We start from the raw sequence: 52,595 nt of genomic DNA on the forward strand, positions 1-52,595 counted from the left end.
CGCCGGCTGCTGGGCGGGGATCCGGCCTCGCCGGCGCGGCAGGCCGCCGACACCTGATCATCACGGAACACAAAACATGGAAATCGCCACGCTTGCCGCTTCCCTGGCACCCTTGCCCGCCTTGCCGGCCGGGCCGGCCCTCGCGCCGGCCGAACCGTCGTCCCTGGCCACCGAGCGCTTTAACGCGCTGATGGCTGCGGCCGACGCCCCGGCGCCTTCGCCCGTGCACGCGGCGCTCTCGGCCGCCTTCGCCCCCGCCGCGCAGGCCGCCCCCACGCTGGGCAGCCAGATCCTGGCCGGGCTGCAGGGCACGGCCAGCGAGTTCTCGCAGCGCTGGCAGGGCATCTCCAGCACGCTCGAACGCGTGGCGGTCTCGCCCAACGTGGCCGAGATGCTGCGCGCGCAGGCCGAGATGCTGCAGGTCTCGGTGCAGTACGAATTGGTGGGCAAGGCCGTCTCGCGCACCACGCAGAACATCGACACGCTGGTGCGCATGTCATGACGATGCCCGCCTTGCACCGTGGCGCCGCCCGCCTGTGGCTGGCTTGCCGGCTGGGCGCCGCGACGCTGGCGCTGGCCCTGCTGGCGGCCTGTGGCGGCCAGGTCACGCTGATTTCGGTAGGCACCGAGGGCGAGGCCAACGAATTGCTCTCGGCCCTGCTCGATGCCGGCATCGCCGCGCGCAAGGTTCCCGCCGACGGCGGGATCGCGGTCAGCGTGGACGCCGGCCAGGTGGCCCGCTCGCTCGATATCCTGCGCGCCCAGGGGCTGCCGCGCGAGCGTTTCGACGGCATGGGCCAGATCTTTCGCAAGGAAGGCCTGGTGTCTTCGCCGCTGGAGGAGCGCGCCCGCTACGTCTACGCGCTGTCGCAGGAGCTGGCCAATACCTTGTCGCAGATGGACGGCGTGCTGGCCGCGCGCGTGCACGTGGTGCTGCCCGAGCGCGGCGGCGTGGGCGAGGCCGCCACGCCCTCGACGGCCGCCGTCTTCATCAAGCACCAGGCCGGCTACAGCCTGGATGCCTTGCAGCCGCAGATACGCAAGCTGGTCACGCATTCCATTCCCGGGCTGACCGAGGACAGGGTTTCCATCGCCCTGGTGTCGGCGCAGCCGCCCGCCGCCGCGCCGGCGTCCGCGCCCCTGCAGCGGCGCGTGCTGGGCCTGACGGTCGACAGCGGCTCGGCCGCGGCGCTGCTGGCCGGCTTTGCCGTGATGGCGCTGCTGGTGCTCGGCCTGGCCGGGGCGCTGGGCTGGGTGCTGTGGCGCCTGGGCATGCCCGGCTTGCGCCGCGTGGCCCGCGAAGGCCAGGGAGCGTCGGCGTGAGCACGGCGGCGCAGGCGGACCTTTCCTTGTTCGGCGAGCGGCTGGCGGCCTTCAACCTGCTGCCCAGCCTGACGCTGCATCCGCTGCGCGAGGCCGATTACGGCCAGGCGCCGCAGCCGGACTGGCCGGCCGCGCTGCATGCGGCCTGGCACCGCCATCGTTCGGCGCTGATCCTGAAGCGGCTGGGCCTGGCCGAGCGGCCGGCCGCCGACCCGGGCCGGCCCGAGCTGGCGCTGGCCCTGCTGCCGCCCGAGGCCTTGTGGCGGTGCCTGCGCTGCATCGGCGCGGCCCTGTGCGCGCCGCGGCTGCGCCGCGCCATCGCCGGGCCCGAGGTGCGCCAGTTCCTGCAGGCGCTAGGCCCGCAGGTGATGGCGTTCGCCCGCGGCCCTGCCGCCCAGCTGGCCGTGGCGGTGCCCGCCTGCGCCGGCTACGGGGCCGAGCAGGCCGTGGCCGCCGTGCACGAACTGGGCCGGGCGGTGCTGAACGAGGCGCTGGCTGGCGGCGGCCCCGAAATCGCCCTGCGCGCCGAACTGAAGCTGCCGCCCGGCCCGGCCGCGGCGCCTCCTTGCCGCGGCGAGGCGGCGCGCGCGCTGGCCCTGGACGTCCTCAAGCATTGCGATCCCACATGGCATTCCTCATTCCCCGCGACGCCCTGACGCCTCGCCGCCTGGCGGCCACGCTGGCGCCTGGCGCCAAGGTGCTGCGCGCGGCCGATCACGCCGTGCTGGTGCAGGCCCAGGCGCTGCTGGACGATGCGCATGCCCAGGCGCGGGCCATCGGCGAGCAGGCCCAGGCCGCCTACCAGGCCGAGCGCCAGCGCGGCTACGACGATGGCAAGGAGCAGGCCCTGTTCGACCAGGCCGACAAGATGATCGAGACCGTCGGGCGCACGGTGGAGTACTTCGCCGGCGTCGAGAACGAGATGGTCGACCTGGTGATGCAGGCCGTGCGCAAGGTGGTCGACGGCTTCGACGATCGCGAGAAGGTGGTGATCGTGGTGCGCAATGCGCTGGCGGTGGTGCGCAACCAGAAGCAGATGACGCTGCGGCTGCATCCGGACGAGGTGTCGGCCGTGCGCGAGCGCGTGAACGAACTGCTGGCCGCCTATCCGGCCGTGGGCTACCTGGACATCGTGCCCGATGCGCGGCTGGCGCGCGGGGCCTGCATCCTGGAGAGCGAGATCGGCATGGTCGAGGCCAGCCTGGAGGGGCAGATCGCGGCCCTGCGCTCGGCGTTCCAGCGCACGCTGGGCAGCCGCGTGTAGCCGGGGCCGGGAGAGCACGCCATGCGCCAGTTCGAATACATCACCGAAATGATGGAAATGGCCCTGCACGATACGCCCACGCTGCGCATCAAGGGCCGTGTCACGCAGGTGGTGGGCACCATCATCAAGGCGGTGGTGCCGGCGGTCAAGATCGGCGAGGTGTGCATCCTGCGCAATCCCGGCGAAGACCTCGAAATGAAAGGCGAGGTGGTGGGCTTCGCGCGCGATGCGGCGCTGCTCACGCCCATCGGCGACATGTACGGCATTTCCTCTGCCACCGAGGTCATCCCCACCGGGCGCGCGCACCGCGTGCCGGTCGGGCCGGGGCTGCTGGGCCGCGTGCTGGACGGGCTGGGCCGGCCGCTGGACGAGGCCGAGCTGGGCCCGCTGGAGGCCAGCAAGTTCTATCCGGTGTTCGCCGAGGCGCCCGATCCGCTGACCCGCCGCATCATCGACCGCCCCCTGGAGCTGGGCGTGCGCGCGCTGGACGGCATGCTGACCTGCGGCGAAGGCCAGCGCATGGGCATCTTCGCGGCGGCCGGCGGCGGCAAGTCCACGCTGATGGGGATGCTGGTCAAGGGCGCGGCCGCCGACGTGACGGTGGTGGCACTGATCGGCGAGCGCGGCCGCGAGGTGCGCGAGTTCCTGGAGCACGAGCTGGGGCCGCAGGGCCGGCGCAAGAGCGTCATCGTCTGCGCCACCAGCGACAAGTCCTCGATGGAGCGCACCAAGGCCGCCTACGTGGCCACCGCCATCGCCGAATATTTCCGCGACCAGGGCCAGCGGGTGCTGTTCCTGATGGATTCGGTCACGCGCTTTGCCCGCGCGCAGCGCGAGATCGGCCTGGCCGCGGGCGAGCCGCCCACGCGGCGCGGCTATCCCCCCTCGGTGTTCGCCACGCTGCCCAAGCTGATGGAGCGCGCCGGCATGAACGACAAGGGCTCGATCACCGCGCTCTATACCGTTTTGGTCGAGGGCGACGACATGACCGAGCCCATCGCCGACGAAACGCGCTCTATCCTGGACGGCCATATCGTGCTCTCGCGCAAGCTGGGCGCGGCCAACCACTACCCTGCCATCGACGTGCTGGCCTCGGCCAGCCGGGTGATGAACGCGGTGGTCTCGCCCGGGCACCGCCGCCTGGCCGGGCGCATCCGCGAACTGATGGCCAAGTACCAGGAGGTCGAGCTGCTGGTCAAGATCGGCGAGTACAAGCGCGGCGGCGATGCCCTCACCGACGAGGCCATCGACCGCATCGAGGCCATCAACGCCTTCCTGCGCCAGCGCACGGACGAGCGCATGCCCCTGGGCGAGACGCTGGCGCGCATGGCCGCGCTGGCCGGCTTGCCGCAGGAGCAGGACCTGGAGGGCGGCGCGTAGCGCCGGGCCGCGATGAGCGTGTTCGACGAACTGCTGGCGATCAAGCGTTTTCGCGAGGACCAGGCCGAACTGGCGCTGGCGCGCCAGCGCCAGGCGCATGGACAGGCCCGCGACGCCTGGACCCAGGCGCAGGCCCGGCTGCGCGACTACCGCGGCTGGGCCCGCCGGCGCGAGCGCGAGCTGTACGACGAGCTGTGCGCCCGCGTGGTGCGGGTACGCGAGATCGAAGCCGTGCTCACGGGCGTGGGCCTGCTGCGCGAGGCCGAGCGCGAGCACGAGCGCACCTGCCAGGCCGCCCAGGACGCGCTGGAGCGGGCCGCGCAGCACCTGGCCGAACGGCGCCAGGCGCATGGCGAGGCGGTGCGCAGGACCGGCAAGTTCGTCGAGCTGGCCCGCCTGCACCTGGCCGAGCACCTGGGCGCGCTCGAGCGCCAGGAAGACGCCGAGCTCGAGGAAGCGGCCAGCCTGGCGCGCGAGCGCGAGGATTGGGAACAACACGAGGAAGTGGATTTTTCATGACCATAGACCGACGCATCGGCCTGGATACCGCCTTGCCGCAAGGCATGCCCGACCTTTCCCAGTCGGGGGCCGGGGCGCAGGCGCGCCAGGCGCCTACCGATGCAGAACGCCAGGCCTTCGAGCGCGCCCTGGCCGGCGAGCCCGGGCAGCCCGGACGCCAGGCTCCCGGCGAGCAGGCCGGGGTGCAGCGGCCCGCGCCGCCTTTGGCCTTGTTCGGCGCCGCCGGGCTGGCCGGGGCGGGGCGGCCCGAACCGGCCCCGGCGCCGCAGGGCCTGGCGCAGGCCTTGGCCGAGGGGGCCGGCGCCCTGCTGGTGGGCGACGGCGGCAAGGGCCGGCCCGAGGTGCGCATCGAGCTCAAGGACGAGCTGCTGCCTGGCGTCTCGGTGGCCGTGTTCGAAGACGAGGGCCGGCTGGTCGCTGCCTTTACCTGCGCCAGCGAGGCCTCGCGCGAGCGCCTGAGCCGCGGCGTCGCGGCCCTGGCGCAGGAGCTGGCCGACGCCCTGGGCCGCCCGGCGCTGGTGCGGGTCAGCGCCGACGATCCGATGGACCCCTGCACGGTGGAGGCCGCCGCCGATGCCCTGGCCTGCTGATCCCGTCGCGACATGGACGCATTGACTTTGCCGCCGGCCCGGCCGGTTTCCCTGCCCCGGCTCAATGCCAACCAGGCGCAGGCCCTGACCCAGATCGCCCGCCACGGCGCGGCGGTCGCGCTCACCTTGCCGCCCGCGCCGCAGGCCGGCGGCCAGGCCGCGCCGGTGCGCTGGCTGCTGGCCTTTGCCAGCGGCGCGCCCGAGCCGGTGCGCGCCGCCGCCACCTGGCATGCCGACCTGGAATGGGCCGGCGCCGCGGTACGGCTGCACCTGCCTGAGGCCGCCGCGCAGGCCTGGCTGGCGGCGCGGCTGCCGGGGCTGCCGGCCCCCGTCCTGCCGCAGGCCTTGCAGGCGGCCGCCTTCGAAACCCTGCTGCAGGAAGCGCTGGCCGCCCTGGCGCAAGCCGGCGCGGGCGGGCCGGTGCGCGTGCAGGCGCTGCAGGCCGGCGCCGCGCGCGCGCTGGCCCATGCCTGGACCGTGACGCTGCATGCGCCGGACACCGGGGCCCTGTGCCATGCCGTGCTCGAAACCGACGGCCTGGGGCTGATGCTGCTGGCCGCGCTGCTGGGCAAGGCCGCGCCCGCGCGCCGCGACGCGCAGGCGCTGGCCGCCTTGCCGATACGGCTGCGCGCCGTGCTCGGCCACACGCGCCTGCCGCTGGCCGAGCTGCGTGCGCTGGGCCCCGGCGACGTGGTGCTGCTGGATCACTACCGCGTCGGCGCCGACGGCGCGCTCTGGCTGGAGGCCGGCCAGGGCCAGGCATTGCGCGTACGGGCCGAAGGCTCCCATTACATCGTGACTAAAGGCTGGACTTCGCTGATGACCCAAGAATCCACCGAGCGGCCCGAGCCCATCGCGGCCGCGCAACAGGCCGGCGCCGCGGCGCCGGACGCGCCCGCGCCGCTGGCGCTCGAAGCCATACCCGTGCAGCTGTCCTTCGACCTGGGCGAGCGCAGCATCGCGCTGGCCGAGCTGCAGCGGCTGCAGCCGGGCGAAGTGTTCGACCTACATCGCCCGCTGGCCGACGGGCCGGTGATGATCCGCGCCAACGGCGCGCTGGTCGGCACCGGCACGCTGGTCGAGGTCGATGGGCGCATCGGCGTGATGGTGCAGGCGTGGGGACCGGCCGGCGCGGCCATGCCGGCCGCGCCGGCCAGCGCCGCGGCCGATGCCGTGCGGCACGCGTCATGACCGCCTTCGAGCCGATCAGCCTGGCGGTGGTGCTGGCGCTGCTGGCGCTGGTGCCGCTGGCCGCGGTCATGACCACTTCGTTCCTGAAGATCGCCATCGTGCTCACGCTGGTGCGCAACGCCCTGGGCGTGCAGCAGGTCCCGCCCAACATGGCGCTCTATGCCCTGGCGCTGATCCTGTCGGCCTACGTGATGGGGCCGGTGGTGATGCAGGTGGGCGCCGAGCTGCGCGCGGTGCAGGCGCAAGGCGCCGCGTCCGGGCCGCCGTCCGCCGCGCCCATGCCGGGTTGGCCGGGCGCCGCGCCGCCGGGCCATGCCGGCGCGCCGCCCGGCCCCCAGGCCGCCATGCCCGACCGCACCGGCGCGCTGATCCAGGCCGTCGAGCGCGGCGTCGAGCCGCTGCGCGCCTTCATGCTGCGCAACAGCAAGCCCGAGCAGCGCGACTTCTTCGTGCGCACCGCGCGCCAGCTCTGGGGGCCGGAACAGGCCAGCGGCCTGGGCGAGGACAACCTGCTCGTGCTGATCCCGGCCTTCCTGCTGTCCGAATTGACGGTGGCTTTTCAGGTGGGCTTTCTGCTTTACCTGCCCTTTGTCATCATCGACATCATCGTCTCGAACATCCTGCTGGCCATGGGGATGATGATGGTCTCGCCGGTGACGATTTCCATGCCGCTCAAGCTCTTCCTGTTCGTGATGGTCGATGGCTGGACGCGGCTGATCCAGGGCCTGGTGCTCTCCTACGGCTAGCGCATCCCATGCAGACCGTCGATCTCGTTTCCTACATGACCCAGGCGCTGATGCTGACGCTGTGGCTGTCGCTGCCGCCCATCGCGGTGGCGGCCATCGTCGGCACGCTGTTCTCGCTGTTCCAGGCCTTGACCCAGCTGCAGGAGCAGACCCTGTCCTTCGCCGTCAAGCTGATCGCGGTGTTCGCCACCTTGCTGCTGACCGCCCGGTGGCTGGCCGGCGAGCTCTACAACTACACCGTGTCGATCTTCGACGTGCTGCACCGCATTTCCTGAGCGCGGGACAGGGAACGCAATGCTCGGGTCCGTTACCTACGCAGAGGCAAAGGTCTTCCTGGCCACCCTGGCCCTGACCCAGCCCCGCATCCTGGCCATGTGCGCCCTGCTGCCGCTGTTCGGCCGCCAGAGCATGCCGGCGCTGCTGCGCTACGGCGTGGGCGCGGCCATGGGCCTGGTGCTGGTGCCGGCGCTGGCCCCGGGCTATGCGGCGGCCGATCCGGGCTGGATCGACGTGGTGCTGCTGGTGGCCAAGGAGGTCTTCATCGGCCTGGTGATGGGTTTCCTGGTGGCCATCCCGTTCTGGATCTTCGAGGGCGTGGGCGCGGTCATCGACAACCAGCGCGGCGCCAGCCTGGGGGCGGTGATCAATCCGGGCACGGGCAGCGATTCGTCGCCGCTGGGCATCCTGTTCAACCAAGCCTTCCTGGTGTTTTTCCTGGTGGGCGGAGGCTTCACCCTGATGCTGACAATGCTGTATGACAGCTTCCGCCTGTGGGACCTGTGGCAGTGGACGCCGACGCTGCGCCGCGAAAGCGTGCCCCTGATGCTCGACCAGCTGGGCCGCTACGCCCGCCTGGTGCTGCTGCTGGCCGCGCCGGTCATGGTGGCGATGCTGCTGGCCGAGCTGGGGCTGGCGCTGGTCAGCCGCTTTGCGCCGCAACTGCAGGTGTTCTTCCTGGCCCTGCCCATCAAGAGCGGGCTGGCCCTGCTGGTGCTGGCGCTGTACATGGGCACGCTGTTCGACCATGCCGAGGAGGCCGTGCGCGCCATCGGCGCGGCGGTGCCTTTTCTTGACGAACAATGGCGATCGCCATGAGCAGCGAGAAGACCGAACAGCCCACCGCCAAGCGGCTGCGCGAATCGCGCGAGAAAGGCGAGCTTGCCTACAGCCGCGATTTCACGCAGACCCTGCTCGTGCTGGCGCTGTTCGGCTACATGCTGGCCAACGCGCAAGGCATTGCCGAGGCGCTGGGCCGCCTGGCGCTGGCGCCGGCCCAGTTCGCCGGCCAGCCCTTCGAGCAGGCGCTCGGCGCGGCGCTGCAGTTCATGCTGCGCGAGGCCGTGGCGCTGGTGCTGCCTTTCGTGCTCATCGTGCTGGCGGTGGGGCTGTTCGGCGACTTCCTGCAGGTGGGCGTGGTGCTGGCCTTTCGCAAGCTGGTGCCGTCGGGACAGAAGCTCGACGTCGCGGCCAATCTCAAGAACATCTTTTCGGCCAGGAACGGCGTCGAGTTCCTCAAGTCGTGCCTGAAGATCGTATTCCTGACGGTGCTGGTGGTGCTGGTGGTGCGCGATGCGCTGCCCCAGCTCATGCTGGTGCCCTACAGCGGCCTGGCCGGCCTGCAGTCGGCCTTGGGCGGCATGCTGCGCGTGCTGCTGGCCAACGTGGCCGTGGCCTACGTCGTCATCTCGCTGGCCGACTTCGCCTGGCAGCGCCTGCAGCACCGCAAGAGCCTGATGATGAGCAAGGAAGAGGTGCGGCGGGAATACAAGGAGATGGAGGGCGACCCCCACATCAGGCAAAAGCGCAAGCACCTGCACCAGGAAATGGCCATGCAGGGCGCGGTGCACAGCGCGCGCAAGGCCACGGTGATCATCACCAACCCCACGCACCTGGCCGTGGCGATCTTCTACGAGCCGGGCCAGACGCCGCTGCCGCGCGTGACCGCCAAGGGCGAGGGCGCCCTGGCCGAGGAAATGATGCGCGCCGCCCGCCAGGCCGGGGTGCCGGTCATGCAGAACATCCCGCTGGCCCGTTCGCTGATGAACGAGGCCCAGGTCGATCAATACATCCCCAGCGAGCTCATCGAGCCCGTCGCGCAAGTGCTGCGGCTGGTGCGCAAGTTCGCCGCCGAGGAGGGACAGCAATGAATGCCTCCTTCCGGCCACACCCTCCAGGAGCACGTCCGTTGAAGCGCATCATCTTGGCCGGCGCGCTGGCCCTGTCGCTGGCCGGGGGCGCGCAAGCGGCCCCCAATTGGCCGGCCGCCCCCTATAGCTACTATGCCGAGAACGTCGGCCTGCAGCAGGTGCTGCGCGAGTTCGCCAGCGGCTTCAGCCTGTCGCTGCAGATGGGCCCCGGGGTGGGCGGCATGGTCAACGGCCGCTTCAACGCCGCCACGCCCACCGAATTCATGGACAAGCTGGGGGGCGTGTACGGCCTGAACTGGTTCGTCTATGCCGGCACGCTGTTTGTCAGCCGCAACAGCGACATGGCCACGCGCGCGATCAGCGCCATGGGCAGCTCCATCACCGCGCTGCGCGATGCGCTGCTGCAGATGGGCGTGCTCGATCCGCGCTTTGGCTGGGGAGAGCTGCCCGACCAGGGCATCGCCCTGGTGTCGGGCCCGCCGGCCTACGTCAAGCTGGTCGAGGACACCGTGGCGGCGCTGCCGCTGGGCGCCGGCGGCCAGCAGGTGGCGGTGTTCCGGCTCAAGCATGCCTCGGTCAACGACCGCACCGTCAGCTACCGCAACGAGTCGGTGGTCACGCCCGGCCTGGCGAGCGTGCTGCGCAACCTGATCCTGGGTTCGGGCTCGGGCGCGAACAACGAGACGCTCTCGGCCATCGCCGCGCCCCTGCGCGAGAACCCGCCCGCCTTCGGACCGGCCGACGGGCTGGCCCCGGCCTCGCCGCTGGCCGGCGAGACGGCGCCGGCCAGCCAGGCGCAGGCCGGCCCCGCGCGCACCGGCAGCCGCGGCGCCGGCCTGCGCCTGCGCGAACCCACGGTGCAGGCCGATGCGCGCCTGAACGCCATCATCGTGCAGGACATTCCCGATCGCATCCCCATCTACCGCGAACTGATCGCCCAGCTGGACCAGCCCAGCACGCTGATCGAAATCGAGGCCATGATCGTGGACGTCAACTCGGACCTGGTCAACGAGCTGGGCGTGACCTGGGGCGCGCGCGCCGGCTCGGCCGCGTTCGGCTACGGCGACCTGGCCCTGCAGCCCAGCGGCGGCCTGCCCATCGAGGGCGGCGCCCTGCTGGCGCCGGGCACCGTGGGCCTGAGCGTGGGCAACGTGCTGGCCGCAAGGCTGCGCGCGCTGCAGACGCGCGGGCAGGCCAACATCCTGTCGCAGCCTTCGATCCTGACCGCCGACAACCTGGGCGCCCTGATCGACCTGTCCGATACCTTCTACGTGCAGACCACCGGCGAGCGCGTGGCCACCGTGACCCCGGTGACGGTGGGCACCTCGCTGCGGGTCACGCCGCGCTTCATCGAGGGGCGCGGCGGTTCGCGGCAGGTGGAGCTGACGGTGGACATCGAGGACGGGCGCATCCAGGACGAGCGGCGCATCGGCGACCTGCCCACCGTGCGGCGCACCAGCGTCAGCACGCTGGCGGTGGTGGGCGATGACCAGACGCTGCTGATCGGCGGCTACAACAGCAGCCAGGATTCCGAGCAGGTCGACAAGGTGCCCTTGCTGGGCGACATCCCGGGGCTGGGGCTGCTGTTCTCGAACAAGTCCACCACGGTGCAGCGGCGCGAGCGGCTGTTCCTGCTGCGCCCGCGGGTGGTTTCCATCCTGGGCGAGCCGGTCGCGCCGCCGCGCGCGCAGGGCCGCGCCGGCCAGGCGCTGAACCTGACCTGGGGCGGCCAGCCGGGCCAGCTCAGCGCCGGGCAATATCTGGACCTGATGCAGGGCCAGCAGACCCGCGTGCGCTTTGACGACGTGCAGGTGCAGGCCCCGCGTGGACCGATCCGCGTCTCCGGGCGCTACATCGATTCGGTGCCGGTCAGGGCCCAGGCGCCGCTGCAGGCCGAGCCGCTGCCGGCGCCGGCCGTCCATACGGGCCCGGTGCTGACCATCGAGACGCCGGCGGCGCCAGGCACCGGCCGGGCGCCCTGATTCAGAAATCCAGCGCCAGGCCTTTTTCCGCGAGCCGCGCGCGCAGGGCGCTGCGCGCGCGCGACAGCCGGCTGCGCACGGTGCCTACCGGCACGGTCAGCAGCGCGGCGGCCTCTTCGTAGGACAGGTTGTCCAGCCCGACCATCAGCAGGATCTCGCGCATGCTCTCGGGCAGCTCGGCCATCGTCTCCTGCAGCAGGCGCAGGGCCTGGGCCTGCTCGGCGGCCTGCTCGGGCGTGGCCTGCTCGTCGGCCAGCCCCGCCAGGCCGTCCTCGCCCACGAAGTCGTAGCGCCGCTCGGGCGCGCGCGACAGGTGGTTGCGCACCAGGTTCATCGCGATGCCGTACAGCCAGGTGGACAGTTGCGATTCGCCGCGAAAGGTCTGGTACGAGCGCGCTGCCTCGGCAAAGGCCTGCTGGGCCAGGTCCTCGGCTTCGGTGGCGTTGCCGATGTGCCGGACGATGAAGCGCTCGAGCCGGCCGCGGTGCTCGCGGATCAGGTCTCGCAGCAGCCGCTCGTCCTGGGGCGTGCGCGATCCCGGCGCGGCCTGCGGCGGGCAGGCCTGATCGGCGCGAGGGGCGTGGGACTCGATCATCGGGAGCGCAAGGACGCAGGAGGGGAGGCAACAAGCTACTACAATTCTTGTGACATTCGTAATAAGAATGCTGATTTGTTACGAAATTGCCGCAAAGTTGCCGTAAAAATCCCCGTAATCGGCAAAAAACCAGGGTTAACCCTGGTTCGAACCAGCGAGCTTGCTGGCCGTGATGTCGTTCAGCCAGGCCTGGGCGGTGGACAGCGGCACCGGGCTTTGCCCGCCGGCCGCGGCGGTCTCGAAGCGGGCCTGCATGGCCGCGTCGATCTCGCCGCGCAGCGCGGGGCCGACCGCGGCCGGGTCCTGCACCCCGGCCTGGCGGCACGCCGCGGCAAAGGCCGGCGAGCCGCCCAGCGCCGAGCAGGCCAGGCGGGTGGCGAAATCCACGCCTTCCATCGCCATGCTGGCGGTCTGGGCCATGTCCAGCGCCATCGATACGGTGCGGGCGGACAAGGGCCGGCCCGGCGAGGGATCCAGGCCTAGCTCCCTGGACACCGCGCTGGCGATGCCGTTGCCGTAGCTGTCGGCCAGCGCCCGGGCGAACATCGAAGCGGTATCGACGTCGGGCGCGACCCAGGCCACCGAGCGCCCGCCCGGCGTCTGGCCCTGCCCCAGGACCTGCCAGGCCTGGCCGTCGGCCGATACGTAGACATCCCCGCCCGAGCGCGCGGCATGGGCGAAGTCTTCCAGCCTGAGGTTGCCCGGCGAGGACGGGGAGGCGAAATCGATGCTCATGCGGCCGAAGATCCTTAGGCGGAAAGTCCGTGCCCCCCAAGGGGCTACGAGAAGTACGTAACAGTTGCGGCGCCGCGGTTCCATCCGGTGCCCCGGGGCCGTCTCGCGCCTACGCGCGCAGGGCCTGCTCGCGTATGATTTGGGCCGTCGCGCGGCGCGCACGATATTCTCGCGCATCGGCCGCTTCCCTGACTGCCCAGCACCGGAAACCGAATCCATGAGCCTTGCCACCGAAAAAAGCGCCGACGTCCTCGTCGTCATGCCCGAGGGCCAGATCCACAGCGCCAACGCCACCGGCATCGAAGCCGAACTCATGGCCCAGGTCGACAAGGGCGAGCGCAAGATGGTGATGGACCTGGCGCGGCTGGAATTCATCTCCAGCGCCGGGCTGCGCGTGCTGCTGGTGCTGGCCAAGCGGCTCAAGCAGGAAGGCGGCGCGCTGGTGCTGTGCGGGCTGAGCCCGCAGGTGCGGGAAGTGTTCGAGATCAGCGGCTTCCTGGCCATCCTGACGGCCACGGCCACGCGCGAAGAGGCGCTGGCCAAGCTGGCCTGAAGACCGCCTGGCCTTGGCGCCGGCTGGGCCGCGGTCCAGCGGCTTGATGGTCCGGTGGCTTAACGGCTTAATGGCCTAACGGCGCATCGCGCGGGCCGGCGCCCCGGATGCGGGCGGCCAGCTCCGAGGCCATCGCCGCATCGGGCATGGCCAAGGCCAGCACGCCGCGGTCCAGGGGCTCGGCGATCTCCGGAGCGGTGATCAGTTCGCGGTCGATCACCAGCGCCAGCAGGCTGCCCACGCGCGCGCGGCTGACCGCCGCCAGCCGGGCCGCGCCTTCCTCGGTAAAGCGCAGTCCCAGGTAGGCCTGGCCGTCCTCGCCCTGCAGGGCCGCAGCCTCGCTCAGATCCTCGCGGCCCAGCACCGGGCGCCGTTCGATGTAGAGCACGCCGTCGGGCACCTGCAGGACGCTGCGGCCCGGCTCGGGCTGCGTGCCGGCAACGAAGATCTCGACCAGGGCGGCGTGCGCCGCAGCGGCCTGGGCCTGCTCGCGACCGGCGCGGGAATCGGAAGGGGCCTGGCAGCCGGCCAGGGCAAGCAGCAAGGCGCCGGCCAGGGCCAGCGTCCGGCAGGAAAGCAGGGTCATCGCGCGCTCCAGAGTTTGCGCAGATTATTCCAGAGGCCGGCCCGCTGTGGCGGATCCGCCGCGCCGCGGGCTTGATGCCTTATGGATCTTGCTAGTAGCCAACCTGCATGCTATAGTGCAAAGCTTGCCATTTTTGGCAGGAGCCGTATTTTTCGGCTGGCGGGCGAGCCTGTTGGGCTTTGCGGCTTGTTTTTTGCCGCGTCTTGTATGTGGTTCATAGGTGTTGCCTGGAGCGCCCGCCCGGCCGCAAATCAGAACGCCCGGAGATATTCCGGGCCTTATTAGCCCCGACCAATCGCAGTCGGGAATGGAGAAAACGATGTCGAACACGACACCCACGCCTGCCGCATTCCGGCTCGGGCTGGTGGGCCGCAAGGTCGGCATGACCCGCGTGTTCACGGAAGATGGCGAGTCCATCCCCGTGACCGTGCTGGACGTGTCCAACAACCGCGTCGCCCAAGTCAAGTCTCTCGAGACCGACGGCTATGCCGCCGTCCAGCTGGCCTACGGCTCGCGCCGCGCCTCGCGCGTGGCCAAGCCGCAAACCGGCCACTACGCCAAGGCCGGCGTCGAAGCCGGCAGCGTCCTGAAGGAATTCCGCCTCGATCCCGCCCGCGCCGCCGAGTTCACGCCCGGCAGCGTGGTGGCCGTCGAAAGCGTGTTCGAAGCCGGCCAGCAGGTCGACGTGACGGGCACCACCATCGGCAAGGGCTTTGCCGGCACCATCAAGCGCCACCACTTCGGTTCGCAGCGCGCCTCGCACGGCAACTCGCGCTCGCACCGCGTGCCCGGCTCGATCGGCCAGGCCCAGGATCCCGGCCGCATCTTCCCCGGCAAGCGCATGTCCGGCCACCTCGGCGACGTGACCCGCACCGTCCAGAACCTGGACGTGATCCGCGTGGACGCCGAGCGCGGCCTGCTGCTGGTCAAGGGCGCCGTCCCTGGCCACGCCGGCAGCGACATCGTCGTGCGTCCCGCCATCAAGGCGCCTGCCAAGAAGGGAGCGTAAGCCATGGACATCAAGCTCCTGAACGAACAAGGCCAGTCCGACGCGACCTTCGCCGCGCCCGACACCGTCTTCGGCCGTGACTACAACGAAGCGCTGATCCACCAGATCGTGGTGGCCTACCAGGCCAACGCCCGTAGCGGCAACCGCGCCCAGAAGGACCGCTCGGAAGTCAAGCACTCCACCAAGAAGCCCTGGCGCCAGAAGGGTACCGGCCGCGCGCGCGCCGGCATGACCTCGTCGCCGCTGTGGCGTGGGGGTGGCCGCACCTTCCCGAACTCGCCCGACGAGAACTTCAGCCAGAAGGTCAACAAGAAGATGTACCGCGCAGGCATCCGCTCGATCCTGTCGCAGCTGGCCCGCGAAGGCCGCATCTCGGTGGTGGACTCCTTCTCGCTGGAATCGCCCAAGACCAAGCTCGCCGCCCAGAAGCTCAAGACGCTGGGCCTGGATTCGGTGCTCATCATCACCGACGCCGTGGACGAGAACGTCTACCTGGCCACCCGCAACCTGCCCCATGTTGCCGTGGTCGAACCGCGCTACGCCGATCCGCTGTCGCTGATCCACTACAAGAACGTGTTGATCACCAAGCCGGCTATCGCCCAATTCGAGGAGATGCTGGGATGAACGCAGATCGTCTGTTGCAAGTCATTCTGGCTCCGATCGTGACCGAAAAGGCCACGTTCGTCGCCGACAAGAACCAGCAGATCGCCTTCCGCGTCGTGGCCGATGCCACCAAGCCGGAGATCAAGGCGGCTGTCGAACTGCTCTTCAAGGTGCAAGTCGAGTCCGTGCAGGTCCTGAACCGCAAGGGCAAGGCCAAGCGTTTCGGCCGCTACACCGGCCGCCGCCGCAACGAGCGCAAGGCTTACGTCTCGCTCGTGGACGGCCAGGAAATCGACTTCGCGGAGGTGAAGTAAATGGCGCTCGTCAAAGTCAAGCCTACCTCGGCCGGCCGTCGCGGCATGGTCAAGGTCGTGTCGCCCAATCTGCACAAGGGCGCACCCTTCGCCGCGCTGGTCGAGAAAAAGACCCGCGGCTCGGGCCGTAACAACAACGGCCACATCACCGTTCGCCATCGTGGCGGCGGCCACAAGCAGCACTACCGCGTCGTCGACTTCCGTCGCGACAAGGACGGCATCCCGGCCAAGGTCGAGCGTCTCGAATACGACCCCAACCGCACCGCCCACATCGCGCTGCTGTGCTATGCCGACGGCGAGCGCCGCTACATCATCGCCCCGCGCGGCCTGGAAGTCGGCGCCACGCTGGTCTCGGGCATCGAAGCGCCGATCCGCGCCGGCAACACCCTGCCGATCCGCAACATCCCGGTCGGCAGCACGATCCACTGCATCGAGATGATCCCCGGCAAGGGCGCGCAACTGGCCCGTTCGGCCGGCGCCTCGGCGGTGCTGCTGGCGCGCGAAGGCGTCTACGCCCAGGTGCGCCTGCGCTCGGGCGAAGTGCGCCGCGTGCACATCGACTGCCGCGCCACCATCGGTGAAGTCGGCAATGAAGAACACAGCCTGCGCCAGATCGGCAAGGCCGGTGCAATGCGTTGGCGCGGCGTGCGTCCGACGGTTCGTGGCGTGGCCATGAACCCGGTGGACCACCCGCACGGTGGCGGCGAAGGCCGCACCGGCGAGGCCCGCGAGCCGGTCAGCCCGTGGGGTACTCCGACGAAGGGTTACAAGACCCGTCGCAACAAGCGGACGAACAACATGATCGTCCAACGGCGCAAGCGCAAGTAAGAGGCGAACATCATGTCACGTTCGATCAAGAAAGGACCCTTCGTCGACGCCCACCTGATCAAGAAGGTGGACAAGGCGGTCGCGGTCAAAGACAAGAAGCCGATCAAGACCTGGTCGCGCCGTTCCACGATCCTGCCCGAGTTCATCGGCCTGACGATCGCTGTGCACAACGGCCGCCAGCACGTTCCCGTCTACATCAACGAGAACATGGTCGGCCACAAGCTCGGCGAGTTCGCCCTGACCCGTACTTTCAAGGGTCACGCGGCGGACAAGAAGGCGAAGAGGTAAGCGATGGAAACCACTGCCAAGATCCGCGGAGTGAACATCTCCGCGCAGAAGACCCGGCTCGTTGCGGACCAGATCCGCGGCCTGCCGGTGGCCAAGGCGCTGAACATCCTCACGTTCTCGCCCAAGAAAGCGGCCGGCATCCTGAAGAAGGCTGTCGAGTCCGCGATCGCCAACGCAGAACACAACGACGGCGCCGATATCGACGAGCTGAAGATCACGACCATCTACGTGGACAAGGCCGAGTCGCTCAAGCGTTTTTCCGCGCGTGCCAAGGGCCGCGGCAACCGTATCGAGAAGCAGACTTGCCACATCGTGGTCAAGGTCGGCGCCTAAGGAGTCACGATGGGTCAGAAAATTCACCCGACCGGCTTCCGGCTCGCAGTCACCCGTAACTGGGGCTCGCGCTGGTACGCCGACGACAAGGCTTTCGGCGGCATGCTCGCCCAGGACATTCGCGTGCGCGAATACCTGAAGAAAAAGCTCAAGAGCGCTTCGGTGGGCCGCGTGGTCATCGAGCGCCCGGCCAAGAACGCCCGCATCACCATCTACTCGGCCCGTCCGGGCGTGGTGATCGGCAAGCGCGGCGAGGACATCGAAAGCCTGAAGGGCGACCTGCAGCGCCTGATGGGCGTGCCCGTGCACGTCAACATCGAGGAGATCCGCAAGCCCGAGACCGACGCCCAGCTGATCGCCGACTCGATCGCGCAGCAGCTCGAAAAGCGCATCATGTTCCGCCGCGCCATGAAGCGCGCCATGCAGAACGCCATGCGCCTGGGCGCCCAGGGCATCAAGATCATGAGCTCGGGCCGCCTGAACGGCATTGAAATCGCCCGTACCGAGTGGTATCGCGAAGGCCGTGTGCCGCTGCACACCCTGCGCGCCAACATCGACTACGGCACGTCCGAAGCCAACACCACCTATGGCGTGATCGGCATCAAGGTCTGGGTCTACAAGGGCGACATGCTGCCCAACGGCGAACTGCCGCCCGAGACCGCTGCCCCCCGCGAGGAAGAGCGTCGTCCGCGCCGCGCTCCCCGCGGTGACCGTCCGGATGGTGCGCGCCGCCCCGCTGGCCGTGGCCGCGGTCCGCGCAAGCCTGACGCCGCCCCGGCGCCCGAAGGAGAATAAGCATGCTGCAGCCAGCACGCAGAAAATACCGTAAAGAGCAAAAGGGCCGTAACACCGGCCTGGCTACCCGCGGCACCAACGTGTCGTTCGGCGAGTTCGGCCTGAAGGCGACCGGCCGCGGCCGCCTGACCGCTCGCCAGATCGAGTCGGCGCGTCGTGCCATCAACCGTCACATCAAGCGTGGCGGCCGTATCTGGATCCGCATCTTCCCGGACAAGCCGATTTCGCAGAAGCCTGCCGAAGTCCGCATGGGTAACGGCAAGGGCAATCCGGAATACTGGGTCGCCGAAATCCAGCCCGGCAAGGTGCTGTACGAAATGGAAGGCGTGAGTGAAGAGCTGGCGCGCGAGGCGTTCCGCCTGGCCGCGGCCAAGCTGCCGATTTCCACGACGTTCGTGTCGCGTCACATCGGTGCCTGAGGAGAATCGATATGAAAGCTAGCGAACTTCGTGCCAAGAGCACCGAAGAGCTCGGCAAAGAGCTCGAAAGCCTGTTGCGCGCCCAATTCGGCCTGCGCATGCAGAAAGCCACCCAGCAGCTGGCCAACAACAGCCAGCTCGGCAAGGTGCGCCGCGACATCGCGCGCGTGCGTACCGTGCTGACTGAAAAGGCGGGAAACTGATATGTCCGATACGCAAACCACCCAGACAGCCAAGCGCCAGCGCACGCTGGTCGGCAAGGTCGTCAGCAACAAGATGGACAAGACCGTCGTCGTTCTGGTCGAACGCCGCACCAAGCATCCCATCTACGGCAAGATCGTCATGCGCTCGAACAAGTACAAGGCGCACGACGAGGCGAACCAGTACAACGAGGGCGATACCGTCGAGATCGCCGAAGGCCGCCCCATCTCGCGTTCCAAGTCCTGGAGCGTGGTGCGCCTGGTCGAGGCCGCCCGCATCATCTGAAGCGGTCCGATTCGTTGCAGTGCCCGGAAACGGCAGGGGAAACCCTGCCGTTTTTGTTTCTCCGGCGCTTCTCCGGCGCGCGCGGGCCCGTGCCTGCCTGGTGGCCGCGCGGCCGGGCGCGCCGCCGGCATCGCCTTTGCTGGCATGCCACTGTCGTAAATCTGCAAGAATGCCTGCTCTGTACGTACAGACCTGTACGTACAGCAGTACACTAACGCCCGCAGCACTCCACGCTCGCTTCGGGCCGCCCTCCAGTTCCGCGTGCCGGCGCGCAGCCCATAAAACGACGTGACGCGCCTTGCGCACGCCAAATCAAAACCAATCGTCCTGGAGACCTACATCGTGACGACAGAAAACGCCCGTTCGCCCTTCTTTGGCACCATGCAGAAGATTCCCGGCGGCCTGATGCTGGTGCCGCTGATCCTGGGTTCGCTGGTCGGAACCTTCGCGCCCGACGCGCTGGGCATCGGCGGCTTCACCACGGCGCTGTTCAAGAACAGCGCCTTGCCGCTGATCGCGCTGCTGATCTTTGCGACGGGCACGCACGTCAATGCCCGCACCGGCGGTCCCATCCTGGCCACGGCCGGCACCATCCTGCTGATGAAGACCATCGTGCCGGCCACGCTGATCATCATCCTGGGCGCCTACGTGGGCCTGGACGGCGTGCTGGGCGTGTCCATCCTGGCGCTGCTGGCGGCTTTCGACAACAGCAACGGCGGCCTGTGGCTGGCCTATACCGGCCAGTACGGCGATGCGCGCGATCGCGGCGCCTACGTGGCCAGCGCCGTCAACGACGGCCCCTTCTTCAGCCTGCTGTTCCTGGGCGCCTCGGGCCTGGCCGACATTCCCTTCATCGCCCTGGTCGCCGCGCTGGTGCCGTTCCTGCTGGGCGTGCTGGTGGGCAACCTGGATCCGAAGTGGCGCGACGTGCTCAAGCCCGTGCCCAACATCGTGATTCCCTTCTTCGCCTTCGCGCTGGGCACGGGCATCAACCTGGCCGCGGTGGTCAACGGCGGCATCACCGGCCTGATCCTGGGCCTGATCATCAGCCCCATCACCGGCGGCCTGGTCTACCTGGGCTATCGCTACATCCTGCGCCGCGGCGGCAAAAGCGGCCTGGGCTTTGCCGCCGGCACCACGGCCGGTAACGCCATCGCCACGCCCGCCGTGGTGGCCGCCGCCGATCCCAACTTCCAGCAATACGTGGCCACGGCCACCGCGCAGGTCGCCGCCTGCGTGCTGATCAGCTCCATCCTGGCGCCCGTGCTGGCTTCCTACTTCCTGAAGCGGGCCGGCGAGCTCAAGCCCGCCGGCGACGCCCAGCCCGAGGGGGCCGTGCCGGAGCCCAAGCTTTGAAGCCGCTGATCGCCATCGTTGCCGATGACCTGACCGGCTCGGGGGACACGGCGGTGCAGTTCGTGCGCGCCGGCTGGTCCACCCGCCTGTCGGTCGAGGACGCGCGGCGGGCCTTGCAGGGCTCGGCCAGCGAAGAGGTCGAGGTGCTGGCCGTCACGACGCAAAGCCGCGCCATGCCCGCCGCCCGCGCGGCGCAGGTGGTGGCCGACAATGTGGCGCGGCTGCGCGCAGCAGGCGTGACGCGGCTGTACAAGAAGGTCGATTCGACGCTGCGCGGCGCGTTCAAGGCGGAGATCGACGCGGCGCGGCAGGCCTGGGCCGAGGACGCGATCGCGGTGATCTGCCCTGCCTTTCCCGCAACCGGGCGCACTGTCGAGGACGGCCGCCTGCTGGTGGACGGCCGGCCGGTCACCGAGACGTCCGCGGCCCGCGACCCGGTGACCCCGGTGACCGAAAGCCACATTCCCACGCTGCTGGGCTGCGGCCATGTCGGCCAGCAGGCCGGCGAGGATGCGGCGGCGCTGGCCCGCCGCATCCAGGCCGCCGGGCCGGTGGTGGTGGTCGACGCCCGCGACGAGGCCGACCTGGAGCGCCTGGCGCAAGCCGTCGCGCTGCTGGGCGAGCGCGCCGTGCCGGTGGGCGCCGGCGGCCTGGCCATGCCGCTGGCGCGGCTGTGGGCGCGGGCCGGGCAATCGGAGCCGGTGCTGGTGGTGGTGACCTCGCAGCACAGCGCCGCGCGCGCCCAGGCGCGGGCGCTGGCGGGCGCCGGCGCGGCGGCCTGGACGCCCACGCTGGCGCAGCTGGCCGACGCCGGGCAATGGCAGGCCTGGACGGCGGCGCGGCTGGCGCAGCATCGCGCCGCCGGGGCCGGCGGCCAGGACGGCCCGCGCACGCTGATGCTGCTGGCCCCCGAAGGGCGGCTGGCGGGCCTGGATTCCGAGACCGTCGCGCAACGCCTGGGCGCGCTGGCCGCCGAACTGATCGGCGCCGGCGCGGCCGGGGTCGTGGCCACCGGCGGCGATGGCGCCCGGCAGGTGCTGCTGGCCGCGCAGGCCGACGGCATCGCGCTGGTCGGTGAAGTAATGGGCGGCGTGCCCCTGGGCACGCTGACCGGCGGCCCGCACGCGGGCCTGCCCGTGGTGACCAAGGCCGGCGGCTTTGGCACCGAGGACGTATTGGTTCGCGCGGTCTGCGCGATCCGCGACAGGAGATTCAAGCGATGACGCAAGCAAACCCCGCCAAGCCGCTGCTGGCCGTTACCCTGGGCGACGTGGCCGGCATCGGGCCCGAAATCACGGCCAAGATGCTGATGAACCATCAGGCGCTGCGCGAGAAGGCCAGGCTGTTCGTGGTGGGCGATGCCGACTCGCTGGCCAATGCCGTGCGCGGCCTGGGCGGCGACCCGGCCATCGTGCGCCGTATCGACAAGCCCGAGCAGGCCGGCAATGCGCCGGGCACCATCGAGGTGCTGCAGGCCGGTCCCTCGCTGGGCGAGGTGCCGCTGGGCCGCATCAGCGCGGCTGCCGGCGACGGCTCGGTGCGCTTCGTCACCACGGCCTGCGCGCTGGCGCGCGAGGGCCGCATCGACGGCATCGTCACCGCCCCGCTGAACAAGGCGGCCATGCACGCGGCCGGCCACAAGTGGCCCGGCCATACCGAGCTGCTGGCGCACGAGTTCGGGGTCAAGACCTTCTCGCTGGTGCTCTCGGCCGGTGACCTGTACATCTTCCACGCGACCACCCACGTGTCGCTGCGCCAGGCCATCGAGGACGTGACGCCGGCGCGCATGCGCGCCGTGCTGCGCCTGGCCGGCGCCTTCGCCAAGGCGCTGGGCCGCTCGGACCAGCCGGTCGCGGTCGCGGGCCTGAATCCGCACGCGGGCGAGAACGGCATCTTCGGCCACGAGGACGCCGAGATCCTCGCGCCGGCCGTGGCCGAGGCCAACGCCGCCGGCATCCTGGCCGCCGGCCCCATCCCGGCCGATGCGCTGTTCCCGCAGGCCGTGCGCGGCAAGTGGCAGTTCGTGGTGGCCTGCTACCACGACCAGGGCCATGCGCCCTTCAAGTCGGTGTATGGCGACGACGGCGTGAACATCACCGTCGGCCTGCCGGTGGTGCGCGTCTCGGTGGACCACGGCACGGCCTTCGACATCGCCGGCAAGGGCATCGCCCGCGAGGACAGCCTGGTGCTGGCGGCCGAGCGCGCCGCGCACCTGGCCCCGGGATGGAACCACGTATGGGAAACTGCGAGGGCACAAACCGGAGGTTGATGGTTACATGGCGCTGGCCCACGACGATACGCACGCAACACTGGACCGTTCGGGCGAGCAGCCCCTGCATGCGCAGCTGGCCGAGCTGCTGCGCCGCGACCTGCGGGCCCGCCGCCTGCCCGTGGGCAGCGCCCTGCCCAGCGAGGCGGCCTTGTGCGAGCGCCACGGGGTGGCGCGCAGCGTGGTGCGCCAGGCGCTGGCGGCCCTGGCCGCCGAGGGCCTGATCCGCCGCGAGCCGGGCCGTCCGGCCACGGTCGCCCCGCCAGCCGAGCACCGCCGCCTGGTGCAGCGCTCGACCGGCCTGTACGAGCAGTTCGCCCAGACGGGCGTGACGCTGCGCACCCGCGTGCTGGCCCTGGCGCCGGACCGCGCGCCCGACCCGGTCGCGGCCTTCTTCGGCCGCCAGCCGCTGCTGCGGCTGGAGCGGCTGCGCCACCTGGACGGCGCCCCGCTGGCCTACGTGCAGACCTGGCTGCCGGCGCGGGCGGTGCCCGGCCTGGCGGCCGGCCAGCTTGAGGATGCGTCGCTGCACCGCGTGCTGGCGCAGCAGTACGGCCTGCGCCCGGGCGTGGGGCGCAACCGCATCCGCGCCGTGGCCGCCGACGCGCAGCTGGCCCGGCTGCTGGAGGTGGGCCAGGGCAGCCCCTTGCTCAAGCTGGAAGGCCAGGGCAAGGACCAGCACGGCCACCCGCTGGAATGGTTCTCGACCTGGCACCGGGCCGAGCAGCTGGTATTCGACGTGGACGTGAGCGACGGGCGCGAGAGCGTGCAGCCGCGCCTGCACGAAGGGGCGCTGCAGCCGGCCGCCTCGTCCGGCGAGCCCGCCGCCCGGCCGCAGGCAGGCGCCGCGTCCGCCGCCGCCCCGGGCGAAGGCGGCCAGCAGGGCCTGGCCCGGGCGCAGGCCCTGGTGCACGAGCTGGCGCGCACCCTGGCCAGCCTCAGGCAAGAAGGGGGCTAAGGCCGCGCCCGCCGGCCTGCTGGCGCGCCCGGCGTGGTTTTTTAGCCGCCCGCGCCAGGCAGGCCTTGCATGCAGGGCTGGATCTAGGTTAGACTTATCAACTTTCCCGCAAAGTCCCTTATCGTTTTGGTTCGGGGTGGGGCGCGCGAGCTTTGCTTTTAGGGCTGGGCGGCGCCGGGCTGACGGATCTGCTGGGTTGCCAGCGGCGCGGCAGCCAGGATGCCGACAACCGAGCGGCAACCGAGGGCGGTCTGGCAAGGCGGGAAAAATCAAGCAGGAATTTCAGCCCAGGGCGCATGGCGCGCCTGACGGGACCAAAACTGATTGGAATGCCTGGCCATGCGTCGGGGCGTTTGCCCGGCAAGGCTGGATTTCCGATTAAGTTGGCACAGGAAAAAACATGATCCAAATGCAGACCACGCTGGACGTGGCCGACAACACTGGTGCGCGCGCAGTGATGTGCATCAAGGTGCTCGGCGGCTCCAAGCGCCGTTATGCCGGTATCGGCGACGTCATCAAGGTGAGCGTCAAGGATGCGGCCCCCCGCGGCCGTGTCAAGAAAGGCGAAATCTACAACGCCGTGGTGGTTCGCACCGCCAAGGGCGTGCGCCGCAAGGACGGTTCGCTGATTCGTTTCGGCGGCAATGCCGCTGTGCTGCTCAATGCCAAGCTGGAGCCCATCGGCACCCGCATCTTCGGACCGGTCACGCGCGAGCTGCGTACCGAGAAATTCATGAAGATCGTGTCGCTGGCCCCGGAAGTGCTGTAAGGAACCGCGATGAACAAGATTCGCAAAGGCGACGAGGTAATCGTCCTGACGGGTCGCGACAAGACGCGTCGCGGCACGGTGCTGGCCCGCGTCGACGCCGACCACGTGCTGGTCGAGGGCGTCAACGTCGTGAAGAAGCACGTGCGCCCCAACCCCATGCAGAACAACCCCGGCGGTATCGTCGAGAAGACGCTGCCCATTCACATCTCGAATGTGGCCATCTTCAATCCCGCGAGCGGCAAGGCCGACCGCGTCGGGATCAAGGAAGTCGACGGTCGCAAGGTCCGCGTGTTTCGCTCCAACGGCGAAATCGTGGGCGCGAAGGCTTAAGGAGCGATCGACATGGCTCGTTTGCAAGATTTGTATCGTGAAAAGGTCGTGCCCGGCCTGACCGAGAAGTTCGGCTACAAGAGCGTGATGCAGGTGCCCCGCATCACCAAGATCACCCTGAACATGGGTGTGTCCGAAGCCGTGGCCGACAAGAAGGTCATCGAGCACGCCTCGGCCGACCTGACCAAGATCGCCGGCCAGAAGGTCGTCGTGACCAAGACCCGCAAGGCCATCGCCGGCTTCAAGATCCGCGAGAACTATCCGATCGGCTGCATGGTGACCCTGCGCGGCCAGCGCATGTACGAATTCCTGGATCGCCTGGTGAACGTCGCGCTGCCTCGCGTGCGCGACTTCCGCGGCATCTCGGGCCGTGCCTTCGACGGCCGCGGCAACTACAACATCGGGGTGAAAGAGCAGATCATCTTCCCCGAGATCGAATACGACAAGATCGACGCGCTGCGTGGGCTGAACATCAGCATCACCACCACCGCCAAGACCGACGAAGAAGCCAAGGCGCTGCTGTCCGCCTTCAGCTTCCCGTTCCGCAACTAAGGGGCGATGACGTGGCAAAACTCTCACTGATCAATCGCAACAACAAGCGTATCAAGCTGGCCGAGAAGTTCGCCGCCAAGCGTGCCGCGCTCAAGGCGATCATCGACGACCAATCCAAGTCGGACGAAGAACGCTACGAAGCCCGGTTGAAGCTGCAGCAACTTCCCCGCAACGCCAACCCCACCCGTCAGGAAACCCGCTGCGCGATCACCGGTCGCCCCCGCGGTGTGTTCCGCAAGTTCGGCCTGGGCCGCAACAAACTGCGTGAAATGGCCATGAAGGGCGAGATCCCTGGCATGACCAAGGCCAGCTGGTAGGAGAAAGAATATGAGCATGAGCGATCCCATCGCCGATATGCTGACCCGCATTCGCAATGCGCAGCAAGTGGACAAGCCCACTGTGGTCATGCCCTCCTCGAAGCTGAAGGCTGCCATTGCCGCCGTGCTGAAGGACGAAGGCTACATCGACGGTTTCGAAATCAAGGGCACGCAAGCCAAGCCCGAACTCGAAATCACCCTGAAGTATTACGCCGGCCGCCCCGTGATCGAGCGCATCGAGCGCGTGTCGCGCCCGGGCCTGCGTATCTACAAGGGCCGCACCAGCATCCCCCAGGTCATGAACGGCCTGGGCGTCGCGATCGTTTCGACCTCGCGCGGCGTGATGACCGATCGCAAGGCCCGCGCCAATGGCGTGGGCGGCGAAGTGCTGTGCTACGTGGCCTAAGGAGAACCGAATGTCACGCATTGCAAAGTACCCGGTCGAACTGCCCAAGGGCGTCGAGGCCAAGATCGCCGCTGACGCCATCGTCGTCAAGGGCCCGCTGGGCACGCTGACGCAGCCCCTGAAGGGCGACGTGCTGATCAAGGAAGAAGACGGCAAGCTGAGCTTCACCGTCGCCAACGACAGCCGCGAAGCCAAGGCCATGTCCGGCACCCTGCGCGCCCTGGTGGCCAACATGGTGACCGGCGTGAGCAAGGGCTTCGAGCGCAAGCTGACCCTGGTCGGCGTGGGCTACCGCGCCCAGGTGCAGGGCGACGCCGTCAAGCTGCAGCTGGGTTATTCGCACGACATCCTGCACAAGATGCCCCCGGGCATCAAGATCGAGTGCCCGACGCAGACGGAAATCGTCGTCAAGGGCTTTGACAAGCAGGTCGTTGGCCAGGTGGCCGCCGAGATCCGCGCGTACCGCGAACCCGAGCCCTACAAGGGCAAGGGCGTGCGTTATGCCGACGAGCGCGTGGTCATCAAGGAAACCAAGAAGAAGTAATCGCGCAAGGCTAGGACGAAATCATGGACAAGAAAATTTCCCGTTTGCGGCGTGCGATTCCGACCCGCCGGAAGATTGCCGAACTGCGCGTGAACCGACTCACGGTGTTCCGCAGCAATCAGCACATCTACGCAAACATCATTTCGCCGGAAGGCGACCGCGTGCTGGTCAGCGCCTCCACGGTGGAAGCCGAAGTGCGCCAGCAGCTCTCGGGCGAGAGCGGCAAGGGCGGCAACGTCGCGGCTGCCACGCTGGTGGGCAAGCGCGTGGCCGAGAAGGCCAAGGCCGCCGGCATCGAGCTGGTTGCCTTCGACCGTGCGGGCTTCCGTTACCATGGCCGCGTCAAGGCGCTGGCCGACGCCGCGCGTGAAGCCGGCCTGAAGTTCTAAGCGAGGAGTTGTCAAATGGCTAAGATGCAAGGCAGGAATGCCCCGGAGCAACCGGATGACGGCCTTCGCGAGAAGATGATCGCGGTCAACCGCGTGAGCAAGGTGGTCAAGGGCGGTCGCACCATGAGCTTTGCCGCGCTGACCGTGGTGGGCGACGGCGACGGCCGCATCGGCATGGGCAAGGGCAAGGCGCGCGAAGTGCCGGTCGCTGTCCAGAAGGCGATGGAGCAGGCGCGCCGCGGCCAGTTCAAGGTGGCCCTGAAGAACGGCACGCTGCACCACACGGTGGTGGGCAAGCACGGCGCCTCGACGGTGCTGATCTCGCCGGCGGCCGAAGGTACCGGCATCATCGCCGGCGGCCCGATGCGCGCGATCTTCGACGTGATGGGCGTGCGCAACGTGGTTGCCAAGAGCCTGGGCTCGAGCAATCCCTACAACCTGGTGCGTGCCACGTTGAACGGCCTGCGCGCCTCCATGACCCCGGCGGAAGTCGCTGCCAAGCGCGGCAAGTCCGTCGAAGAGATCCTGGGATAAATCATGGCTCAGAAACAGATCAAAGTTACCCTGGTGCGCTCTGTGATCGGCACCAAGCAGGACCACCGCGACACCGTGCGCGGCCTGGGCCTGCGCCGCGTCAACAGCAGCCGCGTGCTGCAGGATACGCCGGAAGTGCGCGGGATGATCCGCAAGGTGGATTACCTCGTCTCGGTTTCGGACGTCTAAGGAATCAAGATGTCGGATATGCAACTGAATTCGATCAAGCCTGCCGAAGGCGCCAAGCATGCCAAGCGCCGTGTCGGCCGCGGCATCGGCTCGGGCCTGGGCAAGACGGCCGGTCGTGGCCACAAGGGCCAGAAATCGCGTGCGGGCGGCTTTCACAAGGTCGGCTTCGAAGGCGGCCAGATGCCGCTGCAGCGTCGCCTGCCCAAGCGCGGCTTCAAGTCGCTGGGCCAGCACCTGTACGCCGAGGTCCGCCTCTCCGACCTGCAGGCCCTGCCCGTCGACGACATCGACGTGCAGGTGCTCAAGCAGGCCGGCGTGGTCGGCCAGGCCGTTCGCTACGCCAAGGTCATCAAGTCGGGCGAACTGTCGCGCAAGGTGTCCCTCAAGGGCCTGAGCGCGACGGCCGGCGCGCGCGCCGCGATCGAAGCGGCCGGCGGCTCGCTGGCCTGAACGCGGGGTGACGAGTGGCTAACGCGCAGGCACTGGGCAAGACGGGGGCTCGTTACGGCGATCTGAAGCGCCGTCTCGTGTTTCTCGTGCTGGCCCTGGTGGTTTACCGCCTGGGTACGCACATTCCGGTCCCGGGCATCAACCCCGACGCGCTGGCGGACCTGTTCCGCCAGAACGAAGGCGGCATCCTGGGCCTGTTCAACATGTTCTCGGGCGGCGCCCTGTCGCGTTTCTCGATCTTCGCCTTGGGGATCATGCCGTATATCTCGGCATCGATCATCATGCAGCTGGCCTCGGTCATCGTGCCGTCGCTCGAGGCGCTCAAGAAGGAAGGCGAGGCCGGCCGGCGCAAGATCACGCAGTACACCCGCTACGGCACGGTGGCGCTGGCGCTGGTCCAGGCCGTGGGCATCTCGGTGGCGCTGGAGTCGCAGCCCGGCCTGGTCATCGACCCGGGCATGCTGTTTCGCTTCACCACGGTCGTGACCCTGGTGACGGGCACGATGTTCGTGATGTGGCTGGGCGAGCAGATCACCGAGCGCGGGCTGGGCAACGGCATCTCGATCCTGATCTTCGCCGGCATCGTGGCAGGCCTGCCCGCCGCGCTGGCCGGATTGCTGGATCTGGTGCGCACCAACGCCATGAGCGTGATCTCGGCGCTGTTCATCGTGGCCCTGGCCGTGCTGGTCACCGCCTTCGTGGTGTTCGTCGAGCGCGGCCAGCGCAAGATCACGGTGAACTACGCCAAGCGGCAGGTGGGCAACAAGGTGTACGGCGGCCAGAGCTCGCATCTGCCGCTCAAGCTGAACATGGCCGGGGTGATTCCGCCGATCTTCGCGTCGTCGATCATCCTGTTCCCCGCCACCGTCACGAGCTGGTTCTCGACCAACGAAAACATGCGTTGGCTGAGCGACCTGGCCGCTGCGCTCGCGCCGCGCCAGCCGCTCTACATCACGCTGTATTCCGCGGCCATCATCTTCTTCTGCTTCTTCTACACGGCTCTGGTTTTCAACAGCCGCGAAACGGCAGACAACTTGAAGAAGAGCGGCGCCTTCGTGCCCGGCATCCGGCCGGGCGACCAGACGGCGCGGTTCATCGACAAGATCCTGATGCGCCTGACGCTGGCCGGTGCCCTGTACATCACGCTGGTCTGCCTGCTGCCGGAGTTCCTGGTGATGCGCTGGAACGTGCCCTTCTACTTCGGTGGCACGTCCCTGCTGATCATCGTGGTGGTCACCATGGATTTCATGGCGCAGGTGCAGGCCTATATGATGTCCCACCAATATGATTCCCTGCTCAAGAAGGCGAACTTCAAGGGCGGCAATCTGCCGATGCGATAGCGAGAAGAATGGCAAAGGACGACGTCATACAAATGCAGGGCGAGGTTCTCGAGAACCTCCCCAACGCGACATTCCGCGTCAAGCTAGAGAACGGCCACGTAGTGCTGGGCCACATCTCCGGCAAGATGCGCATGCATTACATCCGGATCCTGCCGGGCGACAAGGTCACAGTGGAGCTCACGCCCTATGACCTGTCTCGAGCCAGGATCGTCTTCCGCTCCAAGTGATCGGGCGGTTTGCGGGAACAACAGGAGTCAACCATGAAAGTAATGGCATCGGTGAAGCGGATTTGCCGCAATTGCAAAGTCATCAAACGCCACGGCGTCGTGCGCATCATCTGCACCGACCCCCGGCACAAGCAGCGTCAGGGCTAAAGGCCTGAGCGAAGACGCAACGGATTAAATCAAGGAACAGTCATGGCCCGTATTGCTGGCATCAACATTCCGCCGCAACAGCACGCCGAGATCGGTTTGACCGCCATTTTCGGCATCGGTCGCACCCGCGCTCGCAAGATCTGCGAATCGGCCGGCGTGCCCCTGAACAAGAAAGTGAAGGATCTGACCGACGCAGAACTCGAGCGCATCCGTGAACACGTTGGCGTGTTCACCGTCGAGGGCGACCTGCGCCGCGAGGTCCAGTTGTCGATCAAGCGCTTGATCGACCTGGGCAGCTACCGCGGAATGCGCCACAAGCGTGGCCTGCCGCTGCGTGGCCAGCGTACCCGCACCAACGCGCGTACCCGCAAGGGACCGCGCCGCGCCGCTGCGTCCCTGAAGAAATAATCGAGGATAGAGAACATGGCGAAAGCTTCCACCAGCGGCGCCTCGCGCGTGCGCAAGAAGGTCAAGAAGAACGTCTCGGACGGCATCGCGCACGTGCACGCGTCGTTCAACAACACCATCATCACCATCACCGACCGCCAGGGCAATGCCCTGTCGTGGGCGACCTCGGGTGGCGCGGGCTTCAAGGGCTCGCGCAAGTCGACCCCCTTCGCCGCACAGGTTGCCGCCGAGACGGCCGGCCGCGTGGCGCTGGAGTACGGCATCAAGACGCTGGAAGTGCGCATCAAGGGCCCCGGCCCTGGCCGCGAGTCGTCCGTGCGCGCCCTGAACGCGCTGGGCATCAAGATCTCGAGCATCGCCGACATCACGCCCGTACCGCACAACGGCTGCCGTCCGCCGAAGCGTCGCCGCATCTAAAGGGAACCGACATGGCACGTTATATTGGACCCAAATGCAAGCTCTCGCGCCGCGAGGGCACCGACCTGTTCCTCAAGAGCGCCCGCCGCTCGCTGGATTCCAAGTGCAAGCTGGATTCCAAGCCCGGCCAGCACGGCCGCACCTCGGGCGCCCGCACCTCCGACTACGGCCTGCAGCTGCGCGAGAAGCAAAAGCTCAAGCGCATGTACGGCGTGCTGGAGAAGCAGTTCCGCAAGTACTTCGCCGAGGCCGACCGCCGCCGCGGAAACACCGGCGAGACGCTGATCCAGCTGCTCGAATCGCGCCTGGACAACGTCGTCTACCGCATGGGCTTCGGCTCGACCCGCGCCGAAGCGCGCCAGCTGGTCTCGCACCGCGCCGTCGAGGTCAATGGCCGTTCGGCCAACATCCCGTCGCTGCTGGTCAAGGCCGGCGACGTGATCTCGATCCGCGAAAAATCCAAGAGCCAGGCGCGCATCCGCGAATCGCTGGACCTGGCCGCCGGCATCGGCCTGCCCCAGTGGGTCGAGGTCGATACCAACAAGATGACCGGTACGTTCAAGCAGGTGCCCGACCGCGCCGACGTCGCCCGCGACGTGAACGAATCGATGGTCGTCGAACTGTATTCGCGTTGATCGCCAGGCCGGCCCTTCGGGGGCGGCCTGTCCCGACTTGCAGGAGCCCGCGCTGTCTTTACAGTCGCGGGCTTTGCAGTCACAGGGCCCAGGCCCTTATTTCCATCAGCCTTATCGGTGTAACGAGCCGAGGGTATTGAAAAGGAATCGTACATGTCTGTTCAAGGTTTTCTGAAGCCGCGCGCCATCGAAGTCGAACCGATGGGCACCCACCATGCCAAGATCATCATGGAGCCCTTCGAGCGCGGCTACGGCCACACGCTGGGCAACGCGCTGCGCCGCATCCTGCTGTCGTCGATGACCGGCTACGCGCCCACCGAAGTGCAGATCACCGGCGTGGTGCACGAGTACTCCACCGTGCCCGGCGTGCGCGAGGACGTGGTCGACATCCTGCTGAACCTGAAGGGCGTGGTGTTCAAGCTGCACAACCGCGACGAAGTCACCCTGGTGCTGCGCAAGAGCGGCGAAGGCCCCGTGGTGGCCGGCGACATCGAGCTGCCGCACGACGTCGAGATCATCAACCCCAACCATGCCATCGCCACCCTGACCGAGTCGGGCAAGCTGGAGATGCAGATCAAGGTCGAGAAGGGCCGCGGCTACGTGCCCGGCAACGTGCGCGCCCTGAGCGAAGACCGCAGCCACACCATCGGCCGCATCGTGCTGGACGCCTCGTTCAGCCCCATCCGCCGCGTGAGCTACGCCGTCGAGAGCGCCCGCGTCGAGCAGCGCACCGACCTGGACAAGCTGGTGCTGGACATCGAAACCAACGGCGTGATCTCGCCCGAGGAAGCGGTGCGCCAGTCGGCCCGCATCCTGATGGACCAGATCTCGGTGTTCGCCGCCCTGGAAGGCGCCGGCGATTCCTACGAAGCCCCGGTGCGCGGCACGCCGCAGATCGACCCCGTGCTGCTGCGCCCGGTCGACGACCTGGAGCTGACGGTGCGTTCGGCCAACTGCCTGAAGGCCGAGAACATCTACTACATCGGCGACCTGATCCAGCGCACCGAGAACGAGCTGCTCAAGACCCCGAACCTGGGCCGCAAGTCGCTCAACGAGATCAAGGAAGTGCTGGCCGCCCGCGGCCTCACCCTCGGCATGAAGCTGGAAAACTGGCCGCCTCTGGGCCTGGAAAGGCCCTGAGGCGGTCAGTTTCGGTGAAGGCTAACTTCGCGCAGCGAAGTTAAGGGGCGTAAGCCCCGGCCGGAACCAAAACTGGCCCCCGCTTGGACTTGAGCGTCCCTGAGTTGAAGTAGAATCCGGGCCGCGCCTTCGGGCGCAGCCTTTTTCCCCACCGACCCGCCAGCATCGCTGGATAGAAGAGTTGGATAACCGGCGGACCACCGCCTTCTAGATTCGTCTGATAAAGGAAATACCATGCGTCACCGTAACGGACTGCGCAAGCTGAACCGCACCAGCAGCCACCGCCTTGCCATGTTCCGCAACATGGCCGTCTCGCTGCTGACCCACGAAGCCATCAAGACCACCCTGCCCAAGGCCAAGGAACTGCGCCGCATCGTCGAGCCGCTGATCACCCTGGGCAAGGAGCCCACCCTGGCCAACAAGCGCCTGGCCTTCGCCCGGCTGCGCGACCGCGACGCCGTGGTCAAGCTGTTCGCCGAAATCGGCCCGCGCTACGCCAACCGCAATGGCGGCTACACCCGTGTGCTGAAGATGGGTTTCCGCCAGGGCGATAACGCGCCCATGGCCTTCATGGAGCTGGTCGACCGCCCCGAGCCCCAAGAGGCCGAGCAGGCCGACAGCGAGTAAGGCCGGCGGCGCCGCGGCGGCCCGCCGCCCGGCACAAGCAGGTTCGCATCGCGCCCCAAGGCTGGAACGCCAGCCTTGGGGCGTTTTGCATGGCGCGTCCCGATGCCCGGCCCCCTGCCTGGCCGGGCAAGCCGCGGGCCGCAAGCCGATACAATGGGCGGCATCCGGCGCGGCGGCCGCTTGCCGTCTTGCAGCCTTCGCCGTCCCGCCGCCTATCGCCAGGAGATCGCCATGACGCAAGAGGACCAAGTCGTGCTGCTGTTCAGCAACGCGCCCGACCTGCTGCTTGCCAAGCGCATCGCCCACGTGCTGGTCGAAGAGGGCCTGGCTGCCTGCGTGAACCTGGGCGCGCCGATGCTGTCCATCTATGGCTGGAAAGGCCAGGTCCAGGCCGATAGCGAGATCCCCATGTGGATCAAGACCACCGCCGGGCGCTGCGAGGCGGCCATCGAAACCCTGGCCCGCCTGCATCCCTACGAAGTTCCCGAAGCCATCGCCGTGCCGGTGAGCCAGGGCCTGCCCGCCTACCTGGATTGGGTGCGCGCGCAGGCCCAGGGTCCGCTGCACGGCCCCGAGTCCGATCAATGAGCGTTCGCCCTTATCCTGCCGGCCTGGCCCCGGCGCCCTGGCTGGCATGGCTGCTGCTGTGCCTGTTCCTGGCGCTGGGGCTGCTGCCGCGCGCCCACGCGCTGAGCGAGGAGGATTTCCTGCCGCCCGAGCAGGCGTTCCGCTATTCGGCGCAGATGGCCGATCCGCAGACGGTGCTGGTGCGCTTCGAGGTGGCGCCGGGCTACTACATGTACCGCGACAACTTCCGCGTGGCGCTCGATGGCGGGCCGGGCACGCAGCTTGGGCAGGTGCAGTACCCGCCGGGCGTGGTCAAGTACGACCCGACCTTCGAGAAGGACATGGAGGTCTATCCCCAGTCCTTTGCGCTGCGCGTGGCCCTGGGCCCGGCGGCCGGCCCGGCCACGCTGATGGTCACCAGCCAGGGCTGCGCCGACGCCGGGCTGTGCTACCCGCCCATGGACAGCGCCACGCGCCTGGAGCCCGACGGCAGCGGCGGCTACCGCATCGCGCAGAGCCTGCCGGTGGTCGAGGGCGGGCGCGCGGCCTGGCAGGGCGGCGGCGGCATGTCGCAGGCCGCCTCGGGCGCGCCGGGCTGGCTGCAGGCCGGCGACGTCGGCCTGGCCGAGACGCTGGCGCGCTCGAACTGGCTGGCCACCGCCGGGGCGTTCTTCGTGCTGGGGCTGCTGCTGGCCTTCACGCCTTGCGTGCTGCCGATGGTGCCTATTCTTTCGTCGCTGCTGGTGGGCAAGGGCAGCGCGCCGGTCACGCGCCGGCGCGGCCTGGCGCTGGCCGCGCTGTATGTGCTGGGCATGTCGGTGGTCTACACGGCCCTGGGCGTGGCCGCGGGCCTGTCGGGCGCGGGCCTGGCGGCCTGGCTGCAGACGCCCTGGGTGCTGGGCGTGTTCGCCCTGTTGCTGGCGGTGCTGGCGCTGGCCATGTTCGACGTTTTCACGTTCCAGGCCCCGGCCGCCCTGCAGACGCGGCTAAGCGAGAAGCTGTCCCGCATGCCGGGCGGGCATGGCGCCGGCGCGCTGGTCATGGGCGCGGTTTCCGCGCTGATCGTCGGTCCTTGCGTGGCCGCGCCCCTGGCCGGCGCCCTGCTTTACCTGTCGCAGACCGGCGATGTGCTGACCGGCGCGCTGGCGCTGTTCGCCCTGGCCTGGGGCATGGGCGTGCCGCTGCTGCTGGTGGGCGCCTCGGCCGGCGCCCTGCTGCCGCGCGCGGGCGCGTGGATGGAAGGGGTCAAGCGCTTTTTCGGCATGCTGCTGCTGGCCACCGCCTGGTGGATGTTGGCGCCGGTGCTGCCGGCCTGGGTGCAGATGCTGGGCTGGCTGGCGCTGGCCGCCGCCGGCGCGGTGATGCTGGGCGCCTTCGAGCCGCTGCCGCGCCCGGCGGGCGTAGGCCGGCTTTTTGCCAAGGCGCTGGGCCTGCTGCTGGCGCTGGCGGCCGTGCTGCTGGGCGTGGGCCTGGCCAGCGGCGGGCGCGACCTGCTGCAGCCGCTGTCGCACCTGGCGGCCTCGTCCGGCGCGCCGGGGGGGGCCCAGCCGGCCGGCGTGGCCGGCATCAAGGAGCGCTTTGTCCGGGTGCGTTCGAACGAAGAGCTCGATGCGTTGCTGGCCGGCAGCACGCAGCCGGTGATGCTGGACTTCTACGCGGACTGGTGCATCGCCTGCAAGGAGATGGAGCGCTTTACCTTCACCGACCCTGCCGTGGCGGACCGGATGTCGCGCATGCTGCTGGTGCAGGCCGACGTCACCGCCAATACGCCCGAGGACCGGGCCCTGCTCAAGCGTTTTCGCCTGTTCGGGCCCCCGGGCATCGTGTTTTTCGCGCCCGGCGGCGCGCTGATCCCCGATGCCCGCGTGGTGGGCTTCCAAGGGGCGAACCGCTTCCTGGCGGTGCTCGAGCGCGTGCAGCAGGACTGACGCGCCCTCAAGGAAACTCATTGGACACCGTTCCCGACGCCAGCGCCCGGCCCGTGAATACCGGCCGGGTCATTGTCCTGCTTGCGCTGGCGGCCTTTGCCAGTGCCTGCGCCTTTCGCATCTGCGATCCCTTGCTGCCGCAGCTCTCGCGCGAGTTCGGCGTAAGCACCGGCGAGGCGGCCCATGCGGTGACGCTGTTCACGGTGGCCTACGGCGTGTTCCAGTTCCTGTTCGGGCCGGTGGGCGATCGCTACGGCAAGTACCTCACCATCACCGCCGCGACCCTGCTGTGCGCCGTGGGCAGCATCGGCGTGGCCCTGGCCCCCAGCATGGATGCGATGGTGCTCGCGCGCCTGGTGTCCGGCGCCGCCGGCGCGGGCATCGTGCCGCTGTCCATGGCCTGGATCGGCGATAACGTCGAATATGCCGAGCGCCAGGCGACCCTGGCGCGCTTCGTCTCGGGAACCATCCTGGGCATGGCGGCCGGTCAGCTGATCGGCGGCGTATTCGCCGATACCCTGGGCTGGCGCTGGGCCTTCGTGTTCCTGGCCTGCATCTACCTGTGCGTGGGCGCCCTGCTGGCCATCATGCGCCCGCCGCGCCAGTCGCAGGCCACCGGCGCGGGGGCGGGTTTTCTGCGGCCCATGGCCGAGGTGATCGCCACGCCCTGGGCGCGCGTGGTCCTGGCCACCGTGTTCGTCGAGGGCGCGCTGGTGTTCGGCGTGCTGGCCTTCGTGCCGGCCTACCTGCAGATCCGCTTCGGGCTGGGGCCGACGGCGGCCGGGGCGGTGGGCGGGATCTTCGCGCTGGGCGGCATCGCCTACGTGGTGATCGCGCGCAGGCTGGTGGCGGCGTTGGGCGAATCGGGGCTGGTGGCCGCCGGCGGCCTGACGCTGGCCGTGGCCTTCGCCCTGTACGCGCTGGGCCCGGCCTGGTCCTGGTCGGTGCTGGCCGGGCTGGCTTGCGGCTTTGGCTTCTACATGTTCCACAACACCCTGCAGACCAACGCCACCCAGATGATGCCGGCGCGCCGGGGCACGGCCGTGGCCCTGTTCGCCTGCTTCCTGTTCCTGGGGCAGTCCGCCGGCGTGGCCAGCGGCGCGTTGCTGGTCGACGGCGTGGGCGCGCACTGGCTGTTCTGGGGGGCGGCGGCGCTGATCCCGCTGCTGGGCTGGGCGTTTTCGGCCGCGCTGGGCCGGCGCAAGGGCCGATAGGCTGCCCCGGCCCGGCCATTGGCATCAGCCGCGCTTGAGCAGCCGCGCGGCCTCGATGGCGAAATAGCTCAGGATGCCGTCGGCGCCGGCGCGCTTGAAGGCCAGCAGCGATTCCATCATCACCTTGTCGTGGTCCAGCCAGCCGTTGGCCGCGGCGGCCTTGAGCATGGCGTACTCGCCGCTGACCTGGTAGGCGTAGGTGGGCACGCGAAAGGCGTCCTTCACCCGCCGCACCACGTCCAGGTAAGGCATGCCGGGCTTGACCATCACCATGTCGGCGCCCTCGCGCAGGTCCGCCGCCACTTCGCGCAGCGCCTCGTCCAGGTTGGCCGGGTCCATCTGGTAGGTCTGCTTGTCGGCCTTGCCCAGGTTGGCGGCCGAGCCCACCGCGTCGCGAAACGGGCCGTAGAAGGCGCTGGCGTACTTGGCCGAATAGGCCATGATGGCGGTGTGGATGTGGCCCTGGGCTTCGAGCGCGCGGCGCACCGCGCCGATGCGCCCGTCCATCATGTCGCTGGGCGCCACGATGTCCACGCCGGCCTGGGCCTGCACCAGCGCCTGCCGGCACAGCTGCTCGACGGTGGCTTCGTTCATGACGTAGCCGGCCTCGTCCAGGATGCCGTCCTGGCCGTGGCTGGTATAGGGATCCAGGGCGACGTCGGTGAGCACGCCCAGCTGCGGAAAGCGCGCCTTGAGCGCGGCCACCGTGCGCGGCACCAGGCCGTCGGGATTGGCGGCCTGGGCGCCGTCGGGCGTCTTGAGCGCCGGGTCGATGACCGGGAACAGCGCAAGGGCGGGAATGCCCAGTTCGGCACAGGTTTCGGCCACGGGCAGCAGCGTGTCCAGCGAATGGCGATGCACGCCGGGCATGGACGGCACGGCCTGGGACAGGCCCTGGCCTTCGGCCACGAACACGGGATAGATCAGGTCGTCGACGCTTAGCCGGTGCTCGCGCACCAGGCGGCGCGAGAAATCGCTGCGGCGCACGCGGCGGGGGCGTGCATCGGGAAAGTCGGCTGCGACGAGATGGGGAACGACGGTCATGGCACCACCTTGGGGGAAATCCAGTTTTCGATGATCTGTCCGGCCTCTTGCAGGCCGATGCGCTCGGTGGCCGAGAACGGCACGGTCTGCAGCGCGCCGATGTCGGCCAGCTCCTTGCGCACCGCATAGATGGCCTTGATGCGCTGGCCATAGGGCAGCTTGTCGGCCTTGGTCAGCAGGGCCAGCACCGGCCGGCCGGTGGGCGCGATCCAGTCGGCCAGCTTGCGGTCGAGCTCGGTCACGCCGCGGCGGATGTCGATCAGCAGCACCACGCCGGCCAGCGCCTGGCGCTGGCGCAGGTATTCGCCCAGCACGTCGGCCCATGCTTCGCGCGCCTGGCGCGTGACCGCCGCGTAGCCGTAGCCGGGCAGGTCCACCAGAAAGCCCAGGTGCGCGCCCGGTTCGAGCGGGTCGGGCAGGCCGAACAGGTTGATCAGCCGCGTGCGTCCCGGCGTCTTGCTGGAGAAGGCCAGGCGGCGCTGGTTGGTCAGCACGTTGATGGCCGAGGACTTGCCCGAGTTCGAGCGGCCCACGAAACAGACCTCGGGCGGACCGGGCGGGGGGAGCTGGTCGAGCCGGGCGGCGGACTGGACGAATGAGGCGCGATGAAGGAGGGACACAGGCGGGGCCTAAGTTGCTGTCAAGCCCTATTGTATAATCGCGTGTTTGCTGGGGTGTCCTTAGGCGCAAAGCCTGCCGGGCGCGCCGGCAACGCGGCAGTCGAAGTCGCATTGCGCGGCCTATCCCGCGAACAAGAAGAAATCAGTACGCAAACATAGCAGTACGTAAAAAAGTAATGGAGCAAAGACAGCGCCGGCTGGAAGGAAGCGGGCACAGACCGGACGGGCCACCCGTCCGGGCCCGACGGACGCAGCAGCGCTATTGAGGGGTGGGGCACAAGGCCCGACCGAGTCCGATCGTCGAGGTTTTTCATGAAGCGTGTGTTGTCCCGGATGTTGGTCGCAAGCGGCGCCTTGCTGTGCGCCTCGCTAGTGCCTGCCAGTCATGCCGCCGAGGCGGGCGGCGCCTCCAAGCCTGACCTGGCCAAAGGCAGCCAGCTGTACGAGCAAGGCGATGCCGCGCGCGGCATCATCTCCTGTGCGTCCTGTCACGGCGCGGCCGGCAACAGCAGCCTGCCGGTCAATCCCAACCTGGCCGCCCAGCCGCACGAATACATCCTCAAGCAGCTGCACGACTTCAAGGTCAAGGAAGGCGCCGAGCATGCCGCGCGCCGCGGGCCTGACGGCGCGCCCTCGCCCATGACGCCCATGGCCAATCCGCTGACCGAGGAAGACATGCGCAACGTGGCCTACTACCTGGCGCAGCAGCGGCTGGAGAAGCCGGCCACCGCCGGACACCAGGACCTGGTCGAGCATGGCCAGCGCATCTGGCGCGGCGGCCTGCCCGAGCAGCGCATCCCGGCCTGCGCGTCCTGCCACGGCGCGGCCGGCATGGGCATCCCGGCGCAGTATCCGCGCCTGGCGGGCCAGTTCCCGGACTACATCGAGGCGCAGCTCCGGCTGTTCCGCAGCGGCGACCGCGCCAACAATCCGGCCATGCACGACATCGCCCGCCGCATGACCGACGAGGACATCCGCGCGGTCTCGGACTACGCGGCGGGCCTGCGCTAGGCCGCGGGGCCGTTGGACATCCGGCCGGAACCTGCGGCCGGCCGGATGGTCCCTTGATGCGATGACTGCCACGCACCCCCCCGCCTTTCGCCGCCGCCTGGCCGATGGCATCGAGCTCCTGGGCTCGATGCGCTTCGCGGTCAGCCTGTTGATGTTCATCTGCGTGGCCAGCGTGATCGGCACCGTGCTGGCGCAGAACCGCCCGGCCTCGAACTACATCGACCAGTTCGGCCCCTTCTGGTTCGAGCTGTTCGACAAGTTCTCGATCTGGCACGTCTACAACAGCTGGTGGTTCCTGCTCATCATGGCCTTCCTGGTCGTCTCGACCTCGGTCTGCCTGATGCGCAACACGCCGAAGATGCTGCAGGACGCCCGCTCGTTTCGCGAGTATGTGCGCGCCAGCAGCCTGCGCGCCTTTCCCCACCGTGCCCAGGCCGATACCGGCCTGGACGTGCCCGCCACCGTGCAGCGCCTGCGCCAGCTGCTGGCGCGCCAGGGCTATGCGGTGCGCGAGCGGCGCGACGGCGACTCGGTGATGCTGGCGGCCAAGCGCGGCAGCGGCAACCGGCTGGGCTATATCTTTGCGCACGCCTCGATCGTGATCATCTGCGTGGGCGGGCTGTTCGACAGCGAGCTGCCGGTGCGCATGCAGGTGTGGCTCGGCGGCAAGCAGCCGCTGACCGAGAACATGCTGATCGCCGACGTGCCGGCCAGCGGCCGCCTGTCGGCCGACAACCCGAGCTTTCGCGCCAACGTGCTGGTGCCCGAGCAGGGCCGCATCAGCAACGCCGTGGTGCTGGTGGGCGACGGCGCGCTGGTGCAGCCGCTGCCGTTCACGCTGACGCTCAAGAAATTCATCGTCGACTATTACTCCACCGGCATGCCCAGCCGCTTCGCCAGCGAGGTGCAGGTCACCGATCCCGAGGACGGCCGGACCTTCGATGCCACCATCGAGGTCAACGAGCCGCTGCGCTACAAGGGCGTGACGGTCTACCAGTCCAGCTTCGACGACGGCGGCAGCCGCGTGGTGCTGACCGGGCGGCCGCTGTCCGGGCCGCGCGACTTTTCCTTCGAGGTGGACGGCAAGGTGGGGCAGTCCTCGCCCGTCAGCCTGGGCGACACCGGCCAGGCGCTGCAGCTGGACATCACGGGCCTGCGGCCCATCAACGTCGAGGACCTGCGCAGCGGCGAGCCGCCGCAGCCCAAGGCCCTGCGCGAGCACGTGGCGGCGGTGACCGGCAGCGCGGCGGGCACGGCCAACGAGCACCTGCGCAACGTCGGGCCCAGCATCGAATACCGCCTGCTCGATGCCAGCGGCCAGGCGCACGAGTTCCATAACTACATGCTGCCCGTGCAGCTGGACGAGATCCCGGTGTTCCTGGCCGGGGTGCGCGAAACGCCGGCCGAAAACTACCGCTATCTGCGCATCCCGGCCGACGAGCAGGGCAAGCCCGACGAGTTCCTGGCGCTGCGCGCGGCCCTGGCCGACCCGGCGCAGCGGCGCGAGGCGGCCGAGCGCTTTGCCCGGGCCAACGTGGGCGGCGCCGACGGGCAGGCGCTGCAGGATTCGGCGCAGCGGGCCCTGGACACTTTTTCCGAGACCGGCCTGCAAGGCGTGGCGCGCTTCCTCGAGGCCAACGTGGCGCCCGAGGAGCTGCCGCGCGCGGCCGATATCGTGATCCGGCTGCTGGGCGCGGCCATGGGCGAGCTGCGCGCCATGGTGCGCGAGCGCATGGGCCTGGCGCCCTTGCCGCAGCAGGGCGAGGCCGCCGTGCTGGCCGATGCCTGGTCGCGCATGGCGGTGGCCGCGCTGTCCGACCTGGCGCTGTACCCGGTGCCGGTGCTGTTCACGCTCAGCGATTTCGAGCACGTGCAGGCCAGCGTGTTCCAGGTCAGCCGCACGCCCGGCAAGAATGCGGTGTATTTCGGCTGCCTGCTGCTGGTGCTGGGCATATTCACGATGTTCTACGTGCGCGACCGGCGCATCTGGATGTGGGTCTCGCCCAAGGACGGCGGCAGCCACGTGGTGGCGGCCATGACCTCGCAAAAGCGTACACTGGATTTCAACCGGGAATTCGAGCGCCTGCGCCAGGCGCTGGGCCGCCTGGCTTGAAGCCGCACAAGGAGTCATGTTCATGAACGAGCGCGCGAGCACCCTGCCCGAGCCGCTTTGGGACCAGGCCGTGGCCGGCTCGGAGACCGGCGACGGCCGGATCCGCCGCGGCCGGCCCGACTGGACCGATGTCGTCTTTTTCCTGATCCTGGCCGCCGGCGCGGCCTTCGCGCTGGATCGCTACGACTACGCCATGGACGGCTACGAAAAAGCCATCCTGTGCGGGACCGTGCCCGCGCTGGCGTGGCTGGGCTGGCTGTGGCGGCCGCTGCGCACGCTGACGCTTTGCTGCGCGCTGGCCGCCGGCGGCGCGCTGCTGCTGTACCAGGCCGACCTGGGACGCGCCGAAGAGGTATTCCTGCTCAAGTACCTGCTGTCCTCGCAGTCGGCCATCCTGTGGATGTGCATGCTCTTCATGCTGGCCACGCTGTGCTACTGGATCGGCCTGGCCAGCCCGACGGCGGCCTGGCTGGGCACGGCGCTGACCTGGGGCGCGGTGTTCGCCGGCATGACCGGCCTGCTGGTGCGCTGGCGCGAAGGCCACCTGATGGGCCCGGACCTGGGCCATATCCCGGTCAGCAACCTCTACGAGGTCTTCGTGCTGTTCGCGCTGGTGACGGCGCTGTTCTACCTGTACTACGAGCGGCGCTATGCCACGCGCGCGCTGGGCGGCTTCGTGCTGCTGGTGATCAGCTCGGCGGTGATCTTCCTGCTCTGGTATTCGTTCACGCGCGACGCCCACCAGATCCAGCCGCTGGTGCCGGCCCTCAAGAGCTGGTGGATGAAGCTGCACGTGCCGGCCAATTTCATCGGCTACGGCACCTTCTCGCTGGCGGCCATGGTGGGCTTCGCCTACCTGGTCAAGGAGCATGGCCAGACGCGCTCGTGGCGGCGGCTGGCGCCGCTGTTCGTGCTGGGCGTGCTGCTGGCGGCCGAGCCCATGGTGTTTCGCACGGGCGGATTGTCCATGACCTGGGCGCTGTACCTGGGCGTGGGGGCGGTGCTGGTGGGCGCCATCCTGGCGCTGCGCCGGCCCATCGCCGCGCGCCTGCCGCCGCTGGAGGTGCTGGACGACATCATGTATCGCGCCATCGCGGTGGGCTTTGCCTTCTTTACGGTGGCCACCATCCTGGGCGCGCTATGGGCCGCCGACGCCTGGGGCGCCTACTGGCAATGGGATCCCAAGGAAACCTGGGCGCTGATCGTCTGGCTGAACTACGCCGCCTGGCTGCACATGCGGCTGATGAAGGGCCTGCGCGGCACCATGGCGGCCTACTGGGCCCTGGTCGGGCTGCTGATCACCGGGTTCGCCTTCCTGGGGGTCAACATGTTCCTGTCGGGCCTGCACTCCTACGGCGAGTTGTAGGGTCCACCCCCCGAAGCGCTTACGCGCTTCCCCCCTCAAGGGGGGCGACACCGGCGGACCGGCAGAGCCGGCTCCGCGGTGTCCCCGCGCCTTCTTGCGGTGTGTTTTTTTGCCTTGGGGGCGCTAGGCCAGGTGCTGGGCCAGGAAGGTGTGCGAGCGTTCCTCGGCCTGCTTGGCGGCCTGGGCGTCGTAGTGCTGGCCGCCCGGGCGCGAGAAGGCGTGGTCGCAGTGCTCGTAGACGTGGGCGGTGACCTGGGCGTGGGCGGCGGCCAGCTGGATGACCTTCTCGCGCGCCTCGGGCGGCACGAAGCGGTCCTTGCCGGCCACGTGCAGCAGCATGGGCGCGCAGTTGGCCGGCGCGTTCTCCAGCAGGGTGTCCAGGTTGACGCCGTAGTAGCTGACCGCGCACTTGACGGGGGTTTCGCAGGCGGCCTTGACCGAGAGCATGCCGCCCATGCAATAGCCGATGGCGGCGATCTTGTCGTGGCCCGATTCCTGCGCCAGCCAGGCGCGCGCCGATTCGAGGTCGGCCATGGTTTCGTCGCCTTTCATGCCCTGCATCAGTTCGTAGCCGCGCGCGAACTGCTTCTCGTCGGTGGGGTCCAGTTCCAGGCCGGCTTCCTGGCGCCAGAACAGGTCGGGGCAGATCACGTGATAGCCCTTGGCGGCCCACTGGTCGGCCAGTTCGCGCATGGCCTGGTTGATGCCGAAGATCTCCTGGATCAGCACGATGCCGCGCGCCGAGGCCGAGGGGCCCTTGGCGTAGTAGGCCTTGAATTCCTTTCCTTCCTTGCTTTTCAGGGTGACGTGAGACATGGGGGTCCTTTCAGGTTCCTGGTTGGCGGGGGGTGGAACTTCGATTGAATCACACTCTCAGTCGGGCAGCATGGCCTCGCCCTCGGTCAGGCTGGCCAGGCTGTCGCGCGCGCGCACGACGTGCCAGCGGGCGCCGTCGACCATGACCTCGGCCGGGCGCGGCCGGCTGTTGTAGGTGCCGGCCATGACCGCGCCGTAGGCGCCGGCCGACTCGATGGCCAGCAGGTCGCCTTCGGCCAGGGCCAGCGGCCGCTGGCGCGCCAGCCAGTCGGCGCTTTCGCACACCGGGCCGACCACGTCGTAGACCTGCGCCGGGCCGGGGCGCGGCGCGACCGGCAGCACGCCGTGCCAGGCCTCGTACAGGGCCGGGCGCATCAGGTCGTTCATGGCCGCGTCGACGATGGCGAAGTTGCGCGCCTCGGTGTGCTTCAGATAGAGCACCTCGGTCAGCAGCACACCGGCATTGCCCACCAGCGAGCGCCCGGGCTCGAACACCAGCTGCAGCGGCGGCAGGCCGCTGGCGGCCAGGCGCTCGCAGACCTGGTCAAGCAGCAGGCGCGGCGCCAGCGGGATTTCGTCGTCGTAGCGGATGCCCAGGCCGCCGCCCAGGTCCAGGTGATGGATGGCGATGCCGTCCTCGGCCAGCTGGCGCAGCAGCGCCAGCAGCTTGTCCAGCGCATCCAGGTAGGGCGAGACCTCGGTGATCTGCGAACCGATGTGGCAATCCAGGCCCACCACCTTCAGGTTGGGCAGCGAGGCCGCTTCGCGATAGGCCTGGCGCGCCTGCTCGATGGCGATGCCGAACTTATTTTCCTTCAGGCCGGTGGAGATGTAGGGATGGGTCTGGGCGTCCACGTCCGGATTCACGCGTAGCGAGACCGGCGCGGTGCGGCCCAGCTCGCCCGCCACGCTGGAGAGCCGGCGCAGCTCGGGCAGCGACTCGACGTTGAAGCACTTGACGCCCGCTTGCAGCGCGGCGCGCATTTCCCAGGCCTGCTTGCCCACGCCCGAGAACACCACCTTGCCCGGGTCGCCGCCGGCGGCCAGCACGCGCTGCAGCTCGCCGCCCGAGACGATGTCAAAGCCCGCGCCCAGCCGGGCGAATTCCTTGAGCACCGCCAGGTTGGAGTTGGCCTTCATGCCGTAGCAGACCAGCACGTCGCGCTGGCCGATGGCCTCGCGGTATGCGTCCCAGGCCGCGCGCAGCGCGGCGCGGGAATAGACGTACAGCGGCGTGCCCGCCTGGGCGGCCAGCTCGGCCAGCGGGACGTCCTCGGCGTGCAGCACGCCGTTGCGGTAGTGGAAATGCGGCTGCCCGGCCGGAGGCCGGGCGCTGGGATTCTGCTGGCTCATTACGGTAGATTGGATTGGGGAAGCTGGCTCGGCTGGACGGCGGGCGTGCGGGCGGCGCCGTCCTCGGCGGGGGGAAGGTACAGGGGTCCTTTGTAGCCGCAGCCGGCCAGCATGCCCAGCGCCAGCAGCATCGCTAAAATGCGGGGATAGGCCGAGCGGGACACGGCAGGCTCCGATAGGAAAGACAAGCGGTCATTATATGAACGAAACAGAATTTCTCGCCCTGGCGGGCGAAGTGCTGGACGGCATCGAAAGCCAGGCCGACGACTGGCTGGCCCTGTACGACGTGGACGTCGACGCCAGCCGCAGCGGCAACGTGCTGACGCTGGCCTTCGATTCGGGCGTGCAGGTCATCGTCAACAGCCAGGCGGCCATGCAGGAGATCTGGGTGGCCGCGCCCAGCGGCGGCTTTCACTACCGCTACGACGGCCAGGCCTGGCGGGATACGCGCGGCGGGCCCGCGCTGGGCGAGGCGCTGTCGCAGATCGTCAGCGCCGCGGCCGGGCAGGCGGTGACCGTCAAGGTCTGAGCGCGGGCCGGCTCGTGCCGCCCGCCCGCCCGGGCTTGGGCCCGGACCTGAGCGTGGCCCCGGCTGCAGGCCGGGGCGCGGCGCCGCGGCTTCAGCGCGCGGCGATGTCGGCCGCCTTGACCACGGCGGCCCATTTCTCGCTTTCGGCCCGGATGTAGCGGGCGAACTCCTCGGGCGTGCTGGTGACCACGATGGCGCCCAGCCCGGCCATCCTTTCCTGCACGTCGGGCATGTTCATGACCTTGCCGATGGCCGCGTGCAGGGCGTCGATCACCTCGGGCGGCGTGCCGGCCGGCGCCACGATGCCGCCCCAGGACGAGGCGTCAAAGCCCGGCAGCACGGTCTCGTCGATGGTGGGCGCATCGGGCAGGCTCGCCACGCGGTCCTTGGTGGCCACGGCCATCACGCGCAGCTTGCCGCCGTCGACCAGCGTGCGCGCGGCCACGGCGGTGGCGAACATCATCGAGACCTGGCCGGACATGACGTCGGTCATGGCCGGGCCGTCGCCCTGGTAGGGCACGTGCATCATGTCCAGGCCCAGCCCCTGGGCGAACATCTCGCCCACCAGGTGGTTGGAGGCGCCGTTGCCGGCCGAGGCGAAGGTGTACTTGCCGGGCGCGGCCTTGATGTCCTGCACCAGCGCCTTGATGTCCTTGGCCTGGACCTGCGGGCCGGCCACCAGCACGATGGGCACGGTCGAGAGCTGGGTGACCGGCGCGAAGCTCTTGTTCACGTCGTAGCTCAGCTTGGGATAGATGCTCTGGTTGATGGCGTTGGGCCCGACGTTGGCCACCAGCAGCGTGTAGCCGTCGGCGGCGGCCTTGGCCACGTAGTCGGCGGCGATGTTGCCGTTGGCGCCGGGGCGGTTTTCCACCACGAAGGTGCCGCCCATGACCGAATTGAGCTTTTCGGCCAGCAGCCGGGCGGTGGTGTCCGAGGCCCCGCCGGGCGGATACGGCACCACCAGGCGCACCGGTTTCTCGGGATAGGCGGCCAGCGCCGTGCCGGCCGCGCACAGCGTGGCCAGCAGGCCGCCGGCAAGGCGGGTTTTCCAGGTCTTCATCTGTCTCTGCTCCATGTGTCGTTTTCTAGCGGGTCTTCAGGGGAATCAGCACCGCTCCCCGCGATAGCGGCTTGACCGTGCGGCTGTAAATGTCCAGCCAGCCATGTTCCTGCGCGGGCACGTGGGCCGCCTGCCTGTCTGCCTGCCGGGCCTGCAGCTCGGCCGCATCGACCAGCAGGTCGATGCGGCGGGCGGCCACGTCGATCTCGATGGGGTCGCCGTCGCGCACCCAGGCCAGCGGGCCGCCCTGGGCCGCTTCCGGGCAGACCTGCCCCACGGCGATGCCGCGGTTCAGGCCCGAGAGCTGCCCGTCGGTCACGATGGCCACCTGTCCGTTCAGGCCCGCGCCTTCGACCGCGGCCACGAAGGACGAGGCCAGCGCCACGCCCGGGCCGCCGATCGGGCCCATGCCGCGCAGGCAGGCTACCGTGCCGGGCTGGATGCGGCCGGCCGCCAGCGCGGCGATGGCCTCTTCCTGCGAGCCGAACACCAGGGCGTTGCCGCGAAAGCGCTGGGCCTTGCCCGAGGCGTTGCCCAGCTTCAGGATGCTGCCCTCGGGCGCCAGCGAGCCGCGCAGGATCACCAGCGAGGGCTCGCGCGACAAGGGATCGTCCAGCGTGCGCAGGATGGACGGCGTGGGCGCTTGGTAGCCGTCCAGCACCTGGGACAGCGGCCGGCCGGTGACGCCCACCGTCTCGCCGTCCAGCAGGCTTTGCAGCCGCTTCATGGTGGCCAGGGTGCCGCCGGCCGCCTCCAGGTCCTCGGTGCGGTGCTCGCCGTTGGGCTTGACCGCCGCCAGCAGGGGCACCTGGGTGCCCAGTTCGTTAAAGAGCGCGTAGACGTCCACATCCACGCCGGCCTCCTCGGCCACGCCCTGCAGGTGCCGCAGCACGTTGATCGAGGTGGACAGGGCCAGGGCCACGCGCACGGCATTGGCAAAGGCCGCGGGGGTCAGGATGCGGTCGGGGGTCAGCCCCTCCTGCACCATTTCGACGATGCGCCGGCCGGCGCGCCCGGCCTGCTCGAACATGGCCGGCGAGTTGGCCAGCACCGGGCTGGCGCCGGGCAGGGAAAGGCCCAGCGCCTCGCAGGCGATGTGCATGGAGTTGGCCGTGCCCAGTCCCGCGCACACGCCCGGGCCTTGCACGGCGCGCTTGCACATGCCGTCCAGGTCTTCGAAGGAAAGCTTGCGCGTGACGTACATGCCCACCTTCTCGAACACGTCCTCGATGTCGATGGGTTCGCCCTGGTAGGTGCCGCTTTGCTGGTAGCCGCAGGCCACCACCAGGGTCGGGATGTTCAGCCGCGCGGCGGCCATCATCTGCCCCGGCGTGGTCTTGTCGCAAGAGGCCAGGCACACCATGCCGTCGAGCTGCGCGCCCTCGACCTGCACCTCGATGTCGTTGACGATGAGATCGCGCGACGGAAGGATGTAGCGCCCCGCCTTGCCCGCGCTGGTGATGAAGTCGCTGGGCGCTGCCGTGCGGATCTCGAAGGGCACGCCGCCGGCCGCCCGGATGGCGTCCTTGACGTGGCGCGCCACGCCGTCCAGGTGGCTGAAACAGCTGGACAGCTCCGAGGAGGTATTGACCACCGCGATCTTGGGCTTGTCCATGTCCTCGTCGGCCAGCCCGAGCGCCTGCCATTGGGCCTTGCGCAGGGCCCACAAGGTGGTGCCCGGCTGGAAGTTGCTGCGGTATCGGCGTGGGGGGGTCATGCTGGGGTGTCTCCAAGGAATGCGCCGCGCGCGGCGAGCTGACGGCGCACGCTTTGCGCGTCGACGTCGTGTAGGGATGCGCCGGCCTGCAGGGCCAGGGCGGCGGCAATGCCTGCCGCCTCGCCCATCGCGAAGCACTGCGCGGTCACGCGCAGCGAGGCCTGGGCGGCATGGGTGGCCGAGGCGCAGCGTCCGGCCACCGACAGGTTGTCGAACTGCGCCATCAGCAGCGAGCGCAGGGGAATCTGGAAGTAGGCGCCCGGCTCCAGCCATATCCACTGCGTTGCCCGGCCCGCCGCGTGGTCTTCCATGGGCCAGGCGCAGCAGGCGATGGCGTCGTCAAAGCGCGCCGCTCCCAGCACCTGCTCGCCGGTGAGCACGTGGCGCCCGACGATACGGCGGCTTTCGCGCACGCCCAGCACCGAGCCGGTGTCCAGGACGTAGGCCCGCGCGAAGCCGGGCACGTAGCGCCGGAAGGCCTGCAGGTAGTCGCGCACCTGGCGCCGGCCGGCGCGCTCGGCGCGCGACATGGCCGCCACGTCCAGCGGCGAGGGCGAGCGGCCGTCCACCGCCACCTTGGTGATGTTCAGGTGCGCCAGGCCGGGCCGCTCCGAGAATACGCCGCCGGCGGTGCGGGGCAGGTCCATGCCGTCCTCGACGGCCCGCTCCAGGCACTGGCGCAATTCGGGGCGCGTCAGGGCCTGCAAGGCATCGGTATCCACGTCGCCGAAGCGGGCCATGGCGGTGGGAAACTGCAGGTCCTCCAGGGCAATCTCGAACGGCCCGCCGGCGCGCGCCACCACGTCGGCGTCTCCCGAACAGTCGATGAACTGGCCGGCCCGCACCGCCATGCGGCCCTGCTTGGATTCGAACATGACCGCGTGCACGCGGCCGTGGGCATGCTGCACGTCCACCACCTGGCTGTGCAGCAGCACTTCGACCCCGGCCTGTTCGAGCAGCTCGTCGAGCACCAGCTTCATCGAGAACAGGTCGTAGGGCAGGGACGCCGTCTGCAGCCAGCGCACCGGCTCGTGCGCGCCGCCGATGGCGCGCAGCCGCTCGATGATCTCGCCGCACAGGCCGCCGACCACCTGGACCAGCCGCGCCGGGTCCACGGCATACAGGCCGCAGATGCTGCCCAGGCTGACCGTGGTCAGCGTGCCGCCCAGAAAGCCCGCCCGCTCGAGCAGGACCACGCGCGCGCCGCTGCGCGCGGCGGCCACGCCGGCCGCCACGCCCGCGGCGCCGCCGCCGATGACGCAGACGTCGGCCTCGCGGTAGACCGCGGTCCGGCGCGCGGGCTCCTCCAGATATTCGTTTGGTTTCGTAGTCATTTATGAATGAACAAGAATGGAGCGAGAGCCGGCGCGTATTGCAAGCTCAAAGACCCGGTTATCCTGATTGCGGTAAAGAGAAAGATTGCACAGTTATAACTACGTAGTCATTTTAGACCGATACGATGGCGCGTCAACGGCCTGGGCCACGGGAAAATCCTGCTAGTTGGTGGTGCGGCGCAGCAGCAGCTCGTTGGGCAGCAGCCAGCGGCGCGGCGCCAGCGAGGGATCGGCGATGCGCGCCAGCAGCCGCTCGACCGCCGCCGCGCTCATTTCGGCAAGAGGCTGGCGTACCGTGCTCAGCGCGATGCAATCCCAGCGGGCCATGGGAATATCGTCGTAGCCCACCAGCCACAGGTCTTCGGGCACGCGCCGGCCCAGCGCCCTGGCGCCGTCGAGCGCGCCGATGGCGATGATGTCGTTGGTGCAGAAGACGCTGTCGATGGCGGGATCCTCGGCCAGCAGGGCCTGGATGGCGCGGTGCCCGCTGTCGTAGCTGAAGGCGCCGAAAGCCAGCGGGCCCCGGGTGCAGGCCTGGGCCGCGCCCTGGCCGGCCAGCGCCGCCAGGAACCCTTCTTCGCGCTCGCGGATGGTGCTGGCCGGCGAGCGCGAGGACAGCAGCCCGAGCCTGCGCCGCCCGGCCGACAGGAAATAGCGGGCCACCGCGGCCCCGCCGGCCGCGTTGTCGCTGACCACGGTATCAAAAGCCTGGGTGCGCACGCTGCGGTTGATCAGGATCACGGGCTTGTCGGCGGCGATACGTTCGAGCTGCGGCAGGGTATCGTCCGTGGCCGTGGCGAAGATCACGCCGTCCACCGGGCTTTGGGCGATGCTGCGGGTGGTGGCCTCGTCCATGGGGCCGTCGAGCTCCCACACGGTGGCGCGCAGGCCTTGCTGCGACAGGCGGTCCACCAGCTGCTGCAGCAGCAGCGGGTAGAGCGGATTGGCCAGGTTCTCTACGACCACCGCGATGGTGCCGCTGCGGTTGGTCTTCATGAGCCGCGCCGCGGCGCTGGGCAGGTATTCGTGCTTGTCGATGACCGCCATCACCCGCTCGCGCGTGGCCGGCCGCACCGAGGGATGCTTGCGCAGCACGCGCGAGACGGTGCTTTGGGAAAGCCCGGCCAGTCTGGCGATGTCGTGGCTGGTCAGCCGTTTGCTCATGGAATGGGTAGCGGGGAAACGCCGGCGATGGCGCGTGCTGCATTCTACCCAGCATGCCGGCGCACGCACGCAGGCGGCGTGCTTGCGCCGCGGTCCGGCTAGTGCGGCACCAGGTTCCCGTTCCAGGGATTGTTGTTGAGCTCCTGCTCGAGCGGCACGTCGTTCGAGCCGCCGATGAGATTGCTCAGGAACTCGCCCAGCGAATCGGGCTCGGGCAGCCCGACCCGCGCCACGGCCTGGCCGGGCGGGAACTCGGAAAAGTACAGGTCGCCGCCCTCGGTGATCAGCCCGTCGGGACGGTTGCGCGGCTGCTCGGGCACGCCGGCCAGCGCGGAGCGCATGTAGTCCACCCAGATGGGCATGGCCGCGCCCCCGCCGGTCTCGCGCGAGCCCAGCGAGCGGGGCTGGTCGTGGCCGAGCCAGGCGATGCCCACCAGCGCCGGCGTGTAGCCGGCGAACCAGGCGTCCACCGACTCGTTGGTGGTGCCGGTCTTGCCGGCGATGTCGCCGCGCTTGAGCAGCGCGCGGGCGCGCGCGGCCGTGCCGGAGGTGGCCACCCCGCGCAGCATGTCGTCCATGACGTAGGCGGTGCGCGGGTCGATGGCGCGCGCGGCGGCGTCGCCCGCCACGGTGGGGCGTGATTGCATGATGACCTTGCCGGTGCTGTCGGTGACCCGGTCGATCAGGTAGGGCGTGATGCGGTAGCCGCCGTTGGCGAACACCGAATAGGCGCCGGCCAGCTGCAGCGGCGTGACCGAACCGGCGCCCAGCGCCATCGGCAGCACCGGCGGCTGGCGCGACTTGTCGAAGCCGAAGCGGGTGACGTAGTCCTGCGCGTACTGCGGCGTGATGGCCTGCAGGATGCGGATCGAGACCATGTTCTTGGACTTGTACAGCGCCTGGCGCATGGTCAGCATGGGCTCGTAGGTGCCGCCGTAGTTCTTGGGCGCCCAGGCGCGCGAGCCGGTCTGCTCGGCGGTCTGCTGGAAGGGCATGTCCGAGATCTGCGTGGCCGGCGTCAGGCCGCGCTCGAGGGCGGCGGCGTAGATGAACGGCTTGAAGCTCGAACCGGGCTGGCGCCAGGCCTGCGTGACGCGGTTGAAATTGCCGCGGTTGAAGTCAAAGCCCCCCACCATGGCGCGGATGGCGCCGTCCTGCGGCGAGACCGACACGAACGCGGCCTGCACCGAAGGCATGTTCAGCACTTCCCAGGTCTCGCCGTTCTTGTGCAGATAGACCACCGAGCCGCGGCGCAGGCGCGCCTCGGGCTTGGCCTTGTCGTTGAGCGCGCGCGCGACGATGGCGATGGCCTTCTTGTCGTTGATGGTGAAGATCTCGCTGGAGCTGCGCGCCACCTTGATCTCGGTGGGGCTGGCCGAGAGCACCACGCCGGTCAGCAGGTCGCCGCTGTCGGGGTACTTCTCGAACACCGCATCGAGGAAATCGTCGAAGCGGGCCTGGTCGTTCTCGATGCCGGCCGGCAGGTCCAGCTGCTCTTCGGGGCCGGGATAGGGGGCGCGGCGCGTGTAGTCCAGCACGCCGTTGCGCAGCGCCCGGTAGGCGGCCTCCTGGTCCTTGGAGGAGACCGTGGTGTAGATGTTCAACCCCCGCGAATAGACGTTGTCCTGGTAGACGCCGTAGAGCAGCTGGCGCGCCAGCTCGGCGACGTATTCGCCGTGGATGGCGTAGCCGCCGGTGGGCGCGCCCTGCTCGCGCGAGCGCAGCACGATGGGCTCGGCCATGGCCTGCTTGTATTCTTCCTCGGTCAGGTAGCCCAGCGACAGCATGCGGCCCAGCACGTAATGCTGGCGCAGCGTGGCGCGCGGCATGTTGGCGATGGGATTGAAGCGCGAGGGCGCCTTGGGCACGCCGGCCAGCATGGCGGCCTCGGCCACCGAGATCTCCGACAGCGGCTTGCCGAAATAGCGGCGCGAGGCCGCGGCAAAGCCGTAGGCGCGGTGGCCCAGGTAGATCTGGTTCATGTACAGCTCGAGGATCTGGTCCTTGCTCAGCTGCGATTCGATCTTGAAGGTGAGCAGCAGTTCGTAGAACTTGCGCGAATAGGT

67 protein-coding genes (2 of these 67 only partly in view) are annotated in these 52,595 nt (G+C 69.2%); 54 read left to right on the forward strand and 13 right to left on the reverse strand.

Annotated elements, in window-relative coordinates:
• The 14 genes in view from V8Z80_RS13050 to sctC are tightly spaced (at most 21 nt apart) and all read left to right on the forward strand, a layout consistent with a single transcriptional unit that may run on beyond the window.
• Positions 1–57, forward strand: partial view of a hypothetical protein gene (locus V8Z80_RS13050; protein ID WP_336062294.1) — the 3' end only. Its footprint begins 405 nt before the window's first position; 57 of the gene's 462 nt are visible here — the last part of the coding sequence; its start codon lies off the left edge, out of view; its stop codon occupies positions 55–57.
• 19 nt (positions 58–76) lie between these two features.
• Positions 77–502, forward strand: coding sequence for a type III secretion system inner rod subunit SctI (sctI, locus tag V8Z80_RS13055; protein WP_155195491.1), 426 nt, complete (start codon positions 77–79; stop codon positions 500–502).
• Positions 499–1,323: a type III secretion system inner membrane ring lipoprotein SctJ gene (gene sctJ / locus V8Z80_RS13060; RefSeq protein WP_336062295.1), complete on the forward strand. Its 825-nt coding sequence runs from the start codon at positions 499–501 to the stop codon at positions 1,321–1,323. Before sctI ends, sctJ begins: the two co-directional genes overlap by 4 nt.
• The gene (locus V8Z80_RS13065; protein WP_336062296.1) at positions 1,320–1,979 is read left to right on the forward strand and encodes a SctK family type III secretion system sorting platform protein; all 660 of its coding nucleotides are present in this window, start codon (positions 1,320–1,322) and stop codon (positions 1,977–1,979) included. Before sctJ ends, V8Z80_RS13065 begins: the two co-directional genes overlap by 4 nt.
• On the forward strand, positions 1,949–2,587 hold the full coding sequence (locus V8Z80_RS13070) for an HrpE/YscL family type III secretion apparatus protein (RefSeq protein WP_336062297.1): 639 nt from the start codon (positions 1,949–1,951) through the stop codon (positions 2,585–2,587). Before V8Z80_RS13065 ends, V8Z80_RS13070 begins: the two co-directional genes overlap by 31 nt.
• A 21-nt stretch (positions 2,588–2,608) precedes the next feature.
• Entirely contained in the window at positions 2,609–3,967 is a 1,359-nt protein-coding gene (gene sctN, locus V8Z80_RS13075) for a type III secretion system ATPase SctN (protein WP_336062298.1), read from the forward strand.
• Positions 3,968–3,979: 12 nt separating this feature from the next.
• Positions 3,980–4,486: a type III secretion protein gene (locus tag V8Z80_RS13080; RefSeq protein ID WP_336062299.1), complete on the forward strand. Its 507-nt coding sequence runs from the start codon at positions 3,980–3,982 to the stop codon at positions 4,484–4,486.
• Positions 4,483–5,076 (forward strand): hypothetical protein, encoded by a 594-nt coding sequence (locus V8Z80_RS13085; RefSeq protein ID WP_336062300.1) that lies wholly within the window; start codon positions 4,483–4,485, stop codon positions 5,074–5,076. Before V8Z80_RS13080 ends, V8Z80_RS13085 begins: the two co-directional genes overlap by 4 nt.
• Before the next feature lie 12 nt (positions 5,077–5,088).
• Positions 5,089–6,267, forward strand: coding sequence for a type III secretion system cytoplasmic ring protein SctQ (gene sctQ, locus V8Z80_RS13090; RefSeq protein ID WP_336062301.1), 1,179 nt, complete (start codon positions 5,089–5,091; stop codon positions 6,265–6,267).
• On the forward strand, positions 6,264–7,013 hold the full coding sequence (locus V8Z80_RS13095; RefSeq protein ID WP_336062302.1) for an EscR/YscR/HrcR family type III secretion system export apparatus protein: 750 nt from the start codon (positions 6,264–6,266) through the stop codon (positions 7,011–7,013). The genes sctQ and V8Z80_RS13095 overlap by 4 nt, the downstream gene beginning before the upstream one ends.
• Before the next feature lie 8 nt (positions 7,014–7,021).
• Positions 7,022–7,288, forward strand: coding sequence for a type III secretion system export apparatus subunit SctS (sctS, locus tag V8Z80_RS13100; RefSeq protein ID WP_336062303.1), 267 nt, complete (start codon positions 7,022–7,024; stop codon positions 7,286–7,288).
• 19 nt (positions 7,289–7,307) lie between these two features.
• The gene (gene sctT / locus V8Z80_RS13105) at positions 7,308–8,108 is read left to right on the forward strand and encodes a type III secretion system export apparatus subunit SctT (protein ID WP_336062304.1); all 801 of its coding nucleotides are present in this window, start codon (positions 7,308–7,310) and stop codon (positions 8,106–8,108) included.
• Positions 8,105–9,160, forward strand: coding sequence for a type III secretion system export apparatus subunit SctU (gene sctU / locus V8Z80_RS13110; protein ID WP_336062305.1), 1,056 nt, complete (start codon positions 8,105–8,107; stop codon positions 9,158–9,160). Before sctT ends, sctU begins: the two co-directional genes overlap by 4 nt.
• Positions 9,157–11,142: a type III secretion system outer membrane ring subunit SctC gene (gene sctC / locus V8Z80_RS13115; protein ID WP_336062306.1), complete on the forward strand. Its 1,986-nt coding sequence runs from the start codon at positions 9,157–9,159 to the stop codon at positions 11,140–11,142. Before sctU ends, sctC begins: the two co-directional genes overlap by 4 nt.
• A gap of 1 nt (position 11,143) precedes the next feature.
• On the opposite strand, the gene V8Z80_RS13120 is transcribed toward sctC, so the two are convergent.
• Both V8Z80_RS13120 and V8Z80_RS13125 read right to left on the reverse strand, forming a co-directional pair.
• Positions 11,144–11,737, reverse strand: coding sequence for an RNA polymerase sigma factor (locus V8Z80_RS13120; protein WP_336062307.1), 594 nt, complete (start codon positions 11,735–11,737; stop codon positions 11,144–11,146).
• Between the two features lie 135 nt (positions 11,738–11,872).
• A complete protein-coding gene (locus V8Z80_RS13125; protein ID WP_336062308.1) occupies positions 11,873–12,472 on the reverse strand; it encodes a hypothetical protein in 600 nt (199 codons plus the stop codon).
• A gap of 217 nt (positions 12,473–12,689) precedes the next feature.
• Here V8Z80_RS13125 and V8Z80_RS13130 point away from each other — a divergent pair, with 217 nt between their 5' ends.
• Positions 12,690–13,025, forward strand: a complete 336-nt coding sequence (locus V8Z80_RS13130; RefSeq protein ID WP_155195490.1) for an STAS domain-containing protein — start codon at positions 12,690–12,692, stop codon at positions 13,023–13,025.
• 67 nt (positions 13,026–13,092) lie between these two features.
• Here the strand turns inward: V8Z80_RS13130 and V8Z80_RS13135 are convergent, their stop codons facing one another.
• Positions 13,093–13,611 carry a SecDF P1 head subdomain-containing protein gene (locus V8Z80_RS13135; RefSeq protein ID WP_336062309.1) on the reverse strand — a complete coding sequence of 173 codons (519 nt, stop codon included), beginning with the start codon at positions 13,609–13,611 and terminating at the stop codon, positions 13,093–13,095.
• Between the two features lie 319 nt (positions 13,612–13,930).
• On the opposite strand from V8Z80_RS13135, the gene rplC reads away from it, so the two are divergent.
• The 35 genes from rplC to V8Z80_RS13310 all read left to right on the forward strand — a co-directional run bounded on the left by rplC (position 13,931) and on the right by V8Z80_RS13310 (position 36,399).
• Positions 13,931–14,620: a 50S ribosomal protein L3 gene (gene rplC / locus V8Z80_RS13140; RefSeq protein ID WP_336062310.1), complete on the forward strand. Its 690-nt coding sequence runs from the start codon at positions 13,931–13,933 to the stop codon at positions 14,618–14,620.
• Between the two features lie 3 nt (positions 14,621–14,623).
• Entirely contained in the window at positions 14,624–15,244 is a 621-nt protein-coding gene (gene rplD / locus V8Z80_RS13145) for a 50S ribosomal protein L4 (RefSeq protein ID WP_155195487.1), read from the forward strand.
• Entirely contained in the window at positions 15,241–15,537 is a 297-nt protein-coding gene (gene rplW, locus V8Z80_RS13150) for a 50S ribosomal protein L23 (protein WP_155195486.1), read from the forward strand. Before rplD ends, rplW begins: the two co-directional genes overlap by 4 nt.
• Entirely contained in the window at positions 15,538–16,365 is an 828-nt protein-coding gene (gene rplB, locus V8Z80_RS13155; RefSeq protein WP_155195485.1) for a 50S ribosomal protein L2, read from the forward strand. It begins immediately after the preceding gene.
• A gap of 12 nt (positions 16,366–16,377) precedes the next feature.
• The gene (rpsS, locus tag V8Z80_RS13160; RefSeq protein WP_155195484.1) at positions 16,378–16,653 is read left to right on the forward strand and encodes a 30S ribosomal protein S19; all 276 of its coding nucleotides are present in this window, start codon (positions 16,378–16,380) and stop codon (positions 16,651–16,653) included.
• Between the two features lie 3 nt (positions 16,654–16,656).
• A complete protein-coding gene (gene rplV, locus V8Z80_RS13165; protein ID WP_155195483.1) occupies positions 16,657–16,986 on the forward strand; it encodes a 50S ribosomal protein L22 in 330 nt (109 codons plus the stop codon).
• Between the two features lie 9 nt (positions 16,987–16,995).
• Positions 16,996–17,781, forward strand: coding sequence for a 30S ribosomal protein S3 (gene rpsC / locus V8Z80_RS13170; protein WP_155195482.1), 786 nt, complete (start codon positions 16,996–16,998; stop codon positions 17,779–17,781).
• A 2-nt stretch (positions 17,782–17,783) separates the two neighbouring features.
• Complete coding sequence (rplP, locus tag V8Z80_RS13175; RefSeq protein WP_067758228.1) at positions 17,784–18,200, forward strand: 50S ribosomal protein L16; 417 nt, start codon at positions 17,784–17,786, stop codon at positions 18,198–18,200.
• An 11-nt stretch (positions 18,201–18,211) separates the two neighbouring features.
• Positions 18,212–18,403, forward strand: coding sequence for a 50S ribosomal protein L29 (rpmC, locus tag V8Z80_RS13180; protein WP_155195481.1), 192 nt, complete (start codon positions 18,212–18,214; stop codon positions 18,401–18,403).
• 1 nt (position 18,404) lies between these two features.
• Positions 18,405–18,686, forward strand: a complete 282-nt coding sequence (rpsQ, locus tag V8Z80_RS13185) for a 30S ribosomal protein S17 (protein ID WP_155195480.1) — start codon at positions 18,405–18,407, stop codon at positions 18,684–18,686.
• A 342-nt stretch (positions 18,687–19,028) separates the two neighbouring features.
• A complete protein-coding gene (locus V8Z80_RS13190) occupies positions 19,029–20,042 on the forward strand; it encodes a 2-keto-3-deoxygluconate permease (protein ID WP_336062311.1) in 1,014 nt (337 codons plus the stop codon).
• On the forward strand, positions 20,039–21,265 hold the full coding sequence (dtnK, locus tag V8Z80_RS13195) for a D-threonate kinase (protein ID WP_336062312.1): 1,227 nt from the start codon (positions 20,039–20,041) through the stop codon (positions 21,263–21,265). The genes V8Z80_RS13190 and dtnK overlap by 4 nt, the downstream gene beginning before the upstream one ends.
• Positions 21,262–22,311, forward strand: a complete 1,050-nt coding sequence (gene pdxA, locus V8Z80_RS13200; protein WP_155195478.1) for a 4-hydroxythreonine-4-phosphate dehydrogenase PdxA — start codon at positions 21,262–21,264, stop codon at positions 22,309–22,311. The genes dtnK and pdxA overlap by 4 nt, the downstream gene beginning before the upstream one ends.
• Positions 22,312–22,318: 7 nt before the next feature.
• Complete coding sequence (locus V8Z80_RS13205; RefSeq protein WP_336062313.1) at positions 22,319–23,269, forward strand: GntR family transcriptional regulator; 951 nt, start codon at positions 22,319–22,321, stop codon at positions 23,267–23,269.
• Between the two features lie 400 nt (positions 23,270–23,669).
• A complete protein-coding gene (gene rplN, locus V8Z80_RS13210) occupies positions 23,670–24,038 on the forward strand; it encodes a 50S ribosomal protein L14 (RefSeq protein ID WP_086080727.1) in 369 nt (122 codons plus the stop codon).
• Positions 24,039–24,047: 9 nt separating this feature from the next.
• Complete coding sequence (gene rplX / locus V8Z80_RS13215; RefSeq protein WP_155195476.1) at positions 24,048–24,368, forward strand: 50S ribosomal protein L24; 321 nt, start codon at positions 24,048–24,050, stop codon at positions 24,366–24,368.
• 12 nt (positions 24,369–24,380) lie between these two features.
• The gene (rplE, locus tag V8Z80_RS13220) at positions 24,381–24,920 is read left to right on the forward strand and encodes a 50S ribosomal protein L5 (RefSeq protein ID WP_155195475.1); all 540 of its coding nucleotides are present in this window, start codon (positions 24,381–24,383) and stop codon (positions 24,918–24,920) included.
• An 11-nt stretch (positions 24,921–24,931) separates the two neighbouring features.
• On the forward strand, positions 24,932–25,237 hold the full coding sequence (gene rpsN, locus V8Z80_RS13225) for a 30S ribosomal protein S14 (protein WP_336062314.1): 306 nt from the start codon (positions 24,932–24,934) through the stop codon (positions 25,235–25,237).
• 10 nt (positions 25,238–25,247) lie between these two features.
• Entirely contained in the window at positions 25,248–25,643 is a 396-nt protein-coding gene (gene rpsH, locus V8Z80_RS13230) for a 30S ribosomal protein S8 (protein ID WP_155195474.1), read from the forward strand.
• Between the two features lie 10 nt (positions 25,644–25,653).
• Positions 25,654–26,187, forward strand: a complete 534-nt coding sequence (gene rplF / locus V8Z80_RS13235; protein WP_155195473.1) for a 50S ribosomal protein L6 — start codon at positions 25,654–25,656, stop codon at positions 26,185–26,187.
• 23 nt (positions 26,188–26,210) lie between these two features.
• The gene (gene rplR / locus V8Z80_RS13240; RefSeq protein ID WP_155197318.1) at positions 26,211–26,576 is read left to right on the forward strand and encodes a 50S ribosomal protein L18; all 366 of its coding nucleotides are present in this window, start codon (positions 26,211–26,213) and stop codon (positions 26,574–26,576) included.
• A 15-nt stretch (positions 26,577–26,591) separates the two neighbouring features.
• Positions 26,592–27,110: a 30S ribosomal protein S5 gene (gene rpsE / locus V8Z80_RS13245; RefSeq protein WP_155197316.1), complete on the forward strand. Its 519-nt coding sequence runs from the start codon at positions 26,592–26,594 to the stop codon at positions 27,108–27,110.
• A 3-nt stretch (positions 27,111–27,113) separates the two neighbouring features.
• Complete coding sequence (gene rpmD, locus V8Z80_RS13250; protein ID WP_155197314.1) at positions 27,114–27,299, forward strand: 50S ribosomal protein L30; 186 nt, start codon at positions 27,114–27,116, stop codon at positions 27,297–27,299.
• A 9-nt stretch (positions 27,300–27,308) separates the two neighbouring features.
• Positions 27,309–27,749, forward strand: coding sequence for a 50S ribosomal protein L15 (gene rplO / locus V8Z80_RS13255; RefSeq protein ID WP_155197313.1), 441 nt, complete (start codon positions 27,309–27,311; stop codon positions 27,747–27,749).
• A gap of 14 nt (positions 27,750–27,763) precedes the next feature.
• Complete coding sequence (secY, locus tag V8Z80_RS13260; RefSeq protein ID WP_336062315.1) at positions 27,764–29,089, forward strand: preprotein translocase subunit SecY; 1,326 nt, start codon at positions 27,764–27,766, stop codon at positions 29,087–29,089.
• Positions 29,090–29,097: 8 nt separating this feature from the next.
• Complete coding sequence (gene infA / locus V8Z80_RS13265) at positions 29,098–29,316, forward strand: translation initiation factor IF-1 (protein WP_009523889.1); 219 nt, start codon at positions 29,098–29,100, stop codon at positions 29,314–29,316.
• Between the two features lie 33 nt (positions 29,317–29,349).
• Positions 29,350–29,463: a 50S ribosomal protein L36 gene (rpmJ, locus tag V8Z80_RS13270; protein ID WP_067758172.1), complete on the forward strand. Its 114-nt coding sequence runs from the start codon at positions 29,350–29,352 to the stop codon at positions 29,461–29,463.
• Between the two features lie 42 nt (positions 29,464–29,505).
• Positions 29,506–29,871 carry a 30S ribosomal protein S13 gene (gene rpsM, locus V8Z80_RS13275; RefSeq protein ID WP_155197311.1) on the forward strand — a complete coding sequence of 122 codons (366 nt, stop codon included), beginning with the start codon at positions 29,506–29,508 and terminating at the stop codon, positions 29,869–29,871.
• Between the two features lie 15 nt (positions 29,872–29,886).
• Complete coding sequence (rpsK, locus tag V8Z80_RS13280) at positions 29,887–30,288, forward strand: 30S ribosomal protein S11 (protein ID WP_006216516.1); 402 nt, start codon at positions 29,887–29,889, stop codon at positions 30,286–30,288.
• A gap of 11 nt (positions 30,289–30,299) precedes the next feature.
• Complete coding sequence (gene rpsD, locus V8Z80_RS13285; RefSeq protein WP_155197310.1) at positions 30,300–30,923, forward strand: 30S ribosomal protein S4; 624 nt, start codon at positions 30,300–30,302, stop codon at positions 30,921–30,923.
• A 153-nt stretch (positions 30,924–31,076) separates the two neighbouring features.
• Positions 31,077–32,063 (forward strand): DNA-directed RNA polymerase subunit alpha, encoded by a 987-nt coding sequence (locus V8Z80_RS13290; protein WP_336062316.1) that lies wholly within the window; start codon positions 31,077–31,079, stop codon positions 32,061–32,063.
• Positions 32,064–32,297: 234 nt separating this feature from the next.
• Entirely contained in the window at positions 32,298–32,690 is a 393-nt protein-coding gene (gene rplQ / locus V8Z80_RS13295) for a 50S ribosomal protein L17 (protein ID WP_155197210.1), read from the forward strand.
• Positions 32,691–32,921: 231 nt separating this feature from the next.
• Positions 32,922–33,278 carry a divalent-cation tolerance protein CutA gene (cutA, locus tag V8Z80_RS13300; protein WP_155197211.1) on the forward strand — a complete coding sequence of 119 codons (357 nt, stop codon included), beginning with the start codon at positions 32,922–32,924 and terminating at the stop codon, positions 33,276–33,278.
• Positions 33,275–35,185, forward strand: coding sequence for a protein-disulfide reductase DsbD (gene dsbD, locus V8Z80_RS13305; protein WP_336062317.1), 1,911 nt, complete (start codon positions 33,275–33,277; stop codon positions 35,183–35,185). Before cutA ends, dsbD begins: the two co-directional genes overlap by 4 nt.
• 20 nt (positions 35,186–35,205) lie before the next feature.
• Positions 35,206–36,399, forward strand: coding sequence for an MFS transporter (locus V8Z80_RS13310; protein WP_336062318.1), 1,194 nt, complete (start codon positions 35,206–35,208; stop codon positions 36,397–36,399).
• 24 nt (positions 36,400–36,423) lie between these two features.
• Here V8Z80_RS13310 and hemB read toward each other — a convergent pair whose 3' ends face one another.
• Both hemB and yihA read right to left on the reverse strand, forming a co-directional pair.
• The gene (hemB, locus tag V8Z80_RS13315) at positions 36,424–37,443 is read right to left on the reverse strand and encodes a porphobilinogen synthase (RefSeq protein ID WP_336062319.1); all 1,020 of its coding nucleotides are present in this window, start codon (positions 37,441–37,443) and stop codon (positions 36,424–36,426) included.
• Complete coding sequence (gene yihA, locus V8Z80_RS13320; RefSeq protein WP_336062320.1) at positions 37,440–38,063, reverse strand: ribosome biogenesis GTP-binding protein YihA/YsxC; 624 nt, start codon at positions 38,061–38,063, stop codon at positions 37,440–37,442. Before yihA ends, hemB begins: the two co-directional genes overlap by 4 nt.
• A 312-nt stretch (positions 38,064–38,375) precedes the next feature.
• On the opposite strand from yihA, the gene V8Z80_RS13325 reads away from it, so the two are divergent.
• The 3 genes from V8Z80_RS13325 (at position 38,376) to ccsB (ending at position 42,553) form a co-directional block, all read left to right on the forward strand.
• Entirely contained in the window at positions 38,376–39,074 is a 699-nt protein-coding gene (locus V8Z80_RS13325; protein WP_336062321.1) for a c-type cytochrome, read from the forward strand.
• Between the two features lie 61 nt (positions 39,075–39,135).
• On the forward strand, positions 39,136–41,187 hold the full coding sequence (locus V8Z80_RS13330; RefSeq protein WP_336062322.1) for a cytochrome c biogenesis protein ResB: 2,052 nt from the start codon (positions 39,136–39,138) through the stop codon (positions 41,185–41,187).
• Positions 41,188–41,209: 22 nt separating this feature from the next.
• Entirely contained in the window at positions 41,210–42,553 is a 1,344-nt protein-coding gene (gene ccsB / locus V8Z80_RS13335; RefSeq protein WP_336062323.1) for a c-type cytochrome biogenesis protein CcsB, read from the forward strand.
• A gap of 123 nt (positions 42,554–42,676) precedes the next feature.
• Here ccsB and V8Z80_RS13340 read toward each other — a convergent pair whose 3' ends face one another.
• From V8Z80_RS13340 to lptM, 3 genes are read right to left on the reverse strand one after another with little or no spacing between them, the layout of a single operon-like run.
• A complete protein-coding gene (locus V8Z80_RS13340; RefSeq protein WP_336062324.1) occupies positions 42,677–43,369 on the reverse strand; it encodes a dienelactone hydrolase family protein in 693 nt (230 codons plus the stop codon).
• A gap of 57 nt (positions 43,370–43,426) precedes the next feature.
• Positions 43,427–44,722 carry a diaminopimelate decarboxylase gene (gene lysA / locus V8Z80_RS13345; RefSeq protein WP_336062325.1) on the reverse strand — a complete coding sequence of 432 codons (1,296 nt, stop codon included), beginning with the start codon at positions 44,720–44,722 and terminating at the stop codon, positions 43,427–43,429.
• Positions 44,722–44,886: an LPS translocon maturation chaperone LptM gene (gene lptM, locus V8Z80_RS13350; protein WP_336062326.1), complete on the reverse strand. Its 165-nt coding sequence runs from the start codon at positions 44,884–44,886 to the stop codon at positions 44,722–44,724. The genes lysA and lptM overlap by 1 nt, the downstream gene beginning before the upstream one ends.
• Before the next feature lie 35 nt (positions 44,887–44,921).
• On the opposite strand from lptM, the gene cyaY reads away from it, so the two are divergent.
• Positions 44,922–45,251 carry an iron donor protein CyaY gene (gene cyaY / locus V8Z80_RS13355; protein ID WP_336062327.1) on the forward strand — a complete coding sequence of 110 codons (330 nt, stop codon included), beginning with the start codon at positions 44,922–44,924 and terminating at the stop codon, positions 45,249–45,251.
• 91 nt (positions 45,252–45,342) lie between these two features.
• On the opposite strand, the gene V8Z80_RS13360 is transcribed toward cyaY, so the two are convergent.
• The 5 genes from V8Z80_RS13360 to V8Z80_RS13380 all read right to left on the reverse strand — a co-directional run.
• The gene (locus V8Z80_RS13360) at positions 45,343–46,314 is read right to left on the reverse strand and encodes a Bug family tripartite tricarboxylate transporter substrate binding protein (protein ID WP_336062328.1); all 972 of its coding nucleotides are present in this window, start codon (positions 46,312–46,314) and stop codon (positions 45,343–45,345) included.
• A gap of 25 nt (positions 46,315–46,339) precedes the next feature.
• The gene (gene ilvD, locus V8Z80_RS13365) at positions 46,340–48,031 is read right to left on the reverse strand and encodes a dihydroxy-acid dehydratase (RefSeq protein WP_336062330.1); all 1,692 of its coding nucleotides are present in this window, start codon (positions 48,029–48,031) and stop codon (positions 46,340–46,342) included.
• Complete coding sequence (locus V8Z80_RS13370) at positions 48,028–49,365, reverse strand: FAD-dependent oxidoreductase (RefSeq protein WP_336062331.1); 1,338 nt, start codon at positions 49,363–49,365, stop codon at positions 48,028–48,030. The genes ilvD and V8Z80_RS13370 overlap by 4 nt, the downstream gene beginning before the upstream one ends.
• Positions 49,366–49,527: 162 nt before the next feature.
• Entirely contained in the window at positions 49,528–50,529 is a 1,002-nt protein-coding gene (locus V8Z80_RS13375; RefSeq protein ID WP_336062332.1) for a LacI family DNA-binding transcriptional regulator, read from the reverse strand.
• Positions 50,530–50,627: 98 nt separating this feature from the next.
• A protein-coding gene (locus V8Z80_RS13380) for a penicillin-binding protein 1A (protein WP_336062333.1) crosses the window boundary here: on the reverse strand, positions 50,628–52,595 show its 3' portion. The gene runs 480 nt beyond the window's last position; 1,968 of the gene's 2,448 nt are visible here — the last part of the coding sequence; the start codon falls outside the window, past its right edge; the stop codon is at positions 50,628–50,630.

The sequence above is a fragment of the Orrella sp. JC864 genome (assembly GCF_037026685.1).
Lineage (GTDB): Bacteria > Pseudomonadota > Gammaproteobacteria > Burkholderiales > Burkholderiaceae_B > Orrella.

What these genes read in the sequence shown, in the direction of transcription:
- sctI (WP_155195491.1), top strand. Translation starts at nt 77, where the DNA reads ATGGAAATCGCCACGCTTGCCGCTTCCCTGGCACCCTTGCCCGCCTTG.
- sctJ (WP_336062295.1), top strand. Translation starts at nt 499, where the DNA reads ATGACGATGCCCGCCTTGCACCGTGGCGCCGCCCGCCTGTGGCTGGCT.
- V8Z80_RS13070 (WP_336062297.1), top strand. Translation starts at nt 1,949, where the DNA reads ATGGCATTCCTCATTCCCCGCGACGCCCTGACGCCTCGCCGCCTGGCG.
- sctN (WP_336062298.1), top strand. Translation starts at nt 2,609, where the DNA reads ATGCGCCAGTTCGAATACATCACCGAAATGATGGAAATGGCCCTGCAC.
- V8Z80_RS13080 (WP_336062299.1), top strand. Translation starts at nt 3,980, where the DNA reads ATGAGCGTGTTCGACGAACTGCTGGCGATCAAGCGTTTTCGCGAGGAC.
- V8Z80_RS13085 (WP_336062300.1), top strand. Translation starts at nt 4,483, where the DNA reads ATGACCATAGACCGACGCATCGGCCTGGATACCGCCTTGCCGCAAGGC.
- sctQ (WP_336062301.1), top strand. Translation starts at nt 5,089, where the DNA reads ATGGACGCATTGACTTTGCCGCCGGCCCGGCCGGTTTCCCTGCCCCGG.
- V8Z80_RS13095 (WP_336062302.1), top strand. Translation starts at nt 6,264, where the DNA reads ATGACCGCCTTCGAGCCGATCAGCCTGGCGGTGGTGCTGGCGCTGCTG.
- sctS (WP_336062303.1), top strand. Translation starts at nt 7,022, where the DNA reads ATGCAGACCGTCGATCTCGTTTCCTACATGACCCAGGCGCTGATGCTG.
- sctT (WP_336062304.1), top strand. Translation starts at nt 7,308, where the DNA reads ATGCTCGGGTCCGTTACCTACGCAGAGGCAAAGGTCTTCCTGGCCACC.
- sctU (WP_336062305.1), top strand. Translation starts at nt 8,105, where the DNA reads ATGAGCAGCGAGAAGACCGAACAGCCCACCGCCAAGCGGCTGCGCGAA.
- sctC (WP_336062306.1), top strand. Translation starts at nt 9,157, where the DNA reads ATGAATGCCTCCTTCCGGCCACACCCTCCAGGAGCACGTCCGTTGAAG.
- V8Z80_RS13120 (WP_336062307.1), bottom strand. Translation starts at nt 11,737, where the DNA reads ATGATCGAGTCCCACGCCCCTCGCGCCGATCAGGCCTGCCCGCCGCAG.
- V8Z80_RS13125 (WP_336062308.1), bottom strand. Translation starts at nt 12,472, where the DNA reads ATGAGCATCGATTTCGCCTCCCCGTCCTCGCCGGGCAACCTCAGGCTG.
- V8Z80_RS13130 (WP_155195490.1), top strand. Translation starts at nt 12,690, where the DNA reads ATGAGCCTTGCCACCGAAAAAAGCGCCGACGTCCTCGTCGTCATGCCC.
- V8Z80_RS13135 (WP_336062309.1), bottom strand. Translation starts at nt 13,611, where the DNA reads ATGACCCTGCTTTCCTGCCGGACGCTGGCCCTGGCCGGCGCCTTGCTG.
- rplC (WP_336062310.1), top strand. Translation starts at nt 13,931, where the DNA reads ATGTCGAACACGACACCCACGCCTGCCGCATTCCGGCTCGGGCTGGTG.
- rplD (WP_155195487.1), top strand. Translation starts at nt 14,624, where the DNA reads ATGGACATCAAGCTCCTGAACGAACAAGGCCAGTCCGACGCGACCTTC.
- rplW (WP_155195486.1), top strand. Translation starts at nt 15,241, where the DNA reads ATGAACGCAGATCGTCTGTTGCAAGTCATTCTGGCTCCGATCGTGACC.
- rplB (WP_155195485.1), top strand. Translation starts at nt 15,538, where the DNA reads ATGGCGCTCGTCAAAGTCAAGCCTACCTCGGCCGGCCGTCGCGGCATG.
- rpsS (WP_155195484.1), top strand. Translation starts at nt 16,378, where the DNA reads ATGTCACGTTCGATCAAGAAAGGACCCTTCGTCGACGCCCACCTGATC.
- rplV (WP_155195483.1), top strand. Translation starts at nt 16,657, where the DNA reads ATGGAAACCACTGCCAAGATCCGCGGAGTGAACATCTCCGCGCAGAAG.
- rpsC (WP_155195482.1), top strand. Translation starts at nt 16,996, where the DNA reads ATGGGTCAGAAAATTCACCCGACCGGCTTCCGGCTCGCAGTCACCCGT.
- rplP (WP_067758228.1), top strand. Translation starts at nt 17,784, where the DNA reads ATGCTGCAGCCAGCACGCAGAAAATACCGTAAAGAGCAAAAGGGCCGT.
- rpmC (WP_155195481.1), top strand. Translation starts at nt 18,212, where the DNA reads ATGAAAGCTAGCGAACTTCGTGCCAAGAGCACCGAAGAGCTCGGCAAA.
- rpsQ (WP_155195480.1), top strand. Translation starts at nt 18,405, where the DNA reads ATGTCCGATACGCAAACCACCCAGACAGCCAAGCGCCAGCGCACGCTG.
- pdxA (WP_155195478.1), top strand. Translation starts at nt 21,262, where the DNA reads ATGACGCAAGCAAACCCCGCCAAGCCGCTGCTGGCCGTTACCCTGGGC.
- V8Z80_RS13205 (WP_336062313.1), top strand. Translation starts at nt 22,319, where the DNA reads ATGGCGCTGGCCCACGACGATACGCACGCAACACTGGACCGTTCGGGC.
- rplN (WP_086080727.1), top strand. Translation starts at nt 23,670, where the DNA reads ATGATCCAAATGCAGACCACGCTGGACGTGGCCGACAACACTGGTGCG.
- rplX (WP_155195476.1), top strand. Translation starts at nt 24,048, where the DNA reads ATGAACAAGATTCGCAAAGGCGACGAGGTAATCGTCCTGACGGGTCGC.
- rplE (WP_155195475.1), top strand. Translation starts at nt 24,381, where the DNA reads ATGGCTCGTTTGCAAGATTTGTATCGTGAAAAGGTCGTGCCCGGCCTG.
- rpsH (WP_155195474.1), top strand. Translation starts at nt 25,248, where the DNA reads ATGAGCATGAGCGATCCCATCGCCGATATGCTGACCCGCATTCGCAAT.
- rplF (WP_155195473.1), top strand. Translation starts at nt 25,654, where the DNA reads ATGTCACGCATTGCAAAGTACCCGGTCGAACTGCCCAAGGGCGTCGAG.
- rplR (WP_155197318.1), top strand. Translation starts at nt 26,211, where the DNA reads ATGGACAAGAAAATTTCCCGTTTGCGGCGTGCGATTCCGACCCGCCGG.
- rpsE (WP_155197316.1), top strand. Translation starts at nt 26,592, where the DNA reads ATGGCTAAGATGCAAGGCAGGAATGCCCCGGAGCAACCGGATGACGGC.
- rpmD (WP_155197314.1), top strand. Translation starts at nt 27,114, where the DNA reads ATGGCTCAGAAACAGATCAAAGTTACCCTGGTGCGCTCTGTGATCGGC.
- rplO (WP_155197313.1), top strand. Translation starts at nt 27,309, where the DNA reads ATGTCGGATATGCAACTGAATTCGATCAAGCCTGCCGAAGGCGCCAAG.
- infA (WP_009523889.1), top strand. Translation starts at nt 29,098, where the DNA reads ATGGCAAAGGACGACGTCATACAAATGCAGGGCGAGGTTCTCGAGAAC.
- rpmJ (WP_067758172.1), top strand. Translation starts at nt 29,350, where the DNA reads ATGAAAGTAATGGCATCGGTGAAGCGGATTTGCCGCAATTGCAAAGTC.
- rpsM (WP_155197311.1), top strand. Translation starts at nt 29,506, where the DNA reads ATGGCCCGTATTGCTGGCATCAACATTCCGCCGCAACAGCACGCCGAG.
- rpsK (WP_006216516.1), top strand. Translation starts at nt 29,887, where the DNA reads ATGGCGAAAGCTTCCACCAGCGGCGCCTCGCGCGTGCGCAAGAAGGTC.
- rpsD (WP_155197310.1), top strand. Translation starts at nt 30,300, where the DNA reads ATGGCACGTTATATTGGACCCAAATGCAAGCTCTCGCGCCGCGAGGGC.
- V8Z80_RS13290 (WP_336062316.1), top strand. Translation starts at nt 31,077, where the DNA reads ATGTCTGTTCAAGGTTTTCTGAAGCCGCGCGCCATCGAAGTCGAACCG.
- rplQ (WP_155197210.1), top strand. Translation starts at nt 32,298, where the DNA reads ATGCGTCACCGTAACGGACTGCGCAAGCTGAACCGCACCAGCAGCCAC.
- cutA (WP_155197211.1), top strand. Translation starts at nt 32,922, where the DNA reads ATGACGCAAGAGGACCAAGTCGTGCTGCTGTTCAGCAACGCGCCCGAC.
- dsbD (WP_336062317.1), top strand. Translation starts at nt 33,275, where the DNA reads ATGAGCGTTCGCCCTTATCCTGCCGGCCTGGCCCCGGCGCCCTGGCTG.
- hemB (WP_336062319.1), bottom strand. Translation starts at nt 37,443, where the DNA reads ATGACCGTCGTTCCCCATCTCGTCGCAGCCGACTTTCCCGATGCACGC.
- V8Z80_RS13325 (WP_336062321.1), top strand. Translation starts at nt 38,376, where the DNA reads ATGAAGCGTGTGTTGTCCCGGATGTTGGTCGCAAGCGGCGCCTTGCTG.
- V8Z80_RS13330 (WP_336062322.1), top strand. Translation starts at nt 39,136, where the DNA reads ATGACTGCCACGCACCCCCCCGCCTTTCGCCGCCGCCTGGCCGATGGC.
- ccsB (WP_336062323.1), top strand. Translation starts at nt 41,210, where the DNA reads ATGAACGAGCGCGCGAGCACCCTGCCCGAGCCGCTTTGGGACCAGGCC.
- V8Z80_RS13340 (WP_336062324.1), bottom strand. Translation starts at nt 43,369, where the DNA reads ATGTCTCACGTCACCCTGAAAAGCAAGGAAGGAAAGGAATTCAAGGCC.
- lysA (WP_336062325.1), bottom strand. Translation starts at nt 44,722, where the DNA reads ATGAGCCAGCAGAATCCCAGCGCCCGGCCTCCGGCCGGGCAGCCGCAT.
- cyaY (WP_336062327.1), top strand. Translation starts at nt 44,922, where the DNA reads ATGAACGAAACAGAATTTCTCGCCCTGGCGGGCGAAGTGCTGGACGGC.
- V8Z80_RS13360 (WP_336062328.1), bottom strand. Translation starts at nt 46,314, where the DNA reads ATGAAGACCTGGAAAACCCGCCTTGCCGGCGGCCTGCTGGCCACGCTG.
- ilvD (WP_336062330.1), bottom strand. Translation starts at nt 48,031, where the DNA reads ATGACCCCCCCACGCCGATACCGCAGCAACTTCCAGCCGGGCACCACC.
- V8Z80_RS13370 (WP_336062331.1), bottom strand. Translation starts at nt 49,365, where the DNA reads ATGACTACGAAACCAAACGAATATCTGGAGGAGCCCGCGCGCCGGACC.
- V8Z80_RS13375 (WP_336062332.1), bottom strand. Translation starts at nt 50,529, where the DNA reads ATGAGCAAACGGCTGACCAGCCACGACATCGCCAGACTGGCCGGGCTT.